Origin of the sequence: Pseudomonas sp. SIMBA_068, assembly GCF_046534705.1 — a bacterium.
GTDB lineage: Bacteria > Pseudomonadota > Gammaproteobacteria > Pseudomonadales > Pseudomonadaceae > Aquipseudomonas > Aquipseudomonas putida.
This window is the reverse complement of the sequence record NZ_JAWRYI010000002.1, coordinates 569,433-620,085: the sequence shown is the minus strand read 5'-3', so window position 1 is coordinate 620,085 and position 50,653 is coordinate 569,433. Positions and strand designations below refer to the sequence as shown.

Here is a 50,653-nt window from a genome sequence, read left to right as displayed (position 1 = left end):
ACCCGTCGTCTGGGCAACGAAGGCTACACCTTCGCCAACGTCAACGGCGTGCCACAGCCGAACGACCAGGACCACACAGTCGACATCATGTTCGTGGTCGACCCGGGCAAGCGTGCCTACGTCAACCGCATCAACTACCGCGGCAACACCAAGACCGAAGACGAAGTGCTGCGTCGCGAAATGCGCCAGATGGAAGGCGGCTGGGCTTCGACCTACCTGATCGACCAGTCCAAGACCCGTCTGGAGCGCCTGGGCTTCTTCAAGGAAGTCAACGTCGAGACTCCGCCGGTGCCAGGCACTGACGACCAGGTCGACGTCAACTACAGCGTTGAAGAGCAAGCCTCCGGCTCGATCACCGCCAGCGTCGGTTTCGCCCAGAGCGCCGGCCTGATCCTCGGTGGTTCGATCAGCCAGAGCAACTTCCTGGGTACCGGTAACAAGGTGTCCATCGGCCTGACTCGCAGCGAATACCAGACCAAGTACAACTTCGGCTTCGTCGACCCCTACTTCACCGCCGACGGTGTCAGCCTGGGCTACAACCTGTTCTACAACACCACCGACTACAGCGATTACTACGACGATGGCGTTTCGTACTATGCGATCAACAGCTACGGCGCCGGGGTCAGCTTTGGCTACCCGATCAACGAAACCTCGCGCCTGACCTACGGCCTGACCCTGCAGCATGACGACATTTCGCCGGGTACCTACAGCGCCGACGAGATCTACGACTTCATCTCCCGTGAGGGCAAGAGTTTCAACAACCTCAAGGCGTCGATCGGTTGGTCGGAATCCACCCTCAACAAAGGCGTGTTGGCCACCCGTGGCCACTCGCAAAGCCTCACGCTGATGGCCACAACCCCTGGCAGCGACCTGTCGTTCTACAAACTGGACTACAACGGCCAGGCCTTCCTGCCGGTGACCAACAACACCTCGCTGCGCCTGCACACCGAGCTGGGCTATGGCAATGGCTACGGGTCCACCGACGGCTTGCCGTTCTATGAAAGCTACACCGCAGGGGGCCAGGGTTCGGTGCGCGGGTTCAAGGACGGCACCCTCGGCCCGCGCAATACCCCGGCCACCGGCACCTACGCCAGCGCCGGTCAGGCTTACTATTCCGACCGCGACACCGACGTGCTGGGGGGCAACATCCTGATTACCGGCGGCGCCGAATACATCTTCCCGTTGCCGTTCGTGAAGGACCAGAGCCAGCTGCGCAGCTCTCTGTTCGTCGACGCCGGCAACGTTTATGCCGACACCTGCTACCTCTCGACCACCCAGGGCTGCGGCAGCGTCGACCTGGCGCAGATGGCCGTGTCGCTGGGGGTTGGTGTGACCTGGTACAGCCCGATGGGGCCACTGAGCTTCAGCCTGGCGGCGCCATTGAAAAAGCCGGATAACGGCGAGACACAGATCTTCCAGTTCTCGCTGGGGCAGACGTTCTGATACACCAGCCATGCACGGCCCCTGTAGGAGCGGCCTTGTGCCGCGATGGGCTGCGCAGCAGCCCCATAAGTTGTTGCCATGACGCTGAAATCCCGGGGCTGCTGCGCAGCCCATCGCGGCACAAGGCCGCTCCTACAGGGACCGCGTAGGGCCTGTTTGAGTATTACCCGCTTTTACCCCCGCTTAACCCAAGTTGACAGTCACCTTGCCTAAGCTGGCCAACACCCGAACCCGCCCAGCAGGACACCCTCATGCCTCCGTTCACACCCTGTTTCCCGACATCACTGCGCCACGATGAAGTACCGATCGCACTGCTCGACCTGGTCCAGCAACGCCTGGCCGGCCTGCTGGGCCCACGCTTTACCGTGGTGCTGGGCGGCAGTGGCAATGGCGCCGGGGTCAGTCATTACCACTTGGCAATCCAGCACAACCAGAGCGGCGTTTCACTTGAGGACTCTGGCGACGTCGGTGCCGGTTTCATCGAGCGGCTGCTGCGCATGGGCGCTCAGGTCAGGGATATGCTCGACTCAGCCACGTTCGACCGCATGGCCGGCGACGACCCGGGCCGACCGCTGGTATGGCTCAGCGAGCTGGCCAGCGACCGGGAAAGCATTACAATGCGCCCCCCAATCTGAAATATGTTTTTCCCATGAAATCACTGCTTTACGCCGTAACCTTAGTGTTTTCCTTCACCCTCCCTGCCTTGGCCAACCCGCCAGCCACGTTCACCGAGGCCAAGGTGGTGGCCAAGCAGAAGGTGTACCTGGACCAGGCCAGCAGTGCCATGGGCGACCTGTACTGCGGCTGCAAGTGGACCTGGGTGGGCAAGTCCGGCGGCCGCATCGATGCGGCTTCGTGCGGCTACCAGACCCGCAAGCAACAGAACCGCGCCGAGCGCACCGAGTGGGAACACATCGTGCCCGCCTACACCTTCGGCAACCAGCGCCAGTGCTGGAAGAACGGCGGCCGCGAGCACTGCGTGGACAACGACCCGGTGTTCCGCGCCATGGAAGCCGACCTGTTCAACCTCTACCCGGCCGTGGGCGAGGTCAACGGCGACCGCAGCAACTTCAACTACGGCATGGTCGCGGGCAATGCCGGCGAGTATGGCCAGTGCACCACCAAGGTCGACTTCGTCCAGCGCGCCGCCGAACCGCGCGATGAAGTCAAAGGCCTGGTGGCCCGTACCACGTTCTACATGTTCGACCGTTACCAACTGAGCATGTCGCGCCAGCAGCAACAGCTGCTGATGGCCTGGGACAAACAGCACCCGGTGTCGGCCTGGGAGAAAGAGCGCGACCGGCGCATTGCCGCGATCATGGGGCACGCCAACCCGTTCGTGAGCGGGGAACGCAAGTGGACGGCTGACTACAAGCCAGTTGGCAGTGGCGTGGCGCAAGCGGTGCCGGTGAAAGCCAGCAAGGCAGAGGCCAAGCCGAGCCTGGCCACTGTCCAGTCAGTCGGGGCCGTGCTTGGCAACCGCAACAGCCACGTTTATCACCTGTCTGCTGGCTGCCCGGGCTATAACCAGGTTGCCGCCAAGAACCAGGTTACCTTCGCTAACGAGGGTGAGGCGCAGGCAGCGGGCTATCGCAAGGCAGGTAACTGCCGATAGACCTGTATTGTACGGGGGCTGCTGTGCAGCCCCTTGTTCTCAGGTCCTGCACTCCTCATTCACCAAATTCGCCGGCCGCTCGCCGGCCAGCGCGCTGAGCAGGTTGTCTACCGCGCAACGCGCCATGGCCTGGCGGGTTTCCTCGGTCGCGGAGCCGATATGCGGTGTCGCTACCACGTTATCGAGCTGCAACAGCGGCGAGTCTACTGATAGCGGCTCCTGCACAAACACATCCAGCCCCGCACCGCGTATGCGCCTGGCCCGCAACGCTTCGACTAGCGCCTGCTCATCCACCACGCGCCCGCGTGAGATGTTCACCAGGATCGCCTCAGGCTTCATCAACGCCAGCTCCCGTGCGCCGATCAGGCCTTCGGTGCTGGCGCTCAGCGGCACCGTCAGGCAAACGAAATCCGCCTGCTGCAACAACTCATCCAGGCTGCACTGGCGTGCCGCATGGCGCGCCTCCACCTCGGGCTTGGCGCGCTGGCTGTGGTACAGCACACGCATGCCAAAGCCAGCTGCCGCGCGCCGGGCCAAGGCTTCGCCGATGCGGCCCATGCCAACGATGCCCAAGGTCTTGCCATGCACGTCACAGCCAAAATGCGCCGGCCCCAGGTTGGCCTGCCAATGGCCGTCACGCACCCAGTTCGCCAGCTCCACCACCCGCCTGGCTGTAGCCAGAATCAAAGCAAAGCCGGTGTCGGCAGTGGTTTCGGTGAGCACGTCAGGTGTGTTGGTCAGCATCACCCCACGCCGGCTGAGTTCGGCAACATCGTAGTTGTCCACGCCCACCGAAACGCTGGACACCACTTCCAGCTGTGGCGCCAGGTCCAGCAGGCTGGCATCCAGGCGCAGGCTGGCCCCCAGCAACCCGTGAGCACCCGGCAACGCATCGCGCAGGCGGGCCAGGCCATCGGGCTGGGAGGTATCCACCCAGGTCACCTCGACGCGCTCTTGCAGGCGTGCCATCAAGTCGTCGGACAGGCGTTTGTACAGCACGATTCGCTTCTTCATTGCAGTTTTCCTATGAGTTCATGGCCAGCCGCGAGCTACCGCGCTTCGTCTGGGATGTATTGAGTGCGGCGGTAAGTGCCACTGCGGTCAGCAGCGCGCCGCACATAAACAGGTAAGAGGCCCCTGGCCCGCCCGTAGCGCCATTCAGGTAACCCACCAGCCACGAGCCGCCGAACGAGCCCAGCGCGCCCATGCTGTTGATCAGCGCCATGGCCCCGCCTGCGACGTTGGCCGGCAGGATCTCGGGCACGATCGCGAAGAACGGGCCATAGGGTGCGTACATGCAGGCACCGGCAACCACCAGCAACGCGTACGACAGCCAGAAATGCTCGCTGCCCAACGCGTACGAGCCATAGAACGCCACGGCGGCAATCAACAGTGGTGGCCAGACGAAGCGCTTTCGCTTTTGCAGGCGGTCGGACGCCCAGGACACACCGACCATCGCCAGCACCGCCGCCAGGTACGGCACCGAGGCCAGCCAGCCGGCCTGCACGATATCCACATTCGCGGCCTCCTTGAGAATCGACGGCAGCCACAGCACGAAGCCATACACGCCAATGCTCCAGCAGAAGTACTGCAGCGCCAGGATGATCACCTGCGGCGAGCGGAACGCCTCGCGGTAGTTCTTCACGGGCTTGATACCCTGTTGCTCGGCGGCCAGTGCCTGCGCCAGGGCCGCCTTCTCCTGATCGCTCAGCCACTTCACCTGGGCCGGGCGATCATCCACCAGGCGCCACCAGAAGAACGCCCAGATCACGGCAGGCAGGCCTTCGATGATAAACATCCAGCGCCAGTCGTAATGCTTGATCAGGTACCCCGAAACCACCGACATCCACAGGATGGTCACCGGGTTGCCGAGCATCAGGAAGGTATTGGCACGCGAGCGCTCGGCACGGGTGAACCAGTGGCACAGGTACACCAGCATGGCCGGCATGACGGCGGCCTCTACCACCCCGAGCAGAAAGCGGATACCTATCAGCATGTAGACGTTGCTGACCATGCCGGTGAGCGTGGCAAGGCCGCCCCACAGGATCAGGCAGACGAAGATCAGCTTCTTCACGCTGCGCTTTTCGGCGTAGATGGCGCCGGGCACCTGGAAGAAGAAATAACCGAGAAAGAACAGCGCACCCAACAGCGAAGACAGCACCGGGGTGATGTGCAGGTCTTCGGCCATGCCGGAGGCGGCGGCGAAGCCGTAATTGGCGCGGTCCAGGTACGCCAGGCTGTAAGTGACGAACACAATCGGGATGACGTACCACCAGCGGCGAGGTGCCAGGCTTTGGCTTTGCATGGTTTGGTTCTCCTGAGCTTGTTTTTTTTGTTGCAACAGGTGATTCGGGGTTGGCTGGCTCACGCGCTTCTGCGCAGGTAGTAGGCCTCCAGCTCGTGGCGCAACGGCAGCCCTTCCATGTCGCCGCGCGACTGCACGGCGCGGCTGCCGCACCAGTTGCCACGCGCCACTGCTGCGGGCACGGCGCGGCCCTCCAGCAACGCGCTGAGCACGCCGACGGCGAAGGCATCACCCGCACCGACGGTGTCCACCACTCTGCTGACCGGCACGGGTGCTACCTGCCCTTCGCCCTTGGCGCTGCGGAAGTAGGCGCCGGCATCGCCCAGCTTGATCACCACCAGTTCCACCCCTTGGTCGAGGTAGAACGCGGCGATGTCCGCCGGGGTATGCTGGCCGGTCAGCAACCGCCCCTCTTCCAGGCCCGGTAGCACCCAGTCGGCCTTGGCCGCCAGGGCATTGGTTTCGCGCACCATGCTGTTTTGATCCGGCCACAGCGAGGGGCGCAGGTTGGGGTCGAACGATATGCTGCGCCCGGCTGCGCGCATGGCGTCCACCAGCGCGTGGGACAGCGCACGGCAGCTGTCGGACAGCGCCAGCGGGATGCCGGTGGCGTGCAGGTGGCGAGCCTGCAGGCAGGCAGGGTTCAGCAGTACGGGCGACAGCCTGCTGGCTGCCGAACCGCGGCGAAAGTACTCCACTGCCGGGTCGCTGCCATCATCGCAACGCGCCTTGAGCTGAAAACCCGTCGGGTAACTGGCATCCACCTCGACACCGGAACAGTCAAGGCCTTCGCGGCGCAAGCTGTCGAGCACGAAACGGCCGAGCGAGTCGTCGCCTACCCGGCTCAGCCAGCGCACCTTGAAGCCCAGGCGTGCCAAGCCGATGGCCACGTTGCTGTCGGCGCCGGCTATGCGTTTGCCGAACTGACCGACACTGGCCAGGTCACCTGTTTGCTCGGCGACGAACATGGCCATGGTCTCGCCGAAGCACAGCACGTCATGCTCATGCATGGGCCACCTCCACCCTCGCGCCCAATGCAGACAGGCTGCGTACCTGGGCACGGGTAAGCGCCAGCAAGTCTTCGCCAACCAGGGGGTATTCGACGGCGCGCATCACGCCGGGGGTGAACTCGGTCATCAGCGCTGCCCACGCCTGCAGGTCCGCCGCTTGGGGCGGTATGGCAACCAGGCGACCATCGGCCCGGCGCTGCACAGCCTTGCAATGCACATAGCGCACCCAACGGCCCAGTTGCCGTGCGGCTTGCCGCGCAGGCTCGCCTTGCCACTGCCAGTTGCCGATGTCGAAGGTCATGCCCAGACGCAGCCCAAGCGTGTCGGCACGCTGGAAGAACTGCAGCAGCGGTTCGATCCTGCCACCGTGTGCGGTTTGATCGTTTTCCACCAGCAGCAGCGGCCCCTGCGCAGGCAGCAGCGCTGCCAGGGCGGTTACATCGCAGTGCGCATCGAAGTGCCCCAGGGAAACCTTCAGCGCTACAGCGCCAAGCGCCCGGGCAGTTTCCAGCTTGCGGACCAGTAGCGGGTCAGGCACGCCTTGCGCGGTCCACAGTTCAAGAGGTGTCGAGTACAGGCACTCCAGGCGCAGTGCGGCGATGACCGCACCGAGTGCAGCCGCGTCCGGTGCACTGGCGAACAACTCTTCGCGCAATTCCACTCGGCTGACGCCAGCGGCCGCCAGCATGTCCAGGAACTGCTCCTGGCCACGCTGCCGCACAAAGTCGGCACCGTAGCTTGAGAGGCTGATGGAAACGGGGTTCGGGTGCATTGTTTTTATCCTTATGAAACCGGTTTCATTTTAAGTCGGCAGCAGCAGGCGCGGGCCTGCCGTTGCTTACTGGGGTTGGGTTGAACCGCGGATGATGAGGTTGGCCTTGAAGTCGATGCGCCGGGCTGCCCCGTTGTCGCCGCGCAGGCGACCGAGCAGGCTTTCGAATGCCGCCACACCGATACGCTCGGTGGGTTGGGCCAGCGCAGTGATGCCTTTGCCAACCAAGGGGTACCAGTCGAGGTCGTCGAGGGCGATCAGCCCGACATCGGCGAACAGGTTGCACCCGGCCTCGTGCAGGGCCCGGGTCACCGCCAAGGTGGCAACGCCGTTGAAGGTGAAGATGGCTTGCGGGCCATGGCCGCGGCTGGCAAGAAACGTAGCAAGTTGGCCCTGCAGCCCGGCGCTGATTTCCAGTACCTGCTGGCGCATGCCGGGCCGGCGGCTGACCGACGCGCCGAATGCCTGCACCCGCTCCAGGCGTGAGCTGGTGCCATCGAGGGGTTCGCTGACCGCCAGGATGTCGCGGTAGCCCTGGGCCTGCAGGTGGTCGAGGGCCTGCTCGACGGCGTCGGCATTGTCCAGGCCTACCAGGTCGACATTCAGCTCGGGCAATTGGCGGTCGACCAGCACCATGGGGATGTCACGCTGCAGGTTGAGCAGTTCGCCGGGGTGATGCCCGAGCGTGTTCACGATCAACCCTTCGACGTTGTAACTCTGCAGGGCCACCAGGTGGTGACGCTCCTGCTCGTCGTCGCGGTTGGTGTTGCACACCACAAGGCTGTAACCGTGCTGACGGCAGGCGGTTTCCAAACCATGCATCACGGCCACTGAATAGGGGTTGAGAATATCGGCCACCAGCATGCCGATCAGTCGCGTCTGGCCGCGCTTGAGGCCGCGGGCCATCTGGTTGGGGCGGTAGCCGAGGCGTTCGATGACCTGTTCCAGACGCTTGGCCGTGGCTTCGGCCAACAATTGGCGATCGCCCCCGATGTAACGGGAGACGGTGGCCTTGGAAACACCAGCGACACGCGCTACTTCGCTGATGGTGACCCGTTCGCGGGCATGGGCAGGCGCGTCGGTCATGGGCGGTCCTTATGATTATTGTGATAGCGATGAAACCGGTTTCAATACAGCAAAACTGCGGCAGTTCGTCAACCTGCCGTTGGTCGGCAATGTTGAAACAAAGATGATATTCAAGATTAGATAAGCAAATTAAATAATTGATGCAAATACAATTTCACCCAAAAACAATGTGGGAGCGGTTCACCCGCGAATGCGTCGGTAGATTCGACATCGCATTCGCGGGTAGGCCCGCTCCCGCAGTGGATCAGGGTGCAGCTGGAGAGGTCAGCGAAGCGACTTCACATCACCCGCCGTAACGGCGCTGCCCTGGTTACCCCAGCTGCTTCTGATGAAGTTCACCACCTCGGCAACCTCCTGGTCACTCAGGCGCCAGCCGAATGCCGGCATGGTGAAGTTCGAGGGCGCGGTGTGCGTCGCCGGCACCGTACCCCCCGCCAGCACCACGTGAATCAGCGATGTGGCATCTGCGGTCTGTACCACCGGGTTGCCAGCCAACGCGGGGAACACGCGGGTGTAGCCTTGGCCATCGGTCCGGTGGCAGGCCGCGCAGTTGTCGATGTACACCGCCGCCCCGGGTTTGCTGTCGTCGCCCTTCCACAGCGCATCCGCGACCTGCTTGTCGTAGACGTGCGGCTGGTCATTCGGATTGCTTGACGGAAGGGTCTTCAGGTAACGGGCGATTGCGCTAAGGTCGGCGTCACTCATGTGCTGCATGCTGTGTTCGACCACATCGCTCATGCCGCCGAACACCGCGCTGCGATCGCTACGCCCGGTCTTCAAAAACTGAACCAGCTGCGCTTCGGTCCAGCTGCCCAGGCCGTCCTTGTGATCGCCACGCAGGTTTTTCGCAATCCAGCCTTCCAGCGGTGCGCTGCCGGCCAGGAACTGCTCGCCATCTGCAGGGCTCAGCGCCTTTTCCTGCATGGTCAGCGCACGCGGTGTATGGCAGGCGCCACAATGCCCAAGGCCTTCGACCAGGTAAGCACCACGGTTCACCACCGGGTCGGCTGCAGCCGATGCCTGCCAGGGCTTGGCCTCGGGCGCAAACAGACCACGCCAGATTGCCAGCGGCCAACGCATGCTCAGCGGCCAGGGAATGTCAGTGGCCTGGTTCGCCTGCTCGACCGGCTCCACACCCTTCATGAAGTAGGTGTACAGCGCCTGCATGTCCTGCTCGCTGACCCGCGCATACGACGGGTATGGCATGGCCGGGTACAAGGTGCTGCCATCCTTGCCAATGCCCTTGCGTACCGCCTGGTCGAAGTCTTCGAAGCTGTAATTGCCGATGCCGCTGGCCGCCGGGGTGATGTTGGTGGAGTACACCGTGCCGATTGGCGTTTCCATCGGCAGGCCGCCGGCAAAGGCCTTGCCGCCCTTGGCGGTGTGGCAGGCCACACAATCACCGGCGCGGGCCAGGTACTCGCCCTGGCGCACCTGCGCATCGTCATTCGCCACGGCCTGTAAGGCCGTAGTGGCACCGAGCAGCAGGGTTGCGATCAACATTGTCTTCATGCTCATCGCTCCTCAGGCCTGGACCAGCGGGCCGGGGTTTTTCAGGTACTGCTCGCGGATCGCGCGTGCCGACCAATAGGTCAGCGCGGCCACCAGCCCGGTCGGGTTGTAACCCAAGCCCTGCGGGAACGCCGAAGCCCCCGGCACGAACACGTTATGCACGTCCCAGCTTTGCAGGTAGCGGTTCAGTGCACTGGTCTTGGGGTCGGTGCCCATGATCGCACCGCCGTTCAGGTGGGTAGTCTGGTAGCTGGCGGTGTTGAAGTGGTCCTTGACCTGCTTGCCCAGCACGGCAATGGCCTTGGGGTTCATCGCCTGAGCGATCTTGCTCAGCTTGTCGACCATGAACTGGTTCATCTTGATGTCGTTTTCCTGCCAGTCGAAGGTCATGCGCAACAGCGGCTGGCCGTAGGCGTCGCGGTAGGTGGGGTCCAGGTCCAGGTAATTGGCACGGTAGGACTGGTGGGCGCCATGGGCGTCCATCGACACCTGGTGGGTGTAGTAGTCGGCCGTGGCTTTCTTCCAGGCACTGCCCCAGGCCGGCGTACCCGGCGGGTTGGAGGTGCCGGCAATCGGCCGGCTACCGGCCTGGTTCACCCACATCGGCGAGCCCCCGACAAAGCCGTGGGGGCCATGGTCGAAGTTGTCGGCATTGAAATCGTCGATGGCAATGCCGTTGCCACCTGCGCCGATGAAGTTGTTGGTGTAGGTGTTTTTGTCGAAGAACGCCTTGACCGTGCCCATGTTCTGGTAGGCGAAGTTACGCCCGACCACACCTTCGTTCTTGACTGGGTCATAGGGCTTGCCGATGCCGGAAAGCAGCATCAGGCGCACGTTGTTGAACTGGAACGCCGCCAGGATCACCAGCTCCGCCGGCTGCTCCACCTCGCGCCCCTGCGCATCGATGTAGGTCACGCCAGTGGCCTTGCGCTTGCTGTCGTCCAGGTTTACCCGCAGCACATGGGCATTGGGCCGCAACTCGAAGTTAGGCACCTGGCGCAGCGCCGGCAGAATGTTCACGTTGGGCGAGGCCTTGGAGTACATGTAGCACACGTAGCCGCTGCAGAAACCACAGAAGTTGCACGGCCCCATCTGCGCCCCGTACGGGTTGGTGTAAGGCCCGGAGGTGTTTGCCGATGGGAGGTTGTAGGGTTTGTAGCCCAGGCTGGTGGCGGCTTTTTCGAACAGCCTGGCCGACACCACGTTCTTCTGCGCGGGCAGCGGGAACGGGTTGGAACGGTCCGGCGCGTAGGGGTTGCCGCCCTTCCCTTCACCGACCACCTGGCCGTTGACGGTCCAAGCCTGACCAGAGGTGCCAAAGACCTTTTCGGCAAAGTCGAAATACGGTTCCAGTTCTTCGTAACTGACGCCAAAGTCCTGGATGGTCATGCCTTCGGGAATGAACTTGCGCCCGTAGCGCTCTTCGTAGTGGCTGCGCAGGCGCAACTCCACCGGGTCGACCCGAAAGTGCACACCCGACCAGTGCAGGCCCGCACCGCCCACGCCCTTGCCCGGCAGGAACGCACCGAGCTGGCGATTGGGCAGTGCCACGTCATTCACGCTATGGCGAATAGTGACGGTTTCTTTCGACACATCCACGAACAGCTTCTTGCGCACGCTGTAGGTCAGCTCATCGATCACTTGCGGGTAGCTGCCTTCCGGGTAGGTATCCTGCATCGGCCCCCGCTCCAGGGCCACCACGTGCAGCCCGGCCTCGGTCAGCTCCTTGGCCATGATCGCGCCAGCCCAACCGAAGCCGACGATGACCGCATCCACTTTGTTCAACACAGTCGCCATGCCTCAGGCCCTCTCGCCGCGGATCGATACAGCCGGGAACGGGTAAGGCTCGTTACGCTCGACCCAGTCCATGAAGTCGGCGCGGGCACCGGGGAAGCCAATCTGGGTCCAGCCGACCATGCCTTTGTTGCCGCCATGAATCGGGTCGCAGAAGAACCCCTCACGGGTGTTCTGCACCAACAGGCTGAAGAACACCTTCGCCGGGACGGCGTCGAACACCAGTTCTCCTGCTTCGACCTTGCTGAGAATACGGTCTCGGGTAGCGCTATCTTGCGCGGCAAAAACTTGCCCGCCGTTGGCTTTGCACCAGCCGTCCACGGCCGCGATGCCCAGGCGATAGATTTGTTGCGGGCTGAGCTGCAACTGGTAGCCAAGCTCGGGCGCGGCGTCGGCGTTGAACGGGCCTTGCATGTACCACTGCGCGCCAGTCGCGTAGGGGGTGTTCATCTGACGGTCGATGAACTCGGCGGCGCCGGCTTCGAGTGCGCCGGGGCCAAGCTCATCGGCCGGGATGATGCGCGATACCGCAGCTTGTACAAACGCCCACTCTTCGGCGCTGAAGAACGTCGGTTGATAGTTGCCCGCAGGCGGCGTGGCCGGCACGTTCGGTTGCTGATGCGGTTGCGGGGCCGCAAGCAGCTGGCTGGCGCCCACGCCAAGCCCTGTGCTGGCCACGGTAACCACGGGGATCAGGGTCAAGGTCTTGCGCAGAAAGTCCCTGCGCGGGTTGTCTGGGGCATGCTCAGGCATTGCGAATCCTCATCGGCTGTGCGGCGGCCTTGATAAGCGCCATCTGATTTTCTGTGGGAGGTGATCTTGATAGGCCATCAAGAAGACAGCCGAATAATCTAGCGCGTTCAGAAATGTTTTGAAACCGGTTTCATGCTTGACAATAACCCGCTGAGCCGCCCCGACACTGCCGGTCGGTCAAGGCCTTTTCCATCTGTCTCACTCTCTGCGGATATGCCGCTACCTACAGTGTCGTCGCGCGCGCCTCTCACAGGCGCTACTGGACCGAAACAAACGTAGGAGCAAGCGCAGCTCGCTATGCGCCGCGCGGGCGGCGCTCGATCCCGCAGGCACCGCAGACCCAAGGCTAACCTCGATCAGGCTGAAATCGCCTGTGCCCCCGGCCAGATGACAGCCTGGGCGACGATTACATTCTTGCCATTGAACGTGAGCGCAGGCCCACCATGGAGCTGATACCCTTGCTCCAAGGCATCACTCACTCCCTAAACGGCGGTGAGAAGATCCCGAAGGCGCTGAAGGGCTGGCAAGTTACGATTTGACTCACTATAAGCCAATACGATGTTCCGGCTGTAACGGGAATCCTGACTTACGGGAATATAGTGAGAACTGAACGACCCTATCGTGAGCCACTGAGGTACCAGTGACACCCCCTGCCCACAGGACACCAGCAAATCAATGGCTTCCAGTGAATCGATATCGCAAGCCACCCTTACATCAATGTCACGATCATCAAGGTAACGTTGAGCCAATGACCCGCCCCATGAGTTGACGTCGTAGCGTATGAAGGCCTGAGATTGCAGGGCGGATGAAACTGCTTCTGCGGTGACCGGCGTACCGCTTAGCAGCCCAAGCGGCTCGGAGCGGAGCAAATATAGCCTTAAAGACTTAGGTAGCTTGAACGGTGGCTCAACGAGAATGGCCGCGTCCAGATCGCCACCGACAAGTTTATCGTACAGGAGCCTTGAATCGCCTGGGGTAATCTTCAGCTTCACGTCAGGTGCGCATACCGAAAACTGTTCGATGGCTGACGGTATGATCCCCGTTAACGCGGTGGATATAGCGCCAAGACTAAGGTCCCCTCGCAAGCCATCAAGTTGCAAATCGAATTTCAATTCATTGGCTTGTAGTATGATGTCACGAATTTTTTGTATCACTGCAATCAGCCTCTGGTTGGGCCTTATCGAATGGGCATCTCGATTGAAAAGCTCGCACTCCAGTTCTTTTTCGAGGCTTTGAATTCGCAAGCTGATGGCCGTCGATGACACACTCGACTTTTTTGCAGCACTCGCGATTGACCCGTGGTCAATGACAGATATAACTGCCTCAAGCGTTCTGATGTCCATACCGATTCCTTATGCTCAGACCAAGCATTGGTGGGTGTACATGAATCGCGCGCTCTGAAAAGCTTTCCTCCCCCTGCTGAGGAGAGTCGCCATGTTTAATCCTTTCCATATCGCCTACCATGTTACCAGCCTTGAAGAATCCCGAAAATTCTATAAAGAATACTTGGGATGTATCGAGGGGCGAAGTACTGACACCTGGGTAGATTTTGACTTTTTCGGGCATCAGATCTCCCTTCATCTTGGTGAACCATTCAAGACTACCCGTACAGGCAAAGTGGGCCAGCACATGGTGCTGATGCCCCGTATTGGGGTGGTGCTGCCGCTTGATCGCTGGCTAGCGCTTGCTCAGCGGTTAGAGGCCAAAGGCATCGTGTTTGAGATCCCCCCAGTCGTTCGGTTCAGAGGGGAGCCCGGGGAGCAATGTACGATGTTCTTCCTGGATCCGAGTGGCAATCCAATTGAAGTCAAAGGCTTTAGGAATCTCCCCGCCGTCTTCGCTTCTTGATACATCTAAATAATAACAAGAGACTCAACACCATGGCTGCGAAAAAAAAGATCAGCTTGATCACCCAGATTGCAATCGGCTTATTTTCAGGGGTTATTGTCGGGCTACTGCTCAACTACTTTCCCGATCAAAAAGGCTGGTTGGTAGCGCAGGTCCTTCAGCCGGCGGGCGATGCCTTCATCAAGCTGATGAAAATGATCATCGTCCCGCTGGTTTTCTCCTGTATGGTAGTGGGGATTGCGGGATCTGGGGGCCGTTCTCTCGGGCGAGTGGGCACAAAGGCCTTGGTCTACTTTTTTTCGGTTACCGGCCTGGCAATTGTTTTCGGATTATTAGTGGGTAATATTTTCCAGCCTGGCGTTGGTGCTGACTTTTCCAGCGCAGCAACCACCACAGTGCAAGCCCCTATGCAGGGTGCTTCACAGGGGTTAGGCAATGTGCTCCTGGGGATTATCCCTGATAACATCATCGCGGCGATGGCTGAAGCCAAGCTACTTTCCGTACTGTTTTTTGCGATAATTTTTGGGGTTGCGCTTTCTAATCTGGAACCGCAAAAGCGACTTCCCTTGGTAGGTGCATTACAAGCCGTTGCCGACACCATGTTCAAAGTAACGCACATGGTGATGGCGTATTCTCCGATCGGTATTTTTGCCCTGATTGCAGTAACAGTATCCAGCTTTGGTATTCACGCCCTGCTGCCGCTGGCGAAGCTGATCGGCGTGACATACCTGGCGGTTATAGTCTTTGCTATCGTGGTGCTCGGCTTCATTGCAAAGCTGGTCGGCGAAAATATTTTTGAAATCATCAAGGCTTTCAAGGATGAATTATTGCTGGCATTCAGTAGCGCCAGCTCCGCGACGGTCATGCCTCAACTGATGGCCAAGAGCGAAGTGAGAGGCGTGCCACGCAACATCACCACGCTTGTCATACCGCTGGGATATTCGTTCAACCTTGATGGTGCCTCTTTGTTTGCAGGGTTAGGGACACTCTTTATTGCCCAGGTTTACAATATTGAGCTCGCCCTGGCAGACCAGATCATGCTTGTTTTCATCATGGTCCTAACCTCCAAGGGCGCGGCGGGCGTACCGGGGTTCATGTTCGTCATCCTCACTGCCACGCTCACCGCCGCCGGGTTGCCGTTAGAGGGTGTTGCCTTGATCGCGGGCGTGTACAGGCTAATGGATATGCCGGTTACTGCACTGAATGTGCTAGGCAACGCGCTGGCCCCCTTGGTAGTGGCAAAATGGGAAAGTCGATCCCAGAACCGTGATGAATCTGTGAAAGGTGATGCTGAAACTAGAGCACTCCCTCAAGAACAGTGATTCGATCAGTATCGCTGCGTTTTGCGAAGCACGAGGAAGTGCAGTAGTCAGTCGATCAAGTTCACAGGTGGTTCTTCATATATACGCGTTGCGTTGGCACCTGAAAACAGCCTTGCACTACTGGCCGCTGCTGTGCCGTGGCCCTCGTAGCAGAGGCACCAGCAGCCACCAGAAACAACCGCAACATATACCAAAGCACCGACCCGTTGCCTGCGAATAATACTTTAAAAATAATCTGTAGCGAAACTTCCTACAGCTCTTTAGGAAGTTTCAATCTCCCATAGAAATTGATTCCTCGTTAGTCTTCAGGCCTTCGCAAATTGCTTGCGCCCGATCACATGGGGAGTCCGCGGCCATTGCGTGAGTTGCCCTGCTAATTGACGAGGATTAAGGATGTCCAGACTGTCCGATGGCACTGACAAACCGGTGCCGGTCAAGAAAAAGCCAGTCCTGCTTGAGGATATCGAGGAAACCCAACAGTTCCGTACAGGCGCTGATCCTCAACTCGCAACGGATCTATCCGGTTACCCCGCCGACCCGGAGTTCCAGCTGCGTGGCGGCTTCGAAAACCTGATGCTCGACGCGGCAAGCCCGCTGTTCGGACTGGTCATTCGGCGACAGGTACTGAGAACCGGGGCACCGAGCAGCGCAGACCGAGCGATGCACCACGGTCTACGCCTGGCGTTGTTTGCTTCGGTACATGAAACGGCTGTCGAAATACGCGTGAGTGAAGCTGCACGAAGTGGGCAGCCAATCAATCCGCAACGCAGCGGTGGCCAGATTGCACGGTACCTGGATCAGGCCTGGGCCGAAGGGCTAATGCAGGCTGATAACAAGCAAAGCGACTTCTATAAAGTTCGTGCTGCCGGCCTGATATGCCTCATCGAAGGCATGCTGATGGCTTTCAAGGCTCGCGAGCTGCGTGACAGTGACACACGTATCAAGACTGAACTCTTGGCTGCCGCAATGACCACGGCTGCGGCGGGCTTCGAGATTGGGGCAAGTTATGTGGACCAAGTGGTGACACGATACGGCGCTAACAGTGTGACCGGGAGAGGTGCAGCGGCCACCTTAGGAAGGTTAAAGCTCTGGGGGGCTGGATTGGCTGGCGTTGGAGGTTCGCTGCTGGCGTGGTGGGATTTCACAGATTGGCTTGAACATTTCAACGACAGTCACGCTGGACACACCAAACAGACTCAAAAAAAATCCAGGCTTTTGGCCACTACGTACCTTGTAAGAGGAATGGCGACAATAACCCTATCGCTGGCCGAAATAGGAACGGCCATTGCTGTTGCAAAACCTTTCTTCGACTACCTTTCTCAAAATGCCAAGACCAAGCTGGCCAGGACGCTATCCACGTCCTTTGGAGCACTTGCAACAAAGCTCGGAACGCAGGCCGCTCGGTTATTACTTGCCCGCCTTATTCTTGGCGCTTTCTGGATTGGCCTAGTCCTGACAGTGATAATTTACATATTTGAAGACGACGCTTTGGAGAAGTGGTGCAAACGCAGCAGCTTCCGCCTTGCAAAAAACTCAAAACGTTTGAAGAACAAGAAGAACTGAAGACCCTGCACTCCGCATTCAGCGAGGTATTGTGATGTATCTGATCGAATGGGGTTTCTGGCAAATGGCTACTGAATCCGAAGCTGCGCGAAAAGCCTATGAAGCAGAGCTGACACCGAAAGAAAAACGTCAGGATTTGTATGAGGACGAGCTGGCTGAAGAAATGCACTTTCAACCTGTGAGTGAAAACCCGCGCACAAGAGGCCCTGTATTCGCTTTTAACGACATCTTCTTAGATATTCGCTGTGGTGGTTCAGAAGAAAAGCGCGGGCTGATTACGCTCGCAACGCTCGGCGCTATCGCCCCGGCCATTGCTGTTGGACTAATCACCACCACTGGATTTTTATGGATGGACATCACCGACCCTGAGGGTCGCTCCATAATCACGATTCTTACAACACTTATAATGCTCTCAGTCAGCTCGACCTTAGTGTATCTTTATTCAAAGTATGGAATTCACTTAACCCGACTAGAAATGCTGACTAGCCGTCACTTGCTCATTCGTTTCAATCGTGTAACCCAACAAGTTCACCTACATCGACCGAAATACTGCGGCGGCATCGTCACTTTCCCGTGGAAAACAACCGGAAGCACAGCCATCGACCCAGAAGATGACCCACTCAGCGTGGGCATGCGACTAGGGCTAGTCTGGCACCCCAGCCGCACCGGCCTCCCCCACATGGAAATGGCCCTACTCGGCAAACAAGGCCAAGGCGGCAGCGAACTCCGTGACGAGTGGGAGTTCATCCGCCGCTACATGGAAGAAGGCCCACACGCCGTCCCCCGCCCCCGCCTGAGCACACAACTACCATCACCCATCCAGGCCTTCAGCGCCCAGTTCGAGGGGCTTGGGCGTATCTTCCGCAAAAGCAGCTGGTTGTTCAAAGTTATCCTGCTGTTCGTCTGGCCCGCTTTCGTCATTGTTGGCACCGGCCACTGGCTCAGCCTGCTGCTGTGCTGGCGACCGCGCTGGCCGAAAGTAATCCGCGAGGCCGGCTTGCCCGGCAAGCCCGTACCACCCGTGACCACCCGTGACCACCCTCAGCGACTACCCACCCGCAATCCAGGAGCGCCTGCTCGCCAATGCCTACCGCTGGCAGCTCAAACCCGGCAAACGGCCTGAGAAAAAACCACGAAAACCGCGCAGATCCAGGTCGAAAGAGGAACCGGCTGCACCCACAGAATGATTGTGTCTGCATTCAGAATTCGACCGTGTACCCCACGATCACGCGGTTCTCATCCGCTGCATCGGCAAAATTCGAGCGCATGCTCGCATTGCGCCAACGCAGCGACACATTCCGGAGCGCCCCCGACTGCACCACATAGGTGATGTCCGTGGTCCGCTCCCACTCCCGCCCTTCTCCGTCGCCAGCCGCCAGCGCCCTGCCCTTGGCGCTGGCGATGCGCTGCGGGTCCACATGGTCGCCCTTCACATAGCGCACATTGAACGTGAGCCCTGGGATACCCAGCGCAGCGAAGTTGTAGTCGTATCGCAGCATCCACGCCCGTTCATTGGCCAGGGCAAAGGTGCTGACCTGCTGTTCGCTGAACAGGTAGGTATCGGTGCCACCCACGTAGGCATATGCCGTATCGCCGCGCAATTTCTGGTAGCCACCGCTGAACGTATGGCCCTGAACGCTGTACCCGAAGTTGGTACTGAGGGTCTGGTTGTCGACTTCACCCAGCAAAGCCCGGCCCTGCTCGCGTGCGTTGAACCAGCGCCACTCGGTAAACACATCCCCGGGCCCTAGGCGCGTCTTGAACTTGAACCCGGCAAAATCACGCCGGAACAGGTCTTCGAGCGTGCTGGTGTGAAGGCTGAGGGTCAGGTTGTTCAGCGGCTGGTAGTCGACACCGCCGTAGTAAAGCCGGTCACTGGTTACCGTCGCCGAGTAGGCCCCTTGCTGCGCCATGGCGGTCAGGTCCTCATAGTTGGTGGAGTCGCGCAACTTGGTGGCATCCACCTGCAGCAGGGTGAACGTAAACCGGTCCAGGTCCTTGCTCACCAGTTGCGCACCGTTGAACCACTGGGGGAACAAGCGGCTGTTGTTGGACGCCAGCAAGGGCAGTTGCGGGCTCAGGCCGCCGAGTTTCAACTCGCTCTGCGCCAGCCTGGCCTTGAAGGTGGCCACCGCCTTGGCATAGTCGTCCGCGGCGCGTTTGTCGCTGCCACGTGGCAACAGGCCGGTGCCGCTACGGTCGGGTGAGGAATCCAGCTTGAGCCCCAGCATGCCGGCTGCATCCAGGCCAAAGCCGACCAGACCGTCGGTGTAGCCAGACTGCAGGCGCAGCATGAAGCCCTGGCCCCATTCACCGCGCCGCGATTGCGTGGCGCTGTCACCGTGAAAGTCGCGGTCGAAATAGAAATTGCGCAGTTCCATGCTGCCGCTGGCGTCATCGATGAAGCCGGCCTGCGCGTTTTGACAGGCGCAGCAAAGCGCCCCGAGCATCAGCGATGCTCGCCGGGAAAGATTGATCATGGGTGTGCCTGGTTCTTGTTGTTGTTTGAAGACTCAGCGCCAATCAGCTTCGGGGGTTGCGCACGTAGCGCATCACCACCAGGCAGGCGATCAGGATCAGCGGGGCGATGGACAGCATGCCCATGGAGTCGCTGCCGGTGAGGTCATTGATCTTGCCCACCATCACCGGTGCGACGATGCCGCTTAGCTGCCCGACCGAGTTGATCGCCGCAGTACCGGTGGCAATTGCCAGGCCCGAGAAGGTCGACTGTGGAATGGTCCAGAAGATCGGGATGGCGATGAACGTACCTGCGGTGGCCAGCACCAGCGCGGCCATCATCGCCAGCGACGAGTCGGAATACAGGCACGCCAGCAGGTAGCCCACAGCTGCCGCCAGCAGGCAGTACACCAGGTAGCGCTTGCGCTCGCCGGTACGGTCGGAGCGACGGGTCAGCAGCACCATGCCGATGCAGGCCACCGCGTACGGCAATGCCGACAGCACACCACCCAGAGCATGTCCTGCACACCTGATGACTTGATCAGGTGCGGCATCCAGAAGTTAAGGCCATAGGACGCGGTTTTGATCACGTAGTAGATGAACGCCATGATCGCCACTTCACGGGTCAGCAACACCCGCCAGATCGAGCCGAGAACCGGCTTTTCGGCGCGTTTGTCCTGGGCCAGGTTTTCCGCCAGCAGGTCCTTCTCCTCACGGCTCAGCCATTTTGCCGCTTCGATGTCCCGGTCCAGCTTCCACAGCACTAGCAGGCCCAGCACCACGCAGGGCAAACCGGACATCAGGAACAGCCAGTGCCAACCGGCAAGGCCTAGCACACCATCCATGGTCCCCAACAAGACACCTGCTGCCGGGCCACCCACCGCACCGGCCAGCGGCACGGCCAGAAACCACAGGCCATTCATCTTCGCCAGGTGCTTGCGCGGGAACCAGCATGCGAGGTAGAAAAGAATCGCCGGGCCGAAGCCGGCCTCCATCACCCCGATCAGAAAGCGCAGGAAATACAGGGTGTACTGGGTATAGGCAAATACCAGCGTCGCCGTCGCCAGGCCCCACGACACCATGATCCGGCAGATCCAGGCCGGTGCCCCGTAGCGCTTCAGGCCCAGACTGCTAGGTACTTCGAACAGTACATATCCCACGAAGAACATGCTCGCGGCCAGGCCGTAGGCGGCGTCGCTGAGGCCCAGTTCCTGCTGCATCTGGGCTTTTGCGAAACTGATGTTGATGCGGTCGAAGTACGAAAACAGGAAGCAGATGATGGCCAGCGGCATGATGCGCCAGGCCACGCGGCGGTACAGCAGCAGTTCATTGATGTGGCTGTCGTTGCGCTCACGCGCCAGTTCGCCGGTCATGGCAACCATGGTGGATCTCCATTCTTGTAATTATTGGAGAGCAGCGACGCCTTCATGGGCGTCGCCAGCGGGTTTTCAGCGGATACGGATCAGTTTTTCCTTGAAGCTCTGGCCTTTTGCGACGTACTCGACGGCGTTGCGCTGCATGCTGGCGATGGCTTCGGCCGTCAGTTCGCGCACCAGCTTGGCAGGCGCACCCAGGATCAGCGAGTTATCGGGGAACACCTTGCCTTCGGTGACGATGGCGCCAGCCCCGACCAGGCAGTTGTTGCCGATGACCGCGCCGTTGAGCACCACCGCCTGGATGCCGATCAGCGCGCCATCACCGATGGTGCAGCCGTGCAGCATGGCCTGGTGGCCGATGGTGACGCCCTGCCCCACCGTCAACGCAAAGCCGGGGTCGGCATGCAGCACTGCGCCTTCCTGCACATTGCTGCGCTGGCCGATGCGGATCGGTTCGTTGTCGCCCCTTAGCACGGCCTGCGGCCATACGCTGACGCCTTGTTCGAGGGTTACATCGCCGATCACGGTGGCATCCTCTGCCACGTACGCTTCCGGGTGCAGGTTGGGGGCCAGGGTGTCGTATTGGTAAATCGCCATCTCAAACCCTCCTCAAGCTGCGTCGTCGGTTTTCAGCACGCCGGCCGCGCACAGCTCGGCAATGTGCGCATCGCTGTAACCCAGTTCACGCATCACCTGGCGGGTGTGCTCGCCAATCCGTGCTATCGCACGGCGCGGCTGTAGGCGCTGCCCGTCCAGTGACAGCGGCAGCAACGGCATGGGTGTGTGGCTGCCGTCTTCAAGTTGCAGGTCGGCCATACCGCCGCTCTGCTGCAGGTGGGGGTCGTCGAACAACTCTTCCGGGCGGCGGATCGGCGCAAACGGGATGCCGTTGGCCTCCAGCTGCAGCGCCAGTTGCCCCGCATCCAGTGGCGCGAACACCTCGGCCAGGTGCGCCAGCAGCCGTGGCCGTTGCAACACACGGTCGTTGTTGCTGGCCAGTGTCGGGTCATCGAGCAAGGCGGTCTGCCCCAGCACCTGGCACAGCGCATGCCACTGCCCTTCGCCGGTGGCGGCGACAAACATCTGCTCGCCACCGGCGAAGGTGAACACGTCATAGATCGCCCAGGCACTGATGCGGTTTGGCATCGGCGCTGCAGCCTCGCCGGTGACTACGTACTGCTGCATGTGCTGGGCGGCCAGCAACACGCAGTTCTCGTACAGGGCACTTTGCACCTCGCGGCCGCTGCCGGTGGTGTGGCGGTCGTTGAGCGCCGCCAGTACGCCAATGGCGCCGAACATGCCGCCCATGATGTCGTTCACCGAGCTGCCCGCACGCAACGGGCGGCCCACCGGCCCGGTCATGTAGGCCAGGCCGGCCATCATCTGCACCACCTCGTCCAGCGCCAGGCGGTTGTCATAGGGCCCGTTGAGAAAGCCTTTGTGCGAGGCATAGATCAGCCGCGGGTTGCGCTGGCGCAGCGCGGCGTAGCCCAGGCCCAGCTTGTGCATCCGACCAGGTTTGAAGTTTTCGATAAACACGTCGGCAGTGTCGATCAGTTGCAGCACGGCCTCGCGGCCCTCGGCCGATTCGACATCCACTGCGATGCATTGCTTGTTACGGTTGAAGGTGCGGAAGAAGCCCGCCCCCGCGCCCAGCAGCCGGCGCGTGCCGTCGCCGCGCACAGGTTCGATCTTGATCACTTCGGCGCCAAGGTCGCCGAGGATCATGCCGCAGGTCGGGCCCATCACCATGTGGGAAATTTCGACGACACGGATGCCGTCCAAGGGAAGTCTGGACATCGTGGTATTCCTCGTTCAGGCAGGTCAGGCGTGGCCGGCAGCGTCGGCGAAGTTCAGCGGTAAACCGGCGCGGGCGATGCAGCCGTAAAGAGGCTCGCCCGGCAGCGCCTCGCTCAGCACCTGGCGCGACTCGATCAGTGCAGGCAGGTTGATACCGGTGGCGTAGCCCATGCTCTGCAGCATGAACACCAAGTCTTCGGTGACGGTATTGCCCGACGCGCCCGGGGCGAACGGGCAGCCCCCCAGGCCAGCCAGGGAGGCGTCCAGCTCGCGAATACCCTGCTGTACAGCGACCAGGCTGTTGGCCAGGGCGAGGCCACGGGTGTCATGGAAGTGCGCGGCCTTGAGGCGGTCACCGGCAATCGCCCGCACCGCCTGGAGCACCGTTGCCACCTGGCCCGGGTTGGCGTAGCCAGTGGTGTCACCCAGCGAGACAAGGTCGCAACCGGCTTCGATCACCTGGCGGGTCAGTGCGCAAAGGTCGGCCAGCGGCACTTCACCCTGGCGCGTGCAGCCAAAAGCGACCGACATGCCGGCAATGACCTGCACCTCATGCAGGCCCATTTCAGTACGCACTTGGCACATGCGCCCCAGTTCCTCGACCATTTCCATGGGCGTGCGGCGCACGTTGGCCAGGCTGTGCGCCATGCTGACCGATACCGGGGCGACGATGCGATGGGCGCCAGACTCAAGTGCGTCCCTGGCGCCGCGCAGGTTCGGGGCCAACACGGTTACCTGCAGGCCCGGGTATGTGAGGGCGTGGGCCACCACCTCGCGGGCATCGGCCATTTGCGGCAGCAAGCGTGGCGGTACGAACGAAGCAACCTCCATGTGGCGCACGCCAGCGGCGTAGGCGGCGTCGATCCAGCGGCGTTTGGCGGCGGTTGGCAGGGTTGTCTGCAGGCTCTGCAGGCCATCGCGCATGCCGACTTCGTTGATTGTTATTGTTGTCATCACGATCTCTCTGTCTGAAGCGTTGCGCCAGACTAAGAGCTGGATGACGGGCAGAAAAGACGTGTTTCACGGGCTGATCCATCGTCAGCCACGATGGATCAGCCGGCGACCTGCCAGGCCGGTGCACGCAGCAACAGGTGGTCCAGCAGGCGCCGTGCGGACAGCGACAGCGTGTGCCGGTCGCGCATGCAGATGACGAACTCGCCAAGCGCCCAGTCGTCCGTCAGCGGGATGACCCGCAGGTCGAACAATGCCGCATAGCGGGCCACGGCCTCTTGCGGGAACACCGCCAGGCCAAGCCCGAATTGCACCAGGCGGTATGCCGCGTCAAACGACGACACGTACGAACGAAAACGCAATTCTTTGCCGGCCTGTTCGGCGCTTTTACGCATGAAGGCGTTCAAGGTGGCGAAGGCCGACAGGCCCAGGTGGTCGTAACCCAGGGTTTCCTCGAAAGCAATCTGGCTGCGGCCGGCCAACGGGTGATCAGCAGCAACGACAACGGCCAGGTGATCCTGCCGGTACGCTACGAACTCCAGGTCACCCACCGCCATGGATTTGCGGCAGATGCCGAGGTCTGCATTGCCCTCGGCCACACCACGAACGACATCGGTGCTGAAGCGCTCCTCGATATCGGCCTGAATCAGTGGATTCTCCAGCATGAACGCCGTCAGTTCCTCGGGCAGGAACTCCATGATCGACGACACATTGGCCAGCACCCGCACATGGCCGCGCGCGCCTTCGGCGTATTCGCTCAGCTCGCTGTCCAGGCGTTCCATGGCACGGGTCATTTCCCGGGCATGGCGCAGCAGGGCCAGGCCCGCTGGGGTGGGCTCCACGCCACGCTTGCTGCGCTTGAGCAAGGCGGTGCCAAAGCGCGCCTCGATGTCTGAAATACGTTTGCTGACAGCGGAGGGCGCCATGAACGCGCGCTCGCCAGCGCGGGCGATGGTGCCTTCTTCGCAGACGACGATGAACAGGTTCAGGGAAAGGTGGTCGAGGGGTTGCATCGCTTGGCTCGGCAGGGAAATGGGACCGCCGATGCAATGTAGCAAAACCGCATTTGCTTCGAAAACCGGGTTTAAATTACCTGCCCCCAATCCCCAACCTTGGGGGAACGCAGCCCACTGCCAGCTGCTCGCAAAATGCTCCGCTGAAAGGCTCGCTCCCTTGCCGCACAAGGGCTGCAACGTTATTTCCAGATTGTGGCACAGCTCTTGCCGATCTCCTCCCAGACGCCCCAAGTCCATGGGCCCGTTTGCAGGAGGAATTGACTCATGCACCGACCGATACCCCACCCGCTGGCAGTGGCGATTTTCGCCGGCATGCTCCAGCTCCCGGCGCAGGCTGCCTTGAATGCTGTCGATCCGGGCGCCTACGTGCCCGCCAACGGCGGCTTCCCCGCCTGGTACCAGGACAGTCACGGTCGTACCCTCGACCTGTGCCTGACCAAGGCGGTCAGCTCCAGGGTTGCCGGCGCACCCGGCGCACCGTCTTACATGTGCACGCTGCTGCCCACGCCCGGCGTGTTCGACGATACCCAACCCATCGTCTTCCCCACCAACTTCCCTGACGAAGCGTTCTGGTTCACCGCCGACGCTGCCATCGTCGACGTCGCGCGTGGCATCGACCTCAGCTACGGCACCGCGATCGAAGCGGCATTCGCCGCCGAAGAACCGGTCGAGGGTGACCAGGTCAGCTTCGCCCGGGTACGTATCCGGGTCGATGTCCCCACCGCTGGCACCTACGTGGTCACCCACCCCTATGGCGTGGAAGTGTTCGATGTCCCCGCCGCAGGGCGTAGGGCGATCAACATGACCCGCGACATCGGCATTGCCGGGGCAGGCGATTTCACCGGTGCGCTGAAAGGCGATGTCGGGCCGTTCCTGCGCAGTGTCAACGGCCCTTATACCGAAGGCAACGAACGCTTCGTCGGCGACCCGAACCTTGAAGAGCGAGTAACCGGCAGCCCGTTCAACACCAATTTCGTGCGCATCGAAGGCCCAGGCGGCATCGACCTGCGCACCGAACTGTTCGCGATCTCGGGCAAGCTTTCCGAAGTGGCCCTGCCAACCCCGCTGATGCCTCAGCGCAGCACCTACTCACGCCACACCGAGAACGGCGACCTGCGTGCCCAGCAAGACATCTTCGTGATGGCCCCACCGCCACCGGCCAGCGTCACCCTGACCAGCCAGACGCCCAACCTGAGCCTGACCGAGGCCAACGCCACTGGCGCCTGGTACGCCCAGTCGGCCCTCAACCCGGCGGCCGGTACCATCGTGACCCTGACCGCCGACAACAGCGTGGCCATCCCGACCAGCAGCCTGACCACCCGCAACGTGCCGCTGACTGACCTGGTCACCATCACCCAGGCCCAGTACCGCCTGTCCACCGGCGAGCTGACCCTGGTGGCCAGCACCAGCGACGAAACCACCCCGCCAGTGCTCACCGCCCATACCGGCAACGGCACGTTGATCGGCAACCTGGGCGGCACCGGCGCCGTGAAGACGTTGAGCATGTCCTTCTCGCCCATCCCGCCGGCCAAGGTGCAGGTCACCAGTGCCAATGGCGGTAGCGACACCGAAGACGTGGTGCTGGTGCCATGAACAGACAAAGGCTCAGCCTTCAAGGAGGCCGCATGAACACTTGGTCGCGCCGTGCGCTGTTCGCCGCCGGTTTTTCCCTCACCGTTACCAGCGCCGCCTTTGCCGCGTTGTCTGATGTCGACCCGGGGCCCTACACCTTCGCCACGGGCGGCTACCCGATGTGGTACAAGGACAGCCTCAACCAGTCCCTGGAACTGTGCCAGTCACGTGCCACCAGCACCCGCGCGCCAGGCGCACCAGGGGCGCCGGCCTACATGTGCACCTTGCTGCCCGAGCCCGGTATCTATGACGACGCCCTGCCGCTGGTATTTCCAGATAACTGGCCACCAGAGATGTTCTGGTTCCTGGCCGAAACCTCGATACCACAAGTGGGCAACAGCGGTTATGAGCTGGAGGTCTACGTTGCGGGTATAGAGGCAGCCTTCGCTGCTGAAAACCCGGTAGACGGTGATCAGCAAAGTTTCGCCCGCATCCGTATCCGCGCTTCGGTTCCACGCACCGGTACCTACACCATCACGCATCCTTACGGGGTGGAAACGGTCAACGTGACCACGGCAGGTCGCCGAGCGATCAACATTACCCGGGACATAGGCATTGGCGCTCCGGGCAACTTCCAGGGGGCGCTGGCGGGTGCGATCGGCCCTTGGCTGAAGGGGGTTGGCGGGCCTTATACCGAGGTCAATCCTGACACTGGCTCCACCGAAACCTACATCGGTGACCCCAACATCACCGAAGCGGTAACCGGTAGCCCGTTCAATACCAACTTCGTACGCATTGATGGGCCCGCCGGCATCATCCAGACCAACGCATTCACAGTCTCTGGCAAGGTGCTGGACCAACGTGCGCAGACCCCGGTAACCCTGGAGCGCGCCACCTACTCACGCAATGCCACCGGCACCCGTACGGAAGTATTCGCCAAGGCGCCCATAGAGGCCAGCTTGTGCATGCGCAATGGCCTGGCATTGGTCGGCACCCCGCCTTCACCGTGCCAGTTCACACTCACCGCCGACAACAACGGGCTGTTCTTCCATCAGCAGTTCGGCCAGGACGCACCACCTGCAATCGTGGTGGTCACCGCCAGCAACAATATTGGCGGCACCCAGCCAACCGCACTGTCCAGCAAGCTGACCGACGTGGTCAAGGTCAGCACCGCACGCTACGACTGGGCCAACAAGCGCCTGCTGATCGAGGCCAGGTCCAGTGACGAAGTCGCTATCCCCGACATGCTCGCGCAGGGCTATGGCCGCCTGTCGAAATCCGGCACGCTGCAAAGCATCACAGTCAGCGACGTGGCACAACCGCCAGCTACCGTCACGGTCAAGTCTGCCCATGGTGGTACTGACGTGGAACCCGTGATCGTGGTCGGCAACGCACCCGTCGAGGCGGCCAACCAGCCACCGCTGGCCCAGGCAGATGTCGGCAGCACCAGCGTTGGTGTGCCGATCACCCTCAACCTGCTGCAAAACGACAGCGACCCGGACGGCAATGTGCCGCTGACCATCAGTGACCTCACCCAACCGGGTACCGGCCTGGGCGGTGTAGTGCTCAACGGTACCACCTCGGTTACCTACACCCCGCCGCCCGGCGCTACGCAACCATTGGTGGCCACCTTCAGCTACCGGGCGGTGGATGCCAAGGGCCTGAAATCGGAACCGGCCACGGTCACCATCAACGTGGCGCCTAACCGGCCACCAGTCGCCAACCCGGAAACCGTCGCCACCCTGGGTGTGCCATTGACCATCAACGTGCTGGCCAACGACACCGATCCGGAAGGCAATGTGCCGCTGGCTGTTGCTGCCGTCACCCAACCGGCTGCCGGCCGCGGCACGGTCAGCACCGACGGCGCCACCGTGACCTATACCCCACCGGCCACGGTTACGGCGGCCTTCACCACCACCTTCACCTACCAGGCACGTGACTCGCTGGGGGCGTTGTCCACCCCGGGTACGGTCACCGTCAACGTGTCGCCACGGCCCGCCGCCGAAACCTTCGCGGTCACGGCAGCCACCGTCACGGCGCGCTCCAACAACCGTTACAACTGGGACATCAGCGGTACTTCGTCGGTAACCACGGGCAACGTTGTCACCGTCCGGGTCACCACCACCACCGGGGTGCAGACGTTGGGCACGGCCACGGTGCCAGTGACCGGGCGCTGGCGGCTGGCAGTGAGCAACAGCACCACGATCATCCCGACCGCCGCGCCGACGGCAACCATCACCACCAGCCCGGGTACCACCCGCACCGTCAATGTGGTTGTGCAGTAAAGGCGGGGAAACGCCATGAAACGCTTGTATCCACTGCTGTTCAGCCTGGCCCTGGCGGGCCAGGCCAGCTGGGCCGACGACCTGATGGACAATGCCGACCTCGCGCCCGGCAACGACCTCGGTGAACCGGTGATCATCCGCCTGCTGCCGGTCGGTGCCGGCCAGGCTGCGGTGATCGAGCAGCAGGGGTCAGGCAACCGCGCCGCGCTCGACCAGAACGGTCAGGCCCTGCTGGGCCGTATCGTCCAGTCTGGCGGTGCGCAGGAAGCTTACATCTTGCAGGAAGGCAGTGACCTGATGGCCAGCATCAGCCAACAGGGAAATGGCAACAGCGCGTCGATCCGCCAGAGCGGCAGCAGCAACAGCGCAGCCATCGAGCAGATCGGCAACGACAACAGCGCCAGCATCGTGCAGTCCGGCTCGGGCCTCAACAGCTCCGTGACCCAGACCGGCAATGGCCAGCATGTTCAGATCACCCAATATCGATAGACCTGGAGGCACCACCATGTACAAGCTCGCCCCTTTAAGTGCCGCTATCGTCCTGGCCCTCGCAGGTCAGGCCATGGCTGCTGACAGCACCTCGTCCCAGACCCAGGACGGCAAGGAAAACATCGCCGAAGTCTCGCAGACCCAAGCATCCTTCGCCTCGGCCACCCAGAACCAGACGGGCAAGGGCCACAACCATATGGCGGTGCAGACCGAGAGCACCAGCGATATCCAGCAGAGCGCCACCGGCCAGTACAACGCCGGCTACGCCGAGCAACTGTTCGAGAACGGCAGCAAGATCACCCAGCGTGCCGGGGGCAGCTACAACGATGCCTTCGCCAGCCAGTCGGTAGGGCTGAACAACGAATCGCTGCAAACCCAGCAAGGTGTCGGCAACAAATCCACCGTGTGGCAGGACACCCAGGAAGGCAGCAAAGCCACCACCTGGCAATCCGGCCAGCGCAACGAAGCCTTCATTGAGCAGACCTTCGGTGGCACCAACAACCGCAGTACCGTCAACCAGACCGGCCAGGACAACTACGCCGCCGCCGAGCACTTGAACCACGTCGATGGCGACATCCAGGTGTACCAGGATGGCCACGACAACTGGGCCTACGGCGACCAGCGCGAAGGCACCGGTGGCACCATTGGCATTGGCCAGTACGGTGGCGGCAACTCGGTGGAAGTGTGGCAGGACACCCAGGTCGGTAGCCAGGCCTCCGTGGTGCAGACCGGCCAGACTAACGAAGGCTATATCGACCAGAGCTTCGGTGCCGCCAACAAGGTCAGCCTGTCGCAGCAAGGCAATGCCAACGCCAGCTGGTCGGACCAGTTCGAGACCAACAACGCCACCGCCACCATCACCCAGACCGGCAACAACAACCTGTTTTTCACCTATCAGAATGGTGAAAACCTCAACCTGACCATCAACACCAAGGGCAATGGCAACAGCATCACCGCCAGCAACTGGAAAGGCGCCAAGATGGGCGGCCAGTTCGGTACCAACCAGAACGCCACCATCAACCAGAACGGCAATGGCAACGGCGTCAACCTGACCCAGAAAGGCGCTGACCAAGTGGCCACGCTAAACCAGACCGGTAAAGGCAACCAGATGTCGACCAAGCAGGACGACGTCAACAACGAGCTGTATTTCGAGCAGAACGGCACCGACAACATCCTGATCGCCGACCAGCGCGGTACCGACAACTATGCCTACGGCAACAGCCAGGGCACCGGTAACTCCATCACCCTGGACCAGTCCGGCTACAGCAACCAGAGCTATACCAACCAGCTGTACGGTAGCGGCAACGAAGCCACCATCAAACAGACTGACAGCATCAACGTCGCCTACGTGACCCAGGGAGGCCAGGGCAACAAGGCGTTCGTCGACCAGAGCGGTATCGCCCAAACCGCCACCATCACCCAGCTGGGCAGCGCGAACCTGGCCACTGTGACCCAGAAGTAAACCTCTCCCCCCTTGAATCGCGGCACTCCTCTCCCTGGTGCCGCGGTTCCTTTTTCGCTCACACCCTATGCAACTTCTCATACTGCCGGGTATATGCATTCCCAGTAGGAGCAGCCTTGTGCTGCGAAAGGGCCTGCAGCACCGGCACATCTTTGGGAGGCATACCGGCCTCTTTGCAGCACAAGGCTGCTCCTACAGGGATTGCAATTGCAGGGATACAATATCCAATCCCTCGAACATGTGCGGTGCCATGATCCAGTCCGACCTAGACCTGTTCGGCCACCAGCCGCAGCGCCTGGCCAGCCACACCCTACTGCTGCCCGGTTTCGCCCTGGCAGAAACCGAGGCCCTGCTCGATGCCCTGCGCCCGGTGCTGCGTGCAGCGCCCTTTCGGCACATGCACACGCCGGGTGGCCTGCGCATGGCTGTAGGCCTGACCAACTGCGGTACGCTGGGTTGGGTGAGTGACGAACACGGTTACCGCTACAGCCCCAGCGACCCGCTCAGCGGCAAGCCCTGGCCCGCGCTGCCCCCGGTGCTGCTCGCCCTCGCCACCCGCGCTGCGGCCCTGGCCGGCTTCGAGGGTTTCGTGCCGGATGCCTGCCTGGTCAACCATTACCTGCCAGGCACACGCCTAAGCCTGCACCAGGACCGCGACGAGCAAGACTTCGGCCAGCCGATCGTGTCGGTATCGCTGGGCCTCCCGGCGGTGTTCCTGTTCGGCGGCCTGCAGCGCGCCGACAAGGCCCGTCGCATCCCGCTGAGCCACGGCGATGTGTTGGTCTGGGGTGGTGAGGACCGCTTGCGCTTTCATGGCGTGCTGCCTATAAAACCTGGCGTGCATCCGCGCATGGGCGAGCGGCGGATCAACCTGACCTTGCGCAAGGCCGGCCCCTGAACAGGCCTGCCTTCTGCCACCCGGCGCGAACAAGATGAATGCACATGAAACACGTTGAACATCTTGGCCAGGCAAGCTTCAAACATTAAGCCGCCTTCTTTTGCCTGGAGCCTGCCATGCCGAACCCGCCCTGCCCTTCAAGCCGTTGCGATGGAGCCACGTACCGATGAAGATGCCTGGCCGCGCACCCAATGCCTCGCTGCAGCTCGATTACGTACGCGACACCCTGTTCGGCCCGGTGGCGCAAAGCGTGGAATGCCAGTGCCAGCTCGCCGCCCTCAACCTGCAGGGCCGACCGGGGCTGCGCCTGCACATCTGCCCGCCACTGCCTGACAAGGTCGACCGTGCTCATAGCGTGGCCTTTGTCTGGGATGGGCGCAGTTACCACGGCGTAGTCCGCGACAAGGGCAAGTGCGGCGATGGCGGCCTGAACCTGCTACTGGAACTGCAATAAGCCGATCAACGGCGGCCAAACCGGCTGAACCGGCCCGGCGCGGCGTATCTCCATAGCAAAAGGGCCCGTGCCTGCCGGAGAACGCCATGAACAGTCCATTACTCAAGCTCTTCACCCACCCCGCCGACGCCTGGCTGGATATCCGCCGGGCCGAAGAGGACCACCCACAGCAATACCTGCCGCGCCTGCTGGCCCTGGCATTGATACCCGCTGTGTGCCTGTTTGTCGGTACTACCACCTTCGGCTGGAGCCTCGCAGCCGAGGAGCGGGTACGCCTGAGCATGGGCAGCGCCGCGCAACTGGCAGGGCTGCTGTATGCCACTACCGTCGTGGGCGTGATGCTGATGGGGGTGATGATACGTTGGATGTCGCGAGGGTTCGATGCGCAGCCCAGCCTCAACCAATGCATTGGTTTTGCCGCCTACTGTGCCACGCCGTGGTTCTTTGCCGGCGTGGTCGGGCTGGTGCCGATCCGCTGGCTGGCCTTCGCCGCACTACTCGCCGCCTCGGCTTATGCCAGCGTATTGCTGTATGGCGGGTTGCAGACATTCCTGCGGTTGAAGAAGGAACAGGCGATGCTGTTTGCGACATGCGTCTGGGGTGTGGGGCTTCTACTCTTGGTGACCATGCTGGTGGCAATGATCCTGTTCTGGTTCAACGGCCTGATGCCGGAATACGTACGCCCGGCCAGCCTGGGCTGACCGGGGCACGACGGGCGCACTCAGGCAATCGACCTGATTCGCGCCGGGCGGCTGTCACGCAGCGCGTGCAGCTGCCCCACCAGGTGGACCAGATCACGGCAGCTGTTAAGGCTTTGCAGCGGGACCCCGTTCAGGGTCACGCCCTCGTCCAGACTCTGACCCTGACCCAGGCGGATGGTCAGGTTGGCGCCATCCAGGCAGCTGACTTCACAGCGATCAGGCAAGCAGGCCTGCTCGATCATCTGCCGCATTTCCAGCATCGAAACTCCTATCAACGACATGGTACGACCCTCTCTGTGCGATGGCCTGTTGTGAGTGAGTACGCCTTTATCGGGCGGGGCGCCAATTGATATTGCGCATGCCCGGGCAGGCGTCCATGCGCGGGGGCAATGATCATGCGGGGAATCCTCTAGCACCTTAGTGGAAGATTGCAGGCATGGGCCGAGTGTTCGGATGCATTGGCCGACTTAACGACGAGCGGTCCCTGCCGACCCCAGCGATGCCCACAGGTGCTGCGCCGCGTAGGCCCGCCACGGTCGCCAGGCCAGCGCCCGTTCGACCAGTTTCGCGTCATCGCCCTCAAGCAGGCGCAATGCCTTGATCAACGCCACATCGCCCAACGGCAAGGCATCAGCAGCGCCGGCCTGGCGCAGCGCCAGGTAGTGCGCACTCCACGGCCCAATGCCTTTTAGCCGGCACAGGTTGCGCAGCAGCTCATCCAGCGCTTGGCCGCGACGCAGCAACCCGGGTTCAGCCAGTAGTGCATTGGCCAAGGTGCCGAGGGTGATGGCGCGCGCTCGCGGCATGCCCATGTCTTCGAACTGCGCATTGGCCAATGCCGGCAAAGCCGGGAACACATGGCTCAGGCCCGCGACCGGCAGACGCAGCGCTGTGCCGTGACGTTGTACCAGCCGGCCGGCCAGGGTCATGGCGCCGGCCACGCTGATTTGCTGGCCCAGCACAGTACGCATGGCTTGTTCGCAGGCATCCCAGCCTTGGGGCACACGAAAGCCGGGGGCGCTTCGCACCCCAGCTTTTCAGCCAAGACTCAGTGCTGAGCACCTTCGCGCTCATCCTGCATCTGCCCGAACCGCCCGGCATGGAAATCGTCGAACGACTCGGCAATCTCCGCCTGGCTGTTCATCACGAAAGGGCCATAGCCGACAATCGGCTCATCGATCGGCTCGCCACTGAGCAGCAGCACACTGGCACCTTCCAACGCCTCGACGGTGACATCCTCACCCTGACGGTCCAGCAGGACCAGGCTGGACGGGCCCGCTTCACGCTCGCCGTTGATTCGCACGTTACCGCGCAGCACCACCAGCGCAGCGTTTCGACCGGCAGCAACTGGCAGCTGCAAGGACGCGCCGGCATTCAGCCGCAGGTCCCACACATCCATGGCGGTAAAGGTCCGGGCAGGCCCCTGGTGCCCACGGTAGTCACCGGCAATCACCCGCAAGCTACCGGCGTCTCCATCCAGCGCCACCACCGGGATATCGCTGCTCAGCAGCGTCTGATAACCGGCGGCTGCACGCTTGTCACGCGCTGGCAAATTGACCCACAGCTGGACCATTTCCAGCGTACCGCCACTGCGGGCAAAGGACGGGGAATGAAACTCTTCATGGATGATGCCGTTGGCGGCGGTCATCCACTGCACATCACCTGGCCCGATCAGGCCGCCAGCGCCCGTGGAGTCACGGTGCTCCAGCTCACCCTGGTAGACGATGGTCACGGTCTCGAAACCGCGGTGCGGGTGCTGTCCAACGCCGCGCCGCGCAGTGGTCGGGGTGAAGTCATGGGGGCCAGCGTAGTCCAGCAGCAGGAACGGGCTGATCCGGCTGGCCAGGTTGTCGTAAGTGAACAGGCTGCGAACGGGAAAGCCATCACCTACCCAATGGGCGTGTGGGCTGCGGTGGATACCCAGAATGTTTTTCATGAGAAGGCTCCTCTCTTGGCTGGGATAACCTTATCAATGATACCAATCAGGCGGTAGACGGGTTATTCGGCATGCATCGTTCCACCTATGGAACAGTCAACCCTGCAAGAAAGCGAGCACCTGCTCGGCCGCCATGGCCGGGTCCTCCTGCATGAAGCAGTGCCCACCGGCAACTTGCCGGGCGGTTACATGCCGGTTGAGCCCCGCCAGGCGGTTCACCGAATGTGGCACGAAGGGATAAGTCTGTTCGCCATACAGAATCCGTGTCGGCGTGCTGATCGCTGCAAGGCGCGCCCACATGCGTTTGGGGAATGAACTGAAGATTTCCACTTCCCGGCTGGGCCGGCACTTGAGCACCACTGCATCGCCACAATCGCCGATGGCGTGTTCGACATAAGCCTGCAGCGCCGCATCGGTCCAGCCCTTGAAGATGCCCCGCCCTTGCAGCGAGGCCAGCGCTGCCTCGCGATCAGGCCAGTGGCTGCGGCGGCTGGCGGCCTTGCGCGCCAGAGCATGACGCCGGTGCAGGCCAACCAGTGCTGCCGCGCCCATCACACCCAGCATGCGACGGCTGAACAACACGGGGTCAAGCAACACCGCACGCTCGAACAGCGCAGGTTCAGCGGCCAGGATCAGGCCCGTAAGCACGCCGCCAAAGCTGTGTCCCACGGCAAACCGCGGCACATCGCCGTACTCGCCACGCCCGGCCTGAAAGGCTTCCACTGCCAGCTCGGCAGTGCGGTTCCACCCCCGAAACACGCCACCATGGTCAGTGTCGCCATGCCCCTGGACGTCGCAAAGCCACAGGTCGAAATGTTCGCCCAGGCGCATCAGCAGCGGTTGGTAGGCCAGGCAACAGAAGCCATTGCCGTGCAAAAAATGCAGCAACGGCTTGCCACTGGCCGGGGTTCGCCAACCCCGCAGGGTAAAACCTTCGGCGCATTCATGGGACCAGGGGATCAACTGCATCGGCTTGCTGTACTCGCGGGGCTAGGAAAACGCCGATTCTACAAACAGCAGCGGGTAGAGGGAAATCACCAGCAACAAGGCCATCAGGACATTGAACAGCATCAGCCAGCGCGGGTTTTGCAATATGTTGCGCAGAGCGCTGCCAAACATGACCCACACACCGACGCTGGGCAGGTTGACCAGGGCGAACAAGGCGGCGATCACGATCACGTTGGTCACATAGCCTTGCGCCGGTGTGTAGGTGGTAATCGCACCCACCGCCATCACCCAGGCCTTGGGGTTGACCCACTGGAACGCCGCCGCACCCCAGAAACCAAGGGGTTTACGGACGCTGGACGAGGCCGTGCCAACCGGCCCGGCAGTGGCGATCTTCCAGGCCAGATACAGCAGGTAGGCGGCCCCGGTGTAGCGCAGTACCGTGTACAGCGGTGGCCAGGCCTTGAATACCTCACCCAGGCCCAGGCCGACGGCCAGCACCATGACCATGAAACCGACACTGATGCCCAGGGCGTGAGGGATGGAGCGACGCACGCCGAAGTTCACCCCCGAGGCCAGCAGCATGGTGTTGTTGGGGCCGGGGGTGATGGAGGATACGAAGGCAAACAGCACGAAAGCGGTCAGCAGGTCGGCAGAGGCAAGCATGGCGGGCATTCCACTTTCGTTATAGGTGCTGTCACACTAACGGAGTCGCCCACTCCAGCGACCGATACAGTTATATTAAATTATTCAGATACACATCACTGTACCGCTAACCCGGACCAAGGAAGCCGTCACCATGAGCCTCACCATTCGCCCTGCCGTTCGCACCGATGCCGAGCAGATCCTGGCCTTCATCACCGAACTGGCCGAGTACGAGCGCGCCCGCCACGAGGTGGTCGCCACCCTTGCCGACATCGAGCACAGCCTGTTCGACGAGGGGAGCACGGTGCGTAGCCTGATGTGCGAACGCGATGGCCGGGCAGTCGGTTTTGCCGTGTATTTCTACAGCTACTCGACCTGGCTTGGGCGCAACGGTATTTACCTGGAAGACCTGTACGTCACGCCTGAACAGCGTGGCGACGGTGCTGGCCGGCAACTGCTGCGACATATTGCCCGTGAGGCAGTGGCGAACAATTGCGGGCGCCTGGAATGGAGCGTGCTGGACTGGAACGAGCCGGCGATCGGCTTCTATCAGAAGCTGGGGGCCGAGGCGCAGGATGAGTGGGTGCGCTACCGGCTGGATGGCGAGAAGCTGGCGGCATTCGCCCGCGGGTGACCGCCGGGTTTACGCGGTCATTTGTAGGAGCGGCCTTGTGCCGCGAACGGGCTGCGAAGCGGCCCCAGGTTTCTGCGCATATGCACACATTGCCGGGGCTGCTATGCAGCCCGATCGCGGCACAAGGCCGATAGTACAGGGACCGATGTGAGCCCGAAGGTAAAGTTACTGCCGCCGCCACACTGCCCCGGCAATGTCGACCCGCTTGGGCACTACCTTGTTGTCGAAGAACAGCTGCGCCGTACGCTGCTGCGCCGCCACGATCTCATCACTTACCGGCAGCACCGGTGACGCCGGCCGGTGGCTGAAACTGCGCTTTACCACTTCTTCTGGCAAGCCCATGAACTGTGCCAGCAAGCGGATGCTCCCAGCCTGGTCGCTGCGGGTAAGTGCCTCGGCCCGGCTGATTTCTTCCAACAATTGCCCGACAAAGGCGCCATGGGCTTCGACATAGGTGCGTGAACCCAGCATGAATGGCCCGATCAGCCCCAGCCCTTGGCCGTCGGCCAGCAGCCGCGCCTTGCCCTCCAGGTCGATAGCCGAGTAGAACGGGTCCCAGATTGCCCAGGCGTCCACGCTGCCCCGCTCGAAAGCCGCCCGGGCATCGGCAGGTGCCAGGTACACCGGCTGAACATCGCCAATGCTCAGCCCGGCCTTGGCCAGGGCACGCAACAGCAGGTTGTGCGCGCTGGAGCCCTTCTGCAGGGCAATGCGCTTGCCCTTGAGTTCACCCACAGCGCTGATCGGGCTGTCTTTCGGCACCAGGATCACTTCAGCCTGGGGCTTGGGCGGCTCGGCACCGATGTACAACAGGTCGGCGCCGGCGGCCTGGGCAAAGATCGGCGGAATGTCACCGGTCGAGCCGATATCGAGGCTGCCGATGTTCAACGCTTCAAGCATCTGCGGGCCGGCGGGGAACTCGATCCATTGCACGCGCGTATTGGTAAAACGTTGCTCCAGCAGCTGATGCTGCTTGGCCAGGACCAGGCTGATCGAGCCCTTCTGGTAGCCAATACGCAAGGTAGCCGGGTCTGCGGCCTGGGCCGCGCTGGCCAGGGCCAGCAACACCAGCATGGCAAGGCGTAGCATGCGCATGGGTCACTCCTTCCAGTCGGTCGAGGGTTTTTCCCACAGGTTGATCCCCCCTTCCACGGCGTACTGGTCGATGGCGGCCAGCTCTTCGGCGGTAAAGGCCAGGTTGTCGAGCGCGGCCACATTCTCGGTGATCTGCTCGGGCCGGCTGGCGCCGATCAGCGCGGAGCTCACCCGTGGGTCGCGCAGGGTCCAGGCCAGCGCCAGTTGGGCCAGGCTCTGGCCACGCTGACGGGCAATCTCATTCAAGGCGCGTGCGCGGGCGATGTTGGCTTGCGACAAATGCTGGGGTAGCAGCGAGCCGCCACCCGCACGGTTCACACGGGCATCAGCCGGGATGCCATTGAGGTATTTATCGCTGAGCAGGCCCTGGGCCAGCGCAGTGAACACGATCACCCCGGCACCCAAGGCATCGGTGGTGTCGAGCAGGTCCCGTTCGATCCAACGGTTGAACAGGTTGTACGACGGCTGGTGGATCAGCAGCGGCACCTTCAATGCTTGCAGCAACGCCGCGATTTCTGCGGTCTTGCCGGCTGAATAGGACGAGATGCCGATGTACAGCGCCTTGCCCTGGCGCACGATGTCGGCCAGTGCGATGGCCGTTTCTTCCAGTGGGGTGTCGGCATCGAAACGGTGCGAATAGAAGATGTCGACGTAATCCAGACCCAGGCGCGCCAGGCTCTGGTCCAGGCTGGCGATGAGGTACTTGCGCGAGCTGCCGCCCTGCCCGTAAGGTCCCGGCCACATGTCCCAGCCGGCCTTGCTGGAAATGATCAGCTCGTCGCGGTAGCTGCGCAGGTCCTCGCGCAGCAGCCGGCCGAAGTTGGTCTCGGCACTGCCATAGGGCGGGCCGTAGTTGTTGGCCAGGTCAAAATGGTTGATACCGGCATCGAACGCCGTGTGCAGCAAGGCGCGCTGGGTGGTGATGGGCGTGGCATCGCCAAAGTTGTGCCACAGGCCCAGGGACAGGGCCGGCAGCACCAGGCCGCTGCGACCGACGCGACGGTAAGGCATGCGCGCATAGCGCTCGGGGTTGGCGGTGTAGCTCATGGTTGGCCTCGTTCGGCAAAGTATGGGTTGGCTGGGCGTTGCAGGCCCAGATGCTCGCGCAGGGTGTGGCCCTGGTACTGACGGCGGAACAGGCCGCGACGCTGCAGCTCGGGCACCACGTGCACAGCGAAGTCTTCCAGCCCCAGGGGCAGGTGCGGCACCAGCACGTTGAAGCCATCGGCGGCGCCGCCTTCGAACCAGGCTTGCAGCTCCTCGGCGATCTGCGTCGGGGTACCCACCAGGCTGTAGTGCCCTCGCCCACCGGCGATGCGCCGCCCCAGCTGGGCCAGGGTCAGCTGTTCAGTGCCGGCCAGTTCGGTCAGCAGTAGCTGGCGGCTGCGCTGGCCATCCTCGGTGGGCGGCAACTCTGGGAGCGGGCCATCCAGCGGGTAGCCGGAAAGGTCGAAGTTGCCGAGCATGCGCCCGAGCAAGCCAACGCCGACACGCGGGTCGACCAGCGCCTGAAACTGTTCGTACTTGTCCTCGGCCTGCGCCTGGCTTTGCCCCACCACCACGAACACGCCGGGCATGATCTTCAGCGAATCCTCATCTCGCCCGTGGCGGGCCAGGCGACCCTTGAGGTCGGTGTAAAAAGCCTGTGCGCGGGCCAGACTCGGCTGGGCGGTGAACACCACCTCGGCACTTTGTGCGGCCAGCTCGCGGCCGGTTTCGGACGAGCCGGCCTGCACCAGCACCGGTCGCCCCTGTGGCGAGCGGGCAACATTGAGCGGACCTTTGACGCGAAAGTGCTCGCCCACATGGTCGAGGGCACGCACGGCCTGCGGGTGGTGGAACAGGCCACTGGCCTTGTCGCGCAAGAACGCGTCATCGGCCCAGCTGTCCCAAAGCCCTTGCACCACCTGCTGGAATTCACGGGCGCGGGCGTAACGCTCGGCATGCGGGATATGCGCCTGCCGGCCAAAGTTGCCGGCCTCAGCGGCAGCGTCGGAGGTGACCAGGTTCCAGCCGGCACGGCCTGCGGACAGGTGATCCAGCGAGGCGAACTTGCGTGCCACATGGTAAGGCTCGTTGTAGCTGGTGGTGGCGGTGGCGATCAGGCCGATGCGGTCGGTGACTGCACTCAGCGCCGACAACAGGGTCAGTGGTTCGTAGTACACCGAGCGGGCACTGTGGCTGGCCAGGGGGTCGTTGGGGGCGGCGACGCTGTCGGCGACGAACAAGGCATCGAAGCACGCGGCTTCGGCGATTTGTGCGGTGCGCTTGTAGGTGGCGAAATCCAGCGGGTCGGCCGGTACCTCCGGGTGGCGCCAGGCGGCCACGTGGTGACCGGTCGCCATGAGGAAGGCGCCCAGATTCATTTGGCGGGGCATTGAGATCTCCTTTAAAACCAGGTCGCTTTTTGTAGGAGCGGCCTTGTGTCGCGATCGGGCCGCAAAGCGGCCCCGGCGATTTAAGTGGCGAAGCTGAAATCTGGGGCCGCTGTGCGGCCCGATCGCGACACAAGGCCGCTCCTACAGGGATCGTGCGCAGGCTTAGAAATCCTTGCGCAGTTGTACGCCGAAGTAGCGCCCGTCATCCCGCGGTACTGAGCGGTAGATGTAGTCGCCGCCACTGGCCAGCATCTGCGCATACGATTTGTCGCCCAGGTTCTTGCCCAACAGGGCTACGCGCCAGCCGTCGTTGTAGTCGGCCAGGGCAATGCTGGCGTTCCAGATGCCATAGGCGCCCTGCACGGTGTCCGGATTCTGGTCGAGGCTGAACTGCACGGCGTCCTGCCAGCTGTAGTCGCTACTCAGTTCCACATCCAGGCCGTTGTCCAGCGGGATCACGTAATCGGCGCGCAGGTAGGTCTTCCAGTCCGGCGTGAACGGCAGGCGGCCGCCATCGATGTTGCAGTTGGCCGCCGCACCCGCCGGGCAGTTGAAGTGATCGACACGGGCCTTGGTGTAGGCCACGGCCGTCGACAGCTTCAGCCGCGAGGTGGCCTGGAAGCTGGCATCCAGCTCCACACCCTGGGTCTTGACCTTGCCGGCATTCACCAGGCGGGTTACCACCTGGTTGGCCACGGTGTCGAAGAAGTTGGCCTGGTAGTTGTCGTAGTCGGTGTGGAACACAGCCAGGTTGGCGGTCAGGCGATTGTCCAGCGCCGTGCTTTTCAAGCCGATTTCGTAGGCATCCGAGGTTTCGGGCTTGAGTGCCCCGGTGTCGCGCGGCTGCATGTTGAAGAACACGTTGTAGGCCGGCCCTTTATAGCCGCGCGAATAGGTGACGTAGCCCGTCAGGTTGTCGTTGAAGTCGTATTGCAAGCCGGTCCGCCCGCTCCAGCCGTCCTCGTCCACCGAGCCGGAACTTGCAGTCGAGGGCTGGATACCGGTCACTGCGGTGGCCGAGGTGGAGACCCGGCGGTGGTCGTACTCAAGGTCGTCGTGGGTCCAGCGCAGGCCGAAAATGGCGCGCAAGTCATCGGTGAAGTTGAAGGTGTTCTCACCGAACAGCGCGACACTGTCGTTGGTGGTGGAATAGTCGGCGCGGCCAGTGTTGGCCACGCCGCCATTGACCGACAGGCGCTGGTAGGTCTCGCTGGACGTGCCATGCATGTAGAAGGCGCCCAGCACGTATTCGTTGAACTGCCCTTTGGGCGACGTCAGGCGAAACTCCTGGCTGTACTGGTCATAGTCCACCGTGCCCTTGTCATGGGACGCCGTCACCGGCAGCAAGGCGCGGCGGTCGCCGTCCTGGTACTGGGTATTGTCCCAACCCCGCCAGGCGCTGATCGATGTCAGGGTGTAGTCGCCCAGCTGCCAGTCCAGCTGGGCCGAGAGCCCTTGGTTCTCGTCTTCGACGTGGGTTTTGAAGTCGCTGTTGATGTCGCGGTTGTGGGCGCTTGGCGTCACCGGGCGCAACTGGCTGGCGAATGCGGCGCTGGCGCTGGTGATCACGCCGCTGGGCAAGGTGTCCTCGCCCTTCATGTAGTCGGCAATCAGGGTCAGGCGCACGTCTTCGTTGGGCTCGAACTCCAGCTTGCCGCGGGCGCCTTTGCGTTCGTAACCATTGACGTCGTGGCCATTGGCAACGTTTTCGACATTGCCATCGTAGTCGCCCCACAAGGTGCTCAACGACCCCTTGAACTGCTCGCTCAGGCGCCCGCCAATACCAAAGCGCAGGCGGTTCTCGTCGCCACCGCCAAAGTGCGAATAGTCCACATAACCCTGGGTCTGCTCGGGGATGGCCTTGCTGACCACGTTGAGTACACCCGCCGAGGCGTTCTTGCCAAACAGGGTGCCCTGCGGCCCGCGCAGTACCTCGATGCGTTCAAGGTCGAGCAGGTCGAGGGTGGACTGGCCCGGGCGGCCGAACACCACGCCGTCGACCACCGTCGCCACGGTTGGCTCGACGCCGGGCGAGGTCGAAATGGTGCCCACGCCGCGGATGAACAACGAAGTGTCCTTGTTCGAGGCGCCGGCGCGGTAATTGAGGGTAGGCACCTGCTGGACGATGCTGGCAACGTTGTTGCGGTTGTCTCGCTCCAACTGTTCGCCGTCGATCACCGACACTGCCACCGGCACTTCCTGCAGCGTAGCTTCGCGGCGCGTGGCGGTCACGGTGACGGCGCCCAATGCAGTGGCCTGCGGAGCCGCTGCTTCGGCCGGCTCGGCTGCCTGGGCAGCTTGGCCAAAAGCGGCCAGCAGGATGGCTGCGGCCAGCGGCCGACGTTGCGTAGCGGGGAATGGTGTACGGCTTTTCTGCATGGTGCTCACTGCCTCGGGAAACCAGACCAGGCCCCTTCAGGCGGGGCCGACACGGAGTTGCTGTGGTTGTCTGGTCTCGCTCGTGCGAGTGGCAGGCGCTTGCCAACAGCTGCGCTTGTTAGCGCTAACATCCGCAAGTATCAGAGGGCTTCGCTTAGCACGTCAAATACTTAAAAGTCAGATTGATATGCAATAAAGCTATTTGCCAAGCGCCTTCCCGTTAGCGCTACCATCGCGCCATTTCCCCAGGAGGCAGCCCGGTGAGCCAGGCCAAGGATCCCCCCCGCAAGCGCCGCGGCGCAGGCCGTGTCACCCTTGCCGAGGTGGCTCGGGCCGCTGAGGTTTCGGCCATCAGCGTGTCGCGCTACTTCAACCAGCCAGATCAGGTGTCGACACCTTTGCGCGAGCGTATCGAAGCTGCCGTGCAGGCATTGGGCTATGTGCCTAACCTGGTGGCCGGGGGGCTGGCGTCGGCCCGTGGGCGCATCGTCGGCATGGTGATCCCTAATATCTCCGGGCCGATCTTCGCCCAGACTATCCAGGCGTTCAGCGATACCCTCAGCCGCCATGGCTACCAGTTGTTGCTGGCGTCCAGTTACTTCAGCGAAGCGCAGGAAGAAAGCGCGGTGCGGGCGTTTCTCGGCTGGTCGCCGGCAGCGTTGGTGGTGACCAGCCATTTCCACAGCCCGGCCACAGAAAAGATGCTGGCCAACGCAGACGTGCCAGTCGTGGAAATATGGGACTACCGCCCTGAGCGGTCGCCCTTGCAAGTGGGTTTCCTTCATCACCAGGTGGGCGTACAGGCCTGCCGCTATCTGCTGGACAAGGGCCACCGGCGCATCGCTTTCGTACAGAACAGCGCGGCCGGCGACCTGAGTGCGCTGGAGCGGCGCGATGGCTATATCGAGGCGTTGCGGGTAGCCGGGCTGGAGCCTTGGGTATTCGTGCCCTCGGCCGACTGCGCGCCGTTCGAGGCGGGCAAGCAGGCCATGGAAGCGTTGATCCGCCGCACCCCACGGCCCGAGGCGATCATCTTCGCCAATGACAACCTGGCGGCCGGTGCTCTGCTGGCCGGGCAACGCGCCGGTTTGCGCCTGCCGGAAGACATGGCCATCGTCGGCTTTGGCGACTATCCCTTCGCCAACATGCTGCTGCCCAGCCTCACCACCCTGCGCCCGCCCTCGCGGGAAATAGGCGAAGTGGCGGCGTTGCGGGTGTTGCAGCACCTGGGTGTGGTGGCGCGTGAGGGGGAAGTGCAGCGGCTGAACCTGTTGGCGTGTGAGTTGATTGCCCGCGAAAGCGCGTGAGGTGCACAGGTGCTGTGACAATCCGGCCATTGAGGATTATTCTCCTCTGGTATGTCCCACCGCCCCAATATGTGAGCGCCGAATATGAAAATCGATGACATGGACGCCTTCGTGGCGGTCATCCGTTGCCAGTCGACCAACCTGGCCGCCGAGGCCCTGCAACTGACCCAGCCGGCCATCACCCGCCGCGTGCAGAACTTCGAGGAAGACCTGGGCGCCACCCTGCTCGACCGCAATACCAAGCCGCTGAAACCGACGCCCATGGGCCTGCGGGTGTACGAGCAGTGCAAGGCGATCTTGCGTGAGATCGACTCGCTGCGCGAGCTGGTGGCGAACGACGGGGCCCCGTCCGGCACCCTGCGCCTGGGCGTGCCGCAAACCCTTGGCGATGTGGTGCTGCTCGATGCGTTGGCACAGATTCGTGAAACCTACCCCGACCTGCGCACCCAGGTCACCAGTGGCTGGGGCAGCAGCCTGATCGCACGCATGGAAAACGGCGAGCTGGATGCCGCCGCGGCACTGTTCCCGCCCGGCAAGATCTTCCCCGAGGGCATCGCCAGCCAGTCGATCGCCCGCATGCCGCTGCGGGTGGTAGCGGCCAAGGGCAGTACCGGCAAGCGCAGCCTAAAGCTCAAGGACTGCTACACCCGTGGCTGGGTGCTCAACCCCGATGGTTGCGGCTTTCGCGCAGGGTTGCAGCGCGCCCTGAGCGAACAGGGGCTGAGGCTGTCGATCAACCTGGAGACCTTTGGCACCGAGCTGCAACTGGGGCTGGTGGCCAATGGGCAGGGGCTCGGGCTGGTGCCCGAGCCCTTGTTGCAGAACAGCCGCCACCGCGATGCGCTGGACGTGGTCAGTGTGACGGACTTCAAGCCGCAGGTGGATTTGTGGCTGTTCCACCCACGCTACCTGGGCAACCTTCAGGAGCCGGTCGAGCTGTTTGGCCGGGTGGCCGGTCAGCAACTGTGCGGGTGAGCTGAAAGCGCAATCCCTTATGAGAGCAACTGCGTTGATCAAAATCCAAGAGTTTGCGCGGTCACTGTGGGAGCGACCTTGCGTCGCGATTGGGTTGCGTAGCAGCCCTATCATTCCATTGTCAATAAAATAACCAACTCGCATAACTAAATACAGTTTTAATTCTTTAAGTTAATAATTAGCATAGAACAAAAAAGACTTTTACAGCGATCATCCATACGAATACGGTCTTAGAAACCCACCGTGTTCCAGGGATGAATACCCATGAGTCACCCCCCTTCCGCCAGCGCCCTTGCCGAACTCACCCAGGCCCTGGCCGCCAACGCCGAACGCTACGACCGCAGCGGCCGGTTCCCCGCCGACAACTTCGACCTGCTGCACCGCCACGGCCTGCTGGGTTTCACCGTGCCCCGCGACTTGGGTGGCGGTGGCGCCGACCTGGCCAGTGCGCGCCAGGTCATCGCCGCGGTCGGCAAAGGTTGCCCGTCCACCGCACTGATCCTCGTAATGCAGTATCTGCAGCACTTTCGCCTGCAGGACGAAGACCGCTGGCCCGAGCACCTGCGCCTGCAGGTGGCCCGCGACGCGGTGGCCGACGGCGCGCTGATCAACGCGTTTCGCGTTGAACCCGAACTGGGCACACCCGCCCGCGGCGGCCTGCCGGCCACCGTCGCCCGGCGCACCGCCGAGGGCTGGCGGTTGTCCGGGCGCAAGATCTACTCCACCGGCAGCCATGGCCTGACCTGGTACCTGGTATGGGCCCGCAGCGACGACCAAGACCCACTGGTGGGCGGCTTCCTGGTGCACAAGGACACCCCGGGCATCCGTATCGTCGAAGACTGGGACCACCTGGGCATGCGCGCCACCTGCAGCCATGAAGTGCAGTTCGACGAGGTGCTGATCCCGCTCGATCATGCCGTCAGCGTCAGCCCGGCCAGCGCACCGCGCGCCGAGCTCGACAGCACCGGCCTGCTGTGGATGGCAGTGTTGCTGCCTGCGCTGTACGACGGGGTGGCCCAGGCCGCACGCGACTGGCTGGTGCAGTTCCTGAACCAGCGCGCGCCATCCAACCTCGGTGCACCGCTGGCCAGCCTGCCGCGTTTCCAGGACGTGGTCGGGCGTATCGACACCTTGCTGTTCGCCAACCAGAGCCTGTTGAACGCGGCCGTGACCGGGCAGGTCGATCCGCGCCACGCCGGGCAGCTCAAGCACCTGGTCAGCCGCAACGCCATCCAGGCCGTGGAACTGGCCATCGAGGCTGCGGGCAATCCTGGCCTGTCGCGGCGCAACCCGCTGGAGCGGCACTACCGTGATGTGCTGTGCAGCCGCATCCACACCCCTCAAGACGACGTGGTGCTCGGCCATGTCGGCCGTGCCGCCCTGGCGGAGGTGGCGGCATGAGCCACTCGATCATCGCCAGCCAGCTGGACGCACCGGCCAACCAATACCTGCGCGACCGATTGCCCGACCACGAGGTGATCGATATCGCCCCGGGCCAGTTGCACCTGGACGTCCCCGCCGACGTGTTCATCGTGCGCCCGATCAATGTACGCGGTAACCGCGTGGACAACCCGCCAGCGGGCTGGCCGTGGGCGTTGCGCTGGGTGCAGGTAGTGTCCTCGGGCATCGACTTCTACCCCGACTGGGTGTTTCAGGGCCCGCCGGTCACCAGTGGCCGCGGCGCCAATGCCGAGCAGGTGGCCGAATTCGCCCTGGCCCTGGTGTTTGCCGCGGCCAAACAGCTGCCGGGCTTGTGGGTCAAGGACGCCGACTGGCGCCTGACCCCGCTCGCCCCCGTGCGTGGCCGCACCTTGGGCATCTTCGGCTTCGGCAGCATCGGCCAGAGCCTGGCACGCAAGGCAAACGCCCTGGGCATGCCGGTACTGGCGCTGAACCGCCCAGGCCAACCCATTGCCGAGGTGCCGGGCGTGCAGCGCGTCGACAACCTGCAGCAGCTGTTTGCCGGCAGCGATCACCTGGTCATCGCCGCCCCGCTCACCCCCGCCACCCGTGGCCTGATCGACCGCCAGGTGCTGGCCCAGGCCAAACCCGGGCTGCACCTGATCAACATCGCTCGTGGCGGGCTGCTGGACCAGGGCGCCCTGCTTGAAGCCCTGGACAACGGGCTGATCGGCCGCGCCAGCCTCGATGTCACCGATCCGGAACCGCTACCAGCGGGCCACCCGCTCTACCAGCACCCTCGGGTGTTCCTGTCTCCGCACACCTCGGCCATTTCCGAGGACGGCTACCCGGCCCTGCTCGACGCGTTTCTCGACAACTTCGCCCGTTACCGCGAACAAGCACCGCTGCACAACCTGGTCGACACCCAGCGCGGCTACTGAACCCACACCTATTGGAGAACACCATGACTGCACTGTCTGTCGTCATCGCCCAGGAAAACACCGTACGCCAGCGGATCAGCGCCGAAGAATGGGAGGTGCGGGTCAAACTGGCCGCCGCCTACCGCCTGGCCGCGCTGTTCCGTTGGACCGACCACATCTACACACACTTCTCGGCACGCGTGCCGGGGCCTGACGAGCACTTTCTGATCAATGCCTTTGGCTTGCTGTTCGACGAGATCACCGCGTCCAACCTGGTGAAGGTGGACGTGGATGGCACCATCATCGACGACCCGCTGGGCCTGGGCATCAACCAGGCAGGCTATGTGATTCACAGCGCGATCCACCGCGCCCGGCATGACCTCAAGGCCGTGCTGCACACCCACACCCGCGATGGAGCGGCGGTGTCGGCGCAGCGCGACGGCCTGCTGCCGATCTCGCAGCACGCCCTGGCGTACTACAGCCGGGTGGCGTACCACGACTACGAAGGCGTCGCCCTGGACCTGGACGAGCAGCAGCGGCTGGTGGCCAACCTGGGCGACAGCAACATCCTCATCCTGCGCAACCATGGCCTGCTGACCGGGGGTGTCAGCGTGGAGCATGCCTTCCGTGAACTGCACGGGCTGGAGCGGGCCTGCAACATCCAGGTCGCAGCGCAGGCCGGGGGCAACGACCAGTTGCTGCATGCTGCGCCGGCGGCGATCGCCAAGGTGCATGAACAGTCCAAGCGGTTTTCCGACGGGTTGGGTGAAGGGATCCAGCGGCACTGGGATGCGCTGATCCGGCAGCTGGACCGGGAGGGGCTGGATTACCAGAACTGACAGGTTTTCTGTGGCCTCTACCGGCCCTATCGCCGGCAAGCCAGCTCCCACAGGATTTCCATCGGATTCAGGCCTGTGGCGGTCCTGTGGGAGCTGGCTTGCCGGCGACAGGGCCCGAACAAACACCTCATATCCCATCGAAGGAACGCCCAATGCCTCCACTTCACCTGGCCAGAAGCCTGCTGGCCTGCGCCACCCTGGCCTTCACGCTCGCCGCCTGCTCCCCCTCCGGCGAAGATGCCACCAGCAAAACCCTGAACATCGCCTTCTGGGGCGACAACACCACGCTGGTCAGCGTCGACCCGTTCCAGGTCTACTGGCTGGAGCACCGCGTACTGCTGCGCAACGTTGCCGAATCACTCACCGACCAGGACCCGGCCACAGGCCGCATCATCCCCTGGCTGGCCAGCAGCTGGGAGGTCAGCGACGACGCCCTGCAGTACACCTTCCACCTGCGCCAGGACGTCACCTTCAGCAATGGCGAGCGCTTCGACGCCCAAGCCGTGAAAAACGCCTTCGACAGCAACAAGGCTTTCGCGGCACAACTGCCTGCCACGTTCGGCGCCACCTACCTGGCCGGTTTTGACCATGCCGAAGTGGTCGATCCGTTCACCGTCCGCCTGGTGCTTTCACGGCCCAACGCCGGCTTCCTGCAGGCCACGTCAACCACCAACCTGGCCATCCTCGCTCCGGCCTCCTACGCGCTCACTGCCCAGGAGCGTTCGCTGGGCAAGATCATCGGCACCGGCCCGTTCATCCTCGAACACTACACCCCGGAAGTAGGCGCACGCCTGGTCAAGCGAGCGGATTATGCCTGGGCCTCCGCCAACGTCAAAAACCCCGGCGCCGCCCACCTGGACCGCGTGGAAATCAGCTACATCCCCGAAGAAAGCGTGCGCAACGGCCTGTTCCTGCAAGGCAAGGCCGACATCCTCTGGCCACGCAACCCGTTCTCCGAAGTTGACCTGAAGCTGTTCCAGGCAAAAGGCGCGACCATCCAGAGCCGCTCGCTGCCAGGCCCGGCGCTCAACCTTTACCCCAACACCCGCAACGACCGCCTGCTGGGCGACCGCCAGGTGCGCCTGGCCCTGCAGAAGGCCATTGACCGCACCAGCTATGCGCACACCGTATACAACGCCGAGTTCCCGGTAGTGACCGGGGTGTATGACGTGACCACGCCGTACTTCAAGCCCCAGGCCGACAAGCTGGCCTACGACCCGCAGGGCGCCGAGCGCCTGCTGGACGCCGCCGGCTGGAGCAAGGGCGCTGACGGCTACCGGCACAAGGACGGCAAACGCCTGACCCTGCGCTACAACATCTCCCCCGCCGAAAGCGCCGGCGATGTACTGGTGCAAGACCAACTGCGCAAAGTTGGCATCGACCTCAAGCTGAACGTGCTGACCCGGGCCGAATGGGTGGCCGGCAATGCCTCGGGCAACTACGACCTCACCTCCACCTACATGACGCGCGCCGATCCGATCATCCTGCAGACCATCCTCGACCCACGCGCTGCCAGCAGTGCCACCTTGGCCACCAATACTTACGAGCCACACACCTTGGACAAGGCGCAGGCCTTGTTCGACAACGGCATCACCGCCACCCGCGACGAACAACGCGCACAGGCCTATGGCCAGCTGCAAGACCTGCTGGTTGACGAAGCCTCGGCGTTCCCGCTGTACGAACGCGTGTGGCAAGCCGCCACCGCACCTCGGGTCAAGGACTTCCGCTGGACCGCCGAAGGCTTTGCCTTCCTCAGTGACATCCAGGTCGCGCAGCCATGAACCACTACCTGATCGGCCGCATCGGCCAGGCGCTGCTGGTGTTGTGGGGCGCCTACACCATCACCTACTTCATCCTCTATCTGCTGCCCGGGGACACCCTGGCGATCATGCTCAGTGCATCGGGCATGGAAGCCGATGGCCTGTCGCCCGAGGACCTGGCCAAGGCCCGTGCCTACTACGGGCTGGACAAGGGCATTTTCGAGCAGTACATCGACCTGTTATGGCGGGCCCTGCACGGCGACTTGGGCCAGTCGTTGTCACTGAACCGGCCAGTGACCGCGCTGCTGGCCGAGCGCCTGCCGCAAACCATGGCCCTGGCCGGCTTCGCCATCGCGCTGTCGTTGCTTGGCGGCATCGGCCTGGCCTACCTCACCGCCTACCTGCAATGGCAACCGCTGAAAGTGGCGCTGTCACGCTTGCCGTCATTGGGCTTTTCCGTACCGGTGTTCTGGATGGGGCTGCTGCTGATCCAGGTGTTCGCCTTCGGCCTGGGCTGGTTCCCGGCCACCGGCAACCAGGGCTTTGCCAGCCTGGTGCTGCCGGCCGTGACCCTGGCCATCCCCAGTGCTGCGGTGTACGCCCAAGTATTGCAGCGCGGCTTCCAAAGCGTATGGCAGGAGCCGTACATCGCCACCGCATTCGCCAAGGGTCTGAGCCGTGCGCAGGTTCAAGCGCGGCACGGCCTGCGCAATGCGGCCCTGCCAATCCTTACCCTGGTCGGGTTGCAGGTGGGTAACACGGTGTCCGGGGCAGTGCTGGTCGAGACCATTTTCTCGCGCAATGGCGTTGGCCGCCTGGCCCAGGAAGCCGTACTGCGCCAAGACATCCCGGTGGTGCTGGCGATTGTCGCAGTGTCAGCGGCGGCCTTCGTGTTGGTGAACCTGATCGTCGACCTGCTGTACCCGTACCTTGACCCCCGCATCGCCCACGCCAC

At 62.6% G+C, this 50,653-nt stretch carries 46 protein-coding genes and 3 pseudogenes (1 of these 49 running past the window's edge); 23 read left to right on the top strand and 26 right to left on the bottom strand.

Annotated features, from left to right (window positions below; genetic code table 11):
• From bamA to SB756_RS09065, 3 genes are all read left to right on the top strand, one after another.
• The coding region (bamA, locus tag SB756_RS09075; protein ID WP_410910699.1) for an outer membrane protein assembly factor BamA at positions 1–1,443 on the top strand (1,443 nt) is incomplete at its 5' end.
• Between the two features lie 251 nt (positions 1,444–1,694).
• Positions 1,695–2,078, top strand: coding sequence for a hypothetical protein (locus SB756_RS09070; RefSeq protein WP_410910698.1), 384 nt, complete (start codon positions 1,695–1,697; stop codon positions 2,076–2,078).
• Between the two features lie 14 nt (positions 2,079–2,092).
• A complete protein-coding gene (locus tag SB756_RS09065; RefSeq protein WP_341795629.1) occupies positions 2,093–3,058 on the top strand; it encodes an endonuclease in 966 nt (321 codons plus the stop codon).
• Between the two features lie 39 nt (positions 3,059–3,097).
• Here SB756_RS09065 and SB756_RS09060 read toward each other — a convergent pair whose 3' ends face one another.
• The 10 genes from SB756_RS09060 to SB756_RS09015 all read right to left on the bottom strand — a co-directional run bounded on the left by SB756_RS09060 (position 3,098) and on the right by SB756_RS09015 (position 13,633).
• A complete protein-coding gene (locus SB756_RS09060) occupies positions 3,098–4,072 on the bottom strand; it encodes a 2-hydroxyacid dehydrogenase (RefSeq protein WP_341795630.1) in 975 nt (324 codons plus the stop codon).
• Between the two features lie 10 nt (positions 4,073–4,082).
• Positions 4,083–5,363 carry an MFS transporter gene (locus SB756_RS09055; protein WP_341795631.1) on the bottom strand — a complete coding sequence of 427 codons (1,281 nt, stop codon included), beginning with the start codon at positions 5,361–5,363 and terminating at the stop codon, positions 4,083–4,085.
• A gap of 59 nt (positions 5,364–5,422) precedes the next feature.
• Positions 5,423–6,373, bottom strand: coding sequence for a sugar kinase (locus SB756_RS09050; protein WP_410910697.1), 951 nt, complete (start codon positions 6,371–6,373; stop codon positions 5,423–5,425).
• Positions 6,366–7,145: a sugar phosphate isomerase/epimerase family protein gene (locus SB756_RS09045; protein WP_410910696.1), complete on the bottom strand. Its 780-nt coding sequence runs from the start codon at positions 7,143–7,145 to the stop codon at positions 6,366–6,368. Before SB756_RS09045 ends, SB756_RS09050 begins: the two co-directional genes overlap by 8 nt.
• A gap of 66 nt (positions 7,146–7,211) precedes the next feature.
• On the bottom strand, positions 7,212–8,231 hold the full coding sequence (gene ptxS / locus SB756_RS09040) for a transcriptional regulator PtxS (protein WP_410910695.1): 1,020 nt from the start codon (positions 8,229–8,231) through the stop codon (positions 7,212–7,214).
• 264 nt (positions 8,232–8,495) lie between these two features.
• Positions 8,496–9,743: a c-type cytochrome gene (locus SB756_RS09035; RefSeq protein ID WP_410910694.1), complete on the bottom strand. Its 1,248-nt coding sequence runs from the start codon at positions 9,741–9,743 to the stop codon at positions 8,496–8,498.
• A gap of 12 nt (positions 9,744–9,755) precedes the next feature.
• Complete coding sequence (locus SB756_RS09030; RefSeq protein ID WP_410910693.1) at positions 9,756–11,540, bottom strand: GMC family oxidoreductase; 1,785 nt, start codon at positions 11,538–11,540, stop codon at positions 9,756–9,758.
• A 3-nt stretch (positions 11,541–11,543) separates the two neighbouring features.
• Positions 11,544–12,290, bottom strand: coding sequence for a gluconate 2-dehydrogenase subunit 3 family protein (locus SB756_RS09025; protein WP_341795637.1), 747 nt, complete (start codon positions 12,288–12,290; stop codon positions 11,544–11,546).
• Between the two features lie 356 nt (positions 12,291–12,646).
• Complete coding sequence (locus tag SB756_RS09020) at positions 12,647–12,769, bottom strand: DUF1737 domain-containing protein (protein WP_341795638.1); 123 nt, start codon at positions 12,767–12,769, stop codon at positions 12,647–12,649.
• Between the two features lie 3 nt (positions 12,770–12,772).
• Positions 12,773–13,633, bottom strand: a complete 861-nt coding sequence (locus SB756_RS09015) for a LysR family transcriptional regulator (protein ID WP_410910692.1) — start codon at positions 13,631–13,633, stop codon at positions 12,773–12,775.
• A 91-nt stretch (positions 13,634–13,724) separates the two neighbouring features.
• Here SB756_RS09015 and SB756_RS09010 point away from each other — a divergent pair, with 91 nt between their 5' ends.
• The 5 genes and pseudogenes from SB756_RS09010 (at position 13,725) to SB756_RS08990 (ending at position 18,210) form a co-directional block, all read left to right on the top strand.
• Positions 13,725–14,138 carry a VOC family protein gene (locus SB756_RS09010; protein ID WP_410910691.1) on the top strand — a complete coding sequence of 138 codons (414 nt, stop codon included), beginning with the start codon at positions 13,725–13,727 and terminating at the stop codon, positions 14,136–14,138.
• Between the two features lie 32 nt (positions 14,139–14,170).
• Positions 14,171–15,460 (top strand): cation:dicarboxylate symporter family transporter, encoded by a 1,290-nt coding sequence (locus SB756_RS09005; RefSeq protein WP_410910690.1) that lies wholly within the window; start codon positions 14,171–14,173, stop codon positions 15,458–15,460.
• Between the two features lie 393 nt (positions 15,461–15,853).
• A pseudogene (locus SB756_RS09000) lies at positions 15,854–16,087 on the top strand (DotU family type IV/VI secretion system protein); the annotation flags it as partial.
• A pseudogene (locus SB756_RS08995) lies at positions 16,073–17,058 on the top strand (hypothetical protein); the annotation flags it as partial. The pseudogenes SB756_RS09000 and SB756_RS08995, both read left to right, overlap by 15 nt.
• Positions 17,058–18,210: pseudogene (locus SB756_RS08990) on the top strand (DUF6708 domain-containing protein). The pseudogenes SB756_RS08995 and SB756_RS08990, both read left to right, overlap by 1 nt.
• 12 nt (positions 18,211–18,222) lie before the next feature.
• Here the strand turns inward: SB756_RS08990 and SB756_RS08985 are convergent.
• The 7 genes from SB756_RS08985 to SB756_RS08955 form a co-directional block, all read right to left on the bottom strand.
• Positions 18,223–19,503, bottom strand: a complete 1,281-nt coding sequence (locus SB756_RS08985; RefSeq protein ID WP_410910689.1) for an OprD family porin — start codon at positions 19,501–19,503, stop codon at positions 18,223–18,225.
• A gap of 43 nt (positions 19,504–19,546) precedes the next feature.
• On the bottom strand, positions 19,547–19,984 hold the full coding sequence (locus SB756_RS08980; protein ID WP_410910688.1) for an MFS transporter: 438 nt from the start codon (positions 19,982–19,984) through the stop codon (positions 19,547–19,549).
• Positions 19,933–20,862 (bottom strand): MFS transporter, encoded by a 930-nt coding sequence (locus SB756_RS08975; RefSeq protein WP_410910687.1) that lies wholly within the window; start codon positions 20,860–20,862, stop codon positions 19,933–19,935. Before SB756_RS08975 ends, SB756_RS08980 begins: the two co-directional genes overlap by 52 nt.
• Before the next feature lie 66 nt (positions 20,863–20,928).
• Positions 20,929–21,453, bottom strand: a complete 525-nt coding sequence (locus tag SB756_RS08970; protein WP_341795645.1) for a gamma carbonic anhydrase family protein — start codon at positions 21,451–21,453, stop codon at positions 20,929–20,931.
• 12 nt (positions 21,454–21,465) lie between these two features.
• The gene (locus tag SB756_RS08965) at positions 21,466–22,656 is read right to left on the bottom strand and encodes a CaiB/BaiF CoA transferase family protein (protein ID WP_410910686.1); all 1,191 of its coding nucleotides are present in this window, start codon (positions 22,654–22,656) and stop codon (positions 21,466–21,468) included.
• Between the two features lie 24 nt (positions 22,657–22,680).
• Positions 22,681–23,610: a hydroxymethylglutaryl-CoA lyase gene (locus SB756_RS08960; protein ID WP_341795647.1), complete on the bottom strand. Its 930-nt coding sequence runs from the start codon at positions 23,608–23,610 to the stop codon at positions 22,681–22,683.
• A 98-nt stretch (positions 23,611–23,708) separates the two neighbouring features.
• Positions 23,709–24,620 (bottom strand): LysR family transcriptional regulator, encoded by a 912-nt coding sequence (locus SB756_RS08955; protein ID WP_341795648.1) that lies wholly within the window; start codon positions 24,618–24,620, stop codon positions 23,709–23,711.
• 267 nt (positions 24,621–24,887) lie between these two features.
• On the opposite strand from SB756_RS08955, the gene SB756_RS08950 reads away from it, so the two are divergent.
• The 7 genes from SB756_RS08950 to SB756_RS08920 all read left to right on the top strand — a co-directional run bounded on the left by SB756_RS08950 (position 24,888) and on the right by SB756_RS08920 (position 32,484).
• Positions 24,888–26,216 (top strand): hypothetical protein, encoded by a 1,329-nt coding sequence (locus SB756_RS08950; RefSeq protein ID WP_341795649.1) that lies wholly within the window; start codon positions 24,888–24,890, stop codon positions 26,214–26,216.
• Between the two features lie 32 nt (positions 26,217–26,248).
• On the top strand, positions 26,249–28,480 hold the full coding sequence (locus SB756_RS08945; protein WP_410910685.1) for an Ig-like domain-containing protein: 2,232 nt from the start codon (positions 26,249–26,251) through the stop codon (positions 28,478–28,480).
• Between the two features lie 15 nt (positions 28,481–28,495).
• On the top strand, positions 28,496–28,969 hold the full coding sequence (locus tag SB756_RS08940; RefSeq protein ID WP_338747337.1) for a curlin: 474 nt from the start codon (positions 28,496–28,498) through the stop codon (positions 28,967–28,969).
• A 16-nt stretch (positions 28,970–28,985) separates the two neighbouring features.
• Positions 28,986–30,431 (top strand): curlin, encoded by a 1,446-nt coding sequence (locus tag SB756_RS08935; RefSeq protein WP_410910684.1) that lies wholly within the window; start codon positions 28,986–28,988, stop codon positions 30,429–30,431.
• Positions 30,432–30,681: 250 nt separating this feature from the next.
• Positions 30,682–31,329, top strand: a complete 648-nt coding sequence (alkB, locus tag SB756_RS08930) for a DNA oxidative demethylase AlkB (RefSeq protein ID WP_341795652.1) — start codon at positions 30,682–30,684, stop codon at positions 31,327–31,329.
• Positions 31,330–31,495: 166 nt separating this feature from the next.
• On the top strand, positions 31,496–31,783 hold the full coding sequence (locus SB756_RS08925; protein ID WP_028612962.1) for a hypothetical protein: 288 nt from the start codon (positions 31,496–31,498) through the stop codon (positions 31,781–31,783).
• Between the two features lie 86 nt (positions 31,784–31,869).
• Complete coding sequence (locus tag SB756_RS08920; protein WP_016499858.1) at positions 31,870–32,484, top strand: Yip1 family protein; 615 nt, start codon at positions 31,870–31,872, stop codon at positions 32,482–32,484.
• A 20-nt stretch (positions 32,485–32,504) separates the two neighbouring features.
• On the opposite strand, the gene SB756_RS08915 is transcribed toward SB756_RS08920, so the two are convergent.
• From SB756_RS08915 to SB756_RS08895, 5 genes are all read right to left on the bottom strand, one after another.
• Positions 32,505–32,765 (bottom strand): DUF1652 domain-containing protein, encoded by a 261-nt coding sequence (locus tag SB756_RS08915; protein ID WP_041167745.1) that lies wholly within the window; start codon positions 32,763–32,765, stop codon positions 32,505–32,507.
• Positions 32,766–32,951: 186 nt separating this feature from the next.
• On the bottom strand, positions 32,952–33,455 hold the full coding sequence (locus tag SB756_RS08910) for a DNA-3-methyladenine glycosylase family protein (protein ID WP_410910683.1): 504 nt from the start codon (positions 33,453–33,455) through the stop codon (positions 32,952–32,954).
• Positions 33,456–33,532: 77 nt separating this feature from the next.
• The gene (locus SB756_RS08905; RefSeq protein WP_341795653.1) at positions 33,533–34,420 is read right to left on the bottom strand and encodes a pirin family protein; all 888 of its coding nucleotides are present in this window, start codon (positions 34,418–34,420) and stop codon (positions 33,533–33,535) included.
• Positions 34,421–34,516: 96 nt separating this feature from the next.
• Positions 34,517–35,389, bottom strand: coding sequence for an alpha/beta fold hydrolase (locus SB756_RS08900; protein WP_341795654.1), 873 nt, complete (start codon positions 35,387–35,389; stop codon positions 34,517–34,519).
• A 21-nt stretch (positions 35,390–35,410) separates the two neighbouring features.
• A complete protein-coding gene (locus SB756_RS08895; protein WP_410910682.1) occupies positions 35,411–36,040 on the bottom strand; it encodes a LysE family translocator in 630 nt (209 codons plus the stop codon).
• A 124-nt stretch (positions 36,041–36,164) separates the two neighbouring features.
• Between SB756_RS08895 and SB756_RS08890 the strand changes: the two genes are divergently transcribed.
• Positions 36,165–36,644 (top strand): GNAT family N-acetyltransferase, encoded by a 480-nt coding sequence (locus SB756_RS08890; protein ID WP_016486745.1) that lies wholly within the window; start codon positions 36,165–36,167, stop codon positions 36,642–36,644.
• A 165-nt stretch (positions 36,645–36,809) separates the two neighbouring features.
• On the opposite strand, the gene SB756_RS08885 is transcribed toward SB756_RS08890, so the two are convergent.
• The 4 genes from SB756_RS08885 to SB756_RS08870 form a co-directional block, all read right to left on the bottom strand.
• Positions 36,810–37,739, bottom strand: coding sequence for an aliphatic sulfonate ABC transporter substrate-binding protein (locus SB756_RS08885; protein WP_410910681.1), 930 nt, complete (start codon positions 37,737–37,739; stop codon positions 36,810–36,812).
• A 3-nt stretch (positions 37,740–37,742) separates the two neighbouring features.
• Positions 37,743–38,786, bottom strand: coding sequence for an L-glyceraldehyde 3-phosphate reductase (gene mgrA, locus SB756_RS08880; protein ID WP_410910680.1), 1,044 nt, complete (start codon positions 38,784–38,786; stop codon positions 37,743–37,745).
• On the bottom strand, positions 38,783–40,117 hold the full coding sequence (locus tag SB756_RS08875; RefSeq protein ID WP_410910679.1) for an LLM class flavin-dependent oxidoreductase: 1,335 nt from the start codon (positions 40,115–40,117) through the stop codon (positions 38,783–38,785). Before SB756_RS08875 ends, mgrA begins: the two co-directional genes overlap by 4 nt.
• Positions 40,118–40,279: 162 nt before the next feature.
• Positions 40,280–42,496, bottom strand: a complete 2,217-nt coding sequence (locus SB756_RS08870; protein ID WP_341795659.1) for a TonB-dependent receptor — start codon at positions 42,494–42,496, stop codon at positions 40,280–40,282.
• Between the two features lie 260 nt (positions 42,497–42,756).
• Between SB756_RS08870 and SB756_RS08865 the strand changes: the two genes are divergently transcribed.
• The 7 genes from SB756_RS08865 to SB756_RS08835 all read left to right on the top strand — a co-directional run.
• Positions 42,757–43,803, top strand: a complete 1,047-nt coding sequence (locus SB756_RS08865) for a LacI family DNA-binding transcriptional regulator (RefSeq protein ID WP_341795660.1) — start codon at positions 42,757–42,759, stop codon at positions 43,801–43,803.
• Between the two features lie 84 nt (positions 43,804–43,887).
• Positions 43,888–44,778 carry a LysR family transcriptional regulator gene (locus SB756_RS08860; protein WP_049275362.1) on the top strand — a complete coding sequence of 297 codons (891 nt, stop codon included), beginning with the start codon at positions 43,888–43,890 and terminating at the stop codon, positions 44,776–44,778.
• A 264-nt stretch (positions 44,779–45,042) separates the two neighbouring features.
• Complete coding sequence (locus SB756_RS08855; RefSeq protein ID WP_028612975.1) at positions 45,043–46,179, top strand: acyl-CoA dehydrogenase family protein; 1,137 nt, start codon at positions 45,043–45,045, stop codon at positions 46,177–46,179.
• A complete protein-coding gene (locus tag SB756_RS08850; RefSeq protein WP_341795662.1) occupies positions 46,176–47,120 on the top strand; it encodes a D-isomer specific 2-hydroxyacid dehydrogenase family protein in 945 nt (314 codons plus the stop codon). Before SB756_RS08855 ends, SB756_RS08850 begins: the two co-directional genes overlap by 4 nt.
• Positions 47,121–47,143: 23 nt before the next feature.
• The gene (locus SB756_RS08845; protein ID WP_410910678.1) at positions 47,144–47,938 is read left to right on the top strand and encodes a class II aldolase/adducin family protein; all 795 of its coding nucleotides are present in this window, start codon (positions 47,144–47,146) and stop codon (positions 47,936–47,938) included.
• 152 nt (positions 47,939–48,090) lie between these two features.
• On the top strand, positions 48,091–49,719 hold the full coding sequence (locus SB756_RS08840) for an ABC transporter substrate-binding protein (protein ID WP_410910677.1): 1,629 nt from the start codon (positions 48,091–48,093) through the stop codon (positions 49,717–49,719).
• Positions 49,716–50,653, top strand: partial view of an ABC transporter permease gene (locus SB756_RS08835; RefSeq protein ID WP_410910676.1) — the 5' portion only. The gene runs 13 nt beyond the window's last position; only the first 938 of its 951 coding nucleotides appear in the window; its start codon is at positions 49,716–49,718; its stop codon lies beyond the right edge, outside the window. Before SB756_RS08840 ends, SB756_RS08835 begins: the two co-directional genes overlap by 4 nt.

Coding starts and splice junctions, on each gene's coding strand:
- mgrA (WP_410910680.1), bottom strand. CDS start 38,786: ATGAGCTACACCGCCAACCCCGAGCGCTATGCGCGCATGCCTTACCGT.
- SB756_RS08920 (WP_016499858.1), top strand. CDS start 31,870: ATGAACAGTCCATTACTCAAGCTCTTCACCCACCCCGCCGACGCCTGG.
- SB756_RS09055 (WP_341795631.1), bottom strand. CDS start 5,363: ATGCAAAGCCAAAGCCTGGCACCTCGCCGCTGGTGGTACGTCATCCCG.
- SB756_RS08950 (WP_341795649.1), top strand. CDS start 24,888: ATGCACCGACCGATACCCCACCCGCTGGCAGTGGCGATTTTCGCCGGC.
- SB756_RS08915 (WP_041167745.1), bottom strand. CDS start 32,765: ATGTCGTTGATAGGAGTTTCGATGCTGGAAATGCGGCAGATGATCGAG.
- SB756_RS09045 (WP_410910696.1), bottom strand. CDS start 7,145: ATGCACCCGAACCCCGTTTCCATCAGCCTCTCAAGCTACGGTGCCGAC.
- SB756_RS08900 (WP_341795654.1), bottom strand. CDS start 35,389: ATGCAGTTGATCCCCTGGTCCCATGAATGCGCCGAAGGTTTTACCCTG.
- SB756_RS08955 (WP_341795648.1), bottom strand. CDS start 24,620: ATGCAACCCCTCGACCACCTTTCCCTGAACCTGTTCATCGTCGTCTGC.
- SB756_RS08965 (WP_410910686.1), bottom strand. CDS start 22,656: ATGTCCAGACTTCCCTTGGACGGCATCCGTGTCGTCGAAATTTCCCAC.
- SB756_RS08975 (WP_410910687.1), bottom strand. CDS start 20,862: ATGGTTGCCATGACCGGCGAACTGGCGCGTGAGCGCAACGACAGCCAC.
- SB756_RS08875 (WP_410910679.1), bottom strand. CDS start 40,117: ATGCCCCGCCAAATGAATCTGGGCGCCTTCCTCATGGCGACCGGTCAC.
- SB756_RS08850 (WP_341795662.1), top strand. CDS start 46,176: ATGAGCCACTCGATCATCGCCAGCCAGCTGGACGCACCGGCCAACCAA.
- SB756_RS08870 (WP_341795659.1), bottom strand. CDS start 42,496: ATGCAGAAAAGCCGTACACCATTCCCCGCTACGCAACGTCGGCCGCTG.
- SB756_RS09030 (WP_410910693.1), bottom strand. CDS start 11,540: ATGGCGACTGTGTTGAACAAAGTGGATGCGGTCATCGTCGGCTTCGGT.
- SB756_RS08845 (WP_410910678.1), top strand. CDS start 47,144: ATGACTGCACTGTCTGTCGTCATCGCCCAGGAAAACACCGTACGCCAG.
- SB756_RS09070 (WP_410910698.1), top strand. CDS start 1,695: ATGCCTCCGTTCACACCCTGTTTCCCGACATCACTGCGCCACGATGAA.
- SB756_RS08960 (WP_341795647.1), bottom strand. CDS start 23,610: ATGACAACAATAACAATCAACGAAGTCGGCATGCGCGATGGCCTGCAG.
- SB756_RS08905 (WP_341795653.1), bottom strand. CDS start 34,420: ATGAAAAACATTCTGGGTATCCACCGCAGCCCACACGCCCATTGGGTA.
- SB756_RS09025 (WP_341795637.1), bottom strand. CDS start 12,290: ATGCCTGAGCATGCCCCAGACAACCCGCGCAGGGACTTTCTGCGCAAG.
- SB756_RS08940 (WP_338747337.1), top strand. CDS start 28,496: ATGAAACGCTTGTATCCACTGCTGTTCAGCCTGGCCCTGGCGGGCCAG.
- SB756_RS08890 (WP_016486745.1), top strand. CDS start 36,165: ATGAGCCTCACCATTCGCCCTGCCGTTCGCACCGATGCCGAGCAGATC.
- SB756_RS08840 (WP_410910677.1), top strand. CDS start 48,091: ATGCCTCCACTTCACCTGGCCAGAAGCCTGCTGGCCTGCGCCACCCTG.
- SB756_RS09060 (WP_341795630.1), bottom strand. CDS start 4,072: ATGAAGAAGCGAATCGTGCTGTACAAACGCCTGTCCGACGACTTGATG.
- SB756_RS09065 (WP_341795629.1), top strand. CDS start 2,093: ATGAAATCACTGCTTTACGCCGTAACCTTAGTGTTTTCCTTCACCCTC.
- SB756_RS08985 (WP_410910689.1), bottom strand. CDS start 19,503: ATGATCAATCTTTCCCGGCGAGCATCGCTGATGCTCGGGGCGCTTTGC.
- SB756_RS08885 (WP_410910681.1), bottom strand. CDS start 37,739: ATGCGCATGCTACGCCTTGCCATGCTGGTGTTGCTGGCCCTGGCCAGC.
- alkB (WP_341795652.1), top strand. CDS start 30,682: ATGATCCAGTCCGACCTAGACCTGTTCGGCCACCAGCCGCAGCGCCTG.
- SB756_RS08895 (WP_410910682.1), bottom strand. CDS start 36,040: ATGCCCGCCATGCTTGCCTCTGCCGACCTGCTGACCGCTTTCGTGCTG.
- SB756_RS08970 (WP_341795645.1), bottom strand. CDS start 21,453: ATGGCGATTTACCAATACGACACCCTGGCCCCCAACCTGCACCCGGAA.
- SB756_RS09015 (WP_410910692.1), bottom strand. CDS start 13,633: ATGGACATCAGAACGCTTGAGGCAGTTATATCTGTCATTGACCACGGG.
- SB756_RS08925 (WP_028612962.1), top strand. CDS start 31,496: ATGAAGATGCCTGGCCGCGCACCCAATGCCTCGCTGCAGCTCGATTAC.
- SB756_RS08935 (WP_410910684.1), top strand. CDS start 28,986: ATGTACAAGCTCGCCCCTTTAAGTGCCGCTATCGTCCTGGCCCTCGCA.
- SB756_RS09035 (WP_410910694.1), bottom strand. CDS start 9,743: ATGAAGACAATGTTGATCGCAACCCTGCTGCTCGGTGCCACTACGGCC.
- SB756_RS09005 (WP_410910690.1), top strand. CDS start 14,171: ATGGCTGCGAAAAAAAAGATCAGCTTGATCACCCAGATTGCAATCGGC.
- ptxS (WP_410910695.1), bottom strand. CDS start 8,231: ATGACCGACGCGCCTGCCCATGCCCGCGAACGGGTCACCATCAGCGAA.
- SB756_RS09010 (WP_410910691.1), top strand. CDS start 13,725: ATGTTTAATCCTTTCCATATCGCCTACCATGTTACCAGCCTTGAAGAA.
- SB756_RS08910 (WP_410910683.1), bottom strand. CDS start 33,455: ATGCGTACTGTGCTGGGCCAGCAAATCAGCGTGGCCGGCGCCATGACC.
- SB756_RS08860 (WP_049275362.1), top strand. CDS start 43,888: ATGAAAATCGATGACATGGACGCCTTCGTGGCGGTCATCCGTTGCCAG.
- SB756_RS08945 (WP_410910685.1), top strand. CDS start 26,249: ATGAACACTTGGTCGCGCCGTGCGCTGTTCGCCGCCGGTTTTTCCCTC.
- SB756_RS09050 (WP_410910697.1), bottom strand. CDS start 6,373: ATGCATGAGCATGACGTGCTGTGCTTCGGCGAGACCATGGCCATGTTC.
- SB756_RS08855 (WP_028612975.1), top strand. CDS start 45,043: ATGAGTCACCCCCCTTCCGCCAGCGCCCTTGCCGAACTCACCCAGGCC.